Source organism: Streptomyces sp. NPDC005820, from assembly GCF_040630255.1.
Lineage (GTDB): Bacteria > Actinomycetota > Actinomycetes > Streptomycetales > Streptomycetaceae > Streptomyces.
The window spans coordinates 1-57671 of sequence record NZ_JBEXXE010000024.1 but is presented as its reverse complement, the minus strand read 5'-3'; the positions used below and the strand labels follow the sequence as shown (position 1 = coordinate 57671).

Sequence of the window (57671 nt, the reverse complement as noted above, 5' to 3'; positions counted from 1 at the left end):
TTCGCCCGCGGGGCGGGCCGCTCCACTTCCTTCTCCTTCAGGACCTCGGGACCGCCGAGGACGTCCTGGCCGATGACACGCATGGTGTGCACAGTGCTCATGGTGAACCAGCGTGCCGGGCCCGCCCCCGCCGGGAAATGGCATGAATGCCAACCTCCGATAGAATCATGCCATGCCCCAGCGAGCCCCCCACCGTGTCGTCGTCCTCGCCCTCGACGGCGTCTACCCCTTCGAGCTCGGCATCCCGAGCCGGATCCTCGGCGCCGCCGACGACCGCTACGAGGTGCTGACCTGCACGGTCGACGGCCGCCCGGTCGCCACGAACGCCGATTTCACCATCGGCGTCGAGCACGGCCCCGAGGTGCTGGAGACGGCCGACACGGTCGTCGTCGCGTCCGTGTCGCCCGAGCGGCTCACGGAGGAACTGCCGTCTGCGGTCGCCGCGGCTCTCGCCCGGATCCGCCCCGACACCCGGATCGTCTCGATCTGCACGGCGGCCTTCGTCCTCGCCGCTGCGGGCCTTCTCGACGGCCGCCGGGCCACCACCCACTGGAACTGCGCCGACCGCTTCCGCCGTATGTACCCGCAGGTGGACCTGGACCCGGACGTCCTCTTCGTGGACGACGGCCGGATGCTGACCTCGGCCGGTGCCGCCGCCGGCGTCGACATCTGTCTGCACCTCGTCCGCAAGGACCACGGCAGCGAGCTCGCCAACAAGGTGGCCCGCCGCTGTGTCGTGCCCCCGTTCCGCGACGGCGGCCAGGCCCAGTACATCGAACAGCCGGTGCCCGAGACCGGCCCGGCGAGCACGGCCGCCACCCGGGCCTGGGCCCTGGAGCACCTGGACGAACCCCTCGCCCTCGCCGACCTCGCCGCGCACGCCCGGATGAGCCTGCGCACCTTCGCCCGCCGCTTCCAGGACGAGGTGGGCGTCAGCCCCGGCCGCTGGCTGATCCAGCAGCGGGTGGTGCACGCCCGGCAGCTGCTGGAGGCCAGCGACCTCTCCGTGGACCAGATCGCCGGCCGGGTCGGCTTCGCCACCGGCGCCTCGCTGCGCCAGCACCTCCACGCGGCGATCGGGGTCTCACCGCAGGCCTACCGCAGAACGTTCCAGACGGCCCGCTGAACGTACCGGCCCGCCCCGGCGTCGTAGGGACACGGGATCGGCCGGAGGGACGGGGACGGACATGCGCAGAGCACCAGTGGTGGTGACGGTGACACTGATGGCGGTCGTGGGCTGCGGGGCGGGGGACCGGGCGGACGTGGTCGTCGAGGGGACGCCGCCGCCGAAGCCGTACGCCGGACCGCTGGACATCGCCACGAGGGCCCTCGACGAGGACACCCCGCAGGCCCTGCTCACCGCGTCGGGTGCCGCGGGCCGGGCGCTGGAGTGCGACGGGGAGATCTCCTGGGGCGGCGGGCCCGACGGCTGGGGAAAGGGCGACGGCGGTGACAGCCCCGAGGACGGGCTGCGGCGCTACTTCGAGATGTTCGACCCTGCGGGACCCCGCTCCGGGTTCCGCGTCGAGCGCCAGGAGTCCGACCGGGTCCTGTACTCCTACGACGTCGGCGGCCGGACGAAGGTGGCGGTCGTCGTCGCCCGGGACCAGAAGGACCGGCCCGGCTGGGGTCCGGAGACCTATGCCTCCTGCGATCCCGCCGAACTCCCCGCGAGCGTCACGGACTCCGGTCACGAGGAGATCTGGACCGACCGCGACGGCAGGCGGCTCCCGACGACCACCGTCAGCAGTTACGCGGGCGCGGAGCACTGCGACTGGCAGAGCGCGCACTTCCTGGGCATGGGCCGGCGCGAGGACCACCGCCAGTACGTCCGTGACCCCGACGGCGTGATCGCGCAGGAGCTGCTGACCTCGCCCTACGACGGTGACGTCCGGATGCCGGACGACGCGCACGACACCGGATACCGCTACCGGGACTGGCAGTTGTGGCTGACGGACGACCGCACGACGGCCTACGTCCGGACCGGCGAGGGTGTCGAGGCCTGGCCGCTCGCGAAGGAGATGGTGGCCTGTCTGTGACCGTGGGTCAGCGGCTGGCGTGCAGCGCGACCAGCAACTGCCAGACCTGGTCGGCGATTTCGGCGGGGGTGCCGCCGAGGTCGCCGTGCAGCCAGTCGGCCAGCACACCGGCGAAGGTCGCGGCGACGGCCGAGGCCACCAGCGGGGCGTCGGCCGCGCCCGCCCGCTCACGCTCCCGCAGACTGTAGGCCCGCAGGTCCCGGTGCAGCACCCGGCCGAGCGGACCGCCGCCGCCCGGCGCGAGCAGGGTGCGGTAGAGCGGGGCGTGCGGGGTGAGCGAGGCGAAGAACTCCGCCAGGGCGGCCGGCGCCCGCACCGGGTCCGGCCGCCCCTGCCAGGCGTGCAGCGCCTCCACGGCCTCCCGTACGACATCCGCGCACGCGTCGACCGCGACGGCCTCCAGGTCCGGATAGTGCACGTAGAAGGTGGCCCGGCCGACACCGGCCCGCCGCACCAGCGCCGCCACGCCCACCTCCTCCAGCGGCCGCTCCGCGCACTCCGCCAGCAGCGCGGCCCGCAGCCGCGCCCGCGTCCGGGCCGCCCTCGGGTCCTCGGCCTCCGCCCGGATCACTGCGCGATCAGCACCGCGGCCAGGGCGAGCGCGCCGGGCAGCGCCTGGGCGACCAGGATCCGCCGGTTGGCGGTGACCGCGCCGTACACGCCCGCGACGATCACGCAGGACAGGAAGAACACCTGCGCCGCGAACCCCGTCGGATCCCCGGCGACGAGCCCCCACACCAGCCCCGCCGCCAGGAACCCGTTGTACAGCCCCTGGTTGGCGGCCAGCGCGGCCGTCCGCTGCGCCATTTCCGCGTCGAACCCGTGGAAGCCCATCCCCGGCTTCTTCTGCCACAGGAACATCTCCATCACCAGGATGTAGAGATGCAGCACCGCCACCAGCGCGACCAGCACATTCGCCAGAATTTCCATGATCTCCCTCAAACTTCTTGGACAGGTGTCCCGTTATAGTGGACACCTGTCCAAGAAGTCCAGTCGCGGATCGGGGCGGTCCCGGGGGCGAGGGCTGTGCCGGGGTGCGGGGGCGCGGGGCGTGGCCACACTGGAGACATGACCCGAGCACCGGCACGCACCGCGCAGCAGCGCAAGCACGACACGCTCCACCGGCTGGAACACGACGTCGACGTCTGGGTCGCCACGGCCGCCGAGGACGGCGCCGCACCCCAGCTGGCCCCGCTCTCCTACGTCTGGGACGGCGCCGTCCTGCTGGTCGCCGCCCCGGTCACCACCCTCACCGGCCGTGCGCTGCGGGACACCGGGGTGGCCCGGCTCGCCGTCGGTCCGGCCGACGACGTGGTCATGATCGAGGGCCAGGTCCTCCCCGTACAGCCCGCCGACCTCCCGGAGGAGGACGCCGAGATCTTCGCCGGCAAGACCGGCTTCGACCCCCGCGAACTGGCCGCGCCCCACCTCTACTTCCTCATCCGCCCCCAACGGATCCGCTCCTGGCGCACCCACGAGGAGGAGACGGAGGGGTGCGAGGTAATGCGCGACGGGCAGTGGCTGGTACCCGGCTGAACCCGCCCAGACCACCACACCAAGCCCGGCCCCCTTCAGCCCCGGCCCCCTTTCGGCCCCGGCCCCCTTCAGCCCAGGTCGCTCGGCCCGGCGTCTCGGTCCGGCGTCTCGGTCCGGCATCTCGGTCCGTGCGTCTCGGCCGCGTCTCAGCCCGGCGTCTCGGTCCGGTCGCTCAGCCCGGCCCCTCAGCCCGGCCCCTCAGCCCGGTGTCTCGGTCGCGTCTCAGCCCGGCGATAGGGTCCGGTTGCTCAGCCCGGTTGCTCAGCCCGGTTGCTCAGTCCGGCCTCTCGGTCCGGCCTCTCGGTCCGACCCCCTCAAGCCCGCCCCCTCAAGCCCGCCCCCTCAAGCCCGGCCCCCCTTCTCCTTCGTCGGCCATGCCCCCGTCGACCGTTCGATGGCCTTCGCGCCCGTGCGGTCGGCCGCGCTGCGGGCCGCTGCGAAGATCGCGCCCTGGAGCGCCGCGGCCAGCAGGATCTCGGCCCAGCCGCGATCGCGGTCCAGGGCGTCGGGGGCGTCGTCCTCGTGGCGGATCGCCTTCCACGCCTTGCGGAACGCGACCCCGGCCAGCGCGCCGCTCGCCCAGCCGAGGACGAAACCGACGGGCTGGTAGACGAGCGGGAGCTTCCTCTTCTTGTTCTTGGCCACCGAGTCCTCCTCCTTGAGCCGATCAGGGCCGCCCCCGCGCCGGCACCTCCTCGTCCGCGCGGACCGGCCCCGGCGCGGTGCCGTTGCCGAAGGGCCGGCCACCGAGCCGCTCCCGGCCGTGCGGGGTCGGCCAGCCCGCCAGGTCCGGGCCGACGGGAACGATCCTCGTCGGATTGATCCCGGTGTGCACCTGGTAGTAGTGCCGCTTGACGTGGTCGAAGTCGACGGTGTCACCGAATCCCGGCGTCTGGTAGAGGTCCCGGGCGTACGCCCACAACACCGGGTCCTCCGTGAGCTTGCGGCGGTTGCACTTGAAGTGCCCGTGGTAGACGGCGTCGAAGCGGACCAGCGTGGTGAACAGCCGGACGTCGGCCTCGGTGATCGTGTCGCCGACCAGATACCGCTGCCGCGCGAGCCGCGAACTCAGCAGCTCCAGCCGCCGGAAGACGGCCGCACAGGCCTCCTCGTACTCCTCCTGCCCCCGCGCGAAGCCCGCCCGGTACACCCCGTTGTTGACGTCCTCGTACACCTCGGCCATCACCGTGTCGATCTCGGCGCGCAGCTCCTCGGGGTAGAGGTCGGGCGCCCCGGGGCGGTGCAGGGCCCGCCACTCGGTGGCCAGGTCGAGGGTGATCCGCTGGTAGTCGTTGGTCACCAGCCGTCCGCTGGGCACGTCCACGATCGCCGGCACGCTGACCCCGCTCGGATAGCCGGTCTCCCGGCGGTCGTAGGCCTCGCTGAGGTGGCGGATTCCGAGCACCGGGTCACGGTCGTCCGGATCGAGGGTGAATCGCCAACTGCGGTCGTCCTGGATCGGATCGGCGACCGCCATCGACAGCGCGTCCTCCAGACCGAGCAGCCGCCGCGAGATCACCGCCCGGCTCGCCCACGGGCAGGCACGGCTGACCACCAGACGGTAGCGCCCGGCCTCCACCGGCCAGCCGTCCCGGCCGTCCGCGGTGATCCGGTCCGTGAAGTGACTCCTGGACCGCTGGAACCGCCGGTGCCCGTACCCGCTGTTGCCATCGGCCCCGGCACCGCCCCGTCCGCCACTCATGTGGAACCTCCCGCACGCATCTGCGACCTCCCCGCCGCTCGCACCGGGCTTCCCGGCCCGCGTCCTCCTGACCGCGTTCCCCGATTTCCGCCGACGGCACGGTGTGATCCCGACCTGCCGGGGCAGTCGGCTCGCGTGAGCGGGACAACACCGAAGCCGACGAGCGGCACGGCCCGACGGACGCGGGCCGACCGCAGGACACGCCTCACCGTCCTGGTCGCCCTCGCCGCCAACCTCGTCATCGCCGCCGCCAAGACGGCCGGGGGTCTGCTGGCGGGCTCGCCCGCGCTGCTGTCGGAGGCCGCGCACTCCGTCGCCGACAGCCTCAACGAGGTGTTCCTGCTGGCCGCGCTGCGCCGCAGCCGTCGCCCGGCCGACCGGCGGCACCCCTTCGGCTACGGCAAGGAACGCTTCTTCTGGTCGCTCCTCGCCGCCGTGGGGATCTTCGTCATGGGCGGCTGCTTCTCCTTCTTCCAGGGCACCGAGGCGCTCAGGACCGGCGCCGACGAGAAGACCGGCGGCTATGTGGCCGGCCTGATCGTCCTCGGCGTCGCCCTCCTCGCCGAGGGCGCCTCCCTCCTGCGCGCCCTGCACCAGGTGCGCCGGCAGGGCGGCGCCGCCCGGCTGCGCGACCCGGCGCTGCGCACCGTCGTCGCCGAGGGCGGCACCGCCGTACTGGGCGTCACCCTGGCCGCCGCCGGCATGGCGCTGCACATGGTCACCGGGAACGTCGTGTGGGAGGCGTCCGCCTCGCTGGCGATCGGCGCGCTCCTCGTGTACGTCGCGTTCCACCTCGGCCGGGAGGCCCGCGACCAGCTCATCGGCGAGGCCGCCGACCCCGAGACCGGCTCCCGGATCCGGGAACTGCTGGCCGCCGAGCCGGAGATCGACAGCGTGGAGGCGCTGTTCACCATGAAGACGGGCCTCGACACGGCTCTCGTCGCCGCCCGGGTGGACCTGATGCCGGGCCTGGACTGGGGGTCCCCCCGCTCGAGCGAAGTCGAGAGTGGGGGAGAGCGTGTGGAGGAGGCCGCCGACCGGATCAAGCGTTCCATCGGCGAGGCCGTCCCCGAGGCGGACGAGATCTTCCTCGATGTCACCGACCGTCCGCCGCCCGAGGCACGCAAGAGCCCCGCCGCGACGGGGGAGCGCGGCGGGGCCTGACGGTCGCGTGCCCGGTGCGGGCCGGTTCATGCGCCCCGGCGGCGGATTCTTCTACGCGTTCGCCGCCACCGTGGGATCACGCGTCCGCCGCCGCCGGGGGTCAGCCGGCCGCCGGCTCGGCGACGAACACGGGTATCTCCCGGTCGGTCTTCTCCTGGTATTCGGCGTACGGCGGATACGCGGCGACGGCCCGCTCCCACCACTGGGCCTTCTCCGCCCCGCTGATCTGGCGGACCGTCATGTCCTGCTTCTCGGGCCCGTCCTGGAGCTCCACCTCCGGGGCGGCCTTGAGGTTGTGGTACCAGACCGGGTGGGTGGGCGCCCCGCCCTGGGAGGCGACGAGCGCGTAGCGTCCGTCGTGCTCGACCCGCATCAGCGGGGTCTTGCGGAGCTTGCCGCTCCTGGCGCCCCGGGTGGTCAGCAGGATGACGGGCATCCCCGTGTCCATCAGCGTCGTCCCCTCGGTGCCGCCGGAGCTCTCGTACAACTCCACTTGGTCGCGCACCCACTGGGTCGGGCTGGGCTCGTACTCGCCGTCGAGAGGCATGACATCCGTCCCTTTCGTCGTATGCATCGCATTCCGTCGCGTGGTCGGTCCGACCGGCTGTCCGCATTCAACACCGGCGCCCCCGTGAATCATCCGCACCCGGCCCGCCCCCTACGAGTGCACCCTTACCTCGCGGGTAATCGCGCCGCCCGCACCCCACCGGCACACTCGGGGTCATGACGAAGACGACCGACACCAGCGCCGGCGCCGGGACCCGCGCCGTCGTCGAGGAGCTGTTGCGCCGTATCGCCGAGGGCGACCCCGAGCGGATCGCCGCGCTGTACGCCGACGGCGTCGACTGGCGGCTGTCCTGGCCCGAGGACGAACACGGCCGCACCGGGACGCCCTGGATCCGGCACCGCGCCACCCGGGCCGACGCCGCCGACCACTACCGGGCCCTGGCCGCCCACCACACGCCAGGGGCGGCGGACACCCGGGTCGGACACGTCCTCGTCGACGGCGCCGACGCCGTGGTGCTGGGCGAGATCCGCCAGACCGCCGCCCCCACCGGCCGCCCCTACCGGGCCGGATTCGCCCTGCACCTCACCGTCACCGGCGGACTCGTCGTCCGCCACCACGTCTACGAGGACAGCCTGGCCGTGGCCCGCGCCTTCGCCCCCTGACCGCCCTGACCGCCCGGGCCGCACCGCCTACACCACCATCCCCACGGCCAGCACGGTCATCACCCCGCTCGACACCAGCGCGGTCGCGAGCCGCCCCCGGTGACCGGTCAGAGCCCGGCCGAGCAGGGCGCCGCCCCCGGCCAGCAGCAGCTGCCAGCTCGCGGAGGCGGCGAAGGCCGCCAGCACGAACACGCCCTGTTCCAGGGGCCGTACGGCGCCCGTGGTGCCGGTGCCGAGCACCAGCGCGGCGAAGTAGACGACGGTGGTCGGGTTGAGCAGCGTGATGCCGAGCAGACCGAGGTAGGCCCGGGCGGCGTTCGGCGGTGTCGGCACGGAGCGGGTGGTGAGCCGGTGGGTCCGGTACTGGCGTACGGCCGTCAGCGCGCCGCGCGCCGCGAGGACCAGCAGCACCAGGGCCGAGGCCCAGCGCAGCGGCACCAGCACCGGCCGCAGCGCGGCGGCGAGAGCGGATCCGCCGACGGTGGCCAGCAGGGCGTAGAGCCCGTCGGCCGTGGCGACCCCGAGCGCGGCGCACGCGCCGGTGCGCAGAGAGGTACGGGCGGTGAGGGAGACGAGGTAGGTCGCGACGGCCCCGACGGGTACGGCGATGCCGTAGCCCGCGATCAGGCCCGCGACGAGCGCGGCCGTCATGGACGCGCGGGCTCGGGCCTCCGGGGACGGCCGGGCTGCTGCTGGAGCCGCGCCGGAAGGACGGCGTCGGACAGCGGCGGCACGAGAACGGTGAAACGAGACATGGCCGGATCCTGCGGCCCGCCCCCACCCGTCGGCAAGTGGTTTTCCCGGGGGACGCTTCCGGCCATCCTGCCCCTGTCACCGATGTGGCCGAACTCCCTGTCAAGCTGTCCGGACCGGCCGGACGACCCGGAGCTAAGGGACGGCGCCACCGCCCCGCTGAGCATCTTGACCGGGGGGCTCCCGGGGTGTGAACGGCCAAGGAGACAAGCCTCCGTGCGCCCCGCGCGGATCGCCGCCCGGGTTGCTGCGCACGGCCCGGTGCGCCAGGGTCGACGGGGAACCGGATCATCGTGCGGAGGCGCCGACATGCCCGTGCTCTTCTTCGACATCGGAGCGACCCTCGCGGACGCGGCCGTCGAGGCCGACGGTTCCCTGACCCTGCGGCCCCGGCCGCGCGTCCTGGCCGTGCTCGACTCCTTCGGCGAGGTGCGCAAGGGGATCGTGTCCAACCCCGGCCCGGGCGAAGAGGCCGCCGCCCGGGCCGCGTCCGCCCTGCACACCGCGTTCCCGGGCCGCTTCCCCGACGCGGCGCTGGTGCTCTGGGGTGCGAAGAACAGCCCGGCGATCTTCGAGCGGGCGGTGGCCGCCACCGCCCGCGACGGGATCCCGGCGGTGCCGGCCGACGCGTGCGTGTTCACCGGCGAGGACGCCCGGGAGCGGGCCTTCGCCGCACAAGCCGGACTGCGCACGGCGCCCCACCCCGTGCTCACCCTCGCCGCGGTGGAGGGACGGCCGGTGTTCGAGGCCCGTGTCGCCCTCCCGGCGGGGCGGGGGCCGGCCGATCTGGAGGCGGTCGCCGGCACGACCGAGGCCGTGGTGCTGCCCGGCGGCGGGCCGGGCCTCGTCCCGGCACTGGTGAGCGAGCTCGGCGCCGACGTCCTCGACCGCGCCGGATTCGCGGTGGACCTGCGCGACCCCCTGCCCCTCGACTGACGCTCACCCCAGCAGCAGCCGGGCCGCCTCCCGCGCCTGTGCGGCCGGCGCCGTCGCCCCCTCGATCCCGGCCGTCACCATCGCGCCCTCGGCCAGCAGGAACAGCGGTCCGGCCAGGGCGCCGGGCAGACCGGCCTCGGCGACCAGCGCGCCGAGATACTCCCGGAACGCCCGCTTGTGCGCCCGTACCCGGTCCGCCACCCGCTCCGAGGTCGCGCCCAGCTCGCCGTAGGCGTTGATCCAGGCACAGCCCCGGAAGTCCGGCTCCGCGAACCACTCCTCCAGCCAGTCGAACACCGCGAGGATCCGCTCCCGGGGCTCCTCCCGCCGCGCCACGAACTCCGCGAGCCGCCCCCGCCAGCGCAGGTCCCGCCGCTCCAGATACGCCTCCACCAGTACTTCCTTCGCGGGGAAGAGCTGATACAGCCGCTTGAGCGAGACCCCCGAGGCGGCCCGGACCTCGTCCATCCCCACGGACTGCACACCCCGCCCGTAGAACAGCATCTCCGCGGCGTCGAGCGCCTGTTCGCGGGCCGTCGCGCCGTCCATGGCCACCATCACCGTGCTCCCGATCCTCCTCGCGCGCTCTCCTCGCCGGTCCTCCTTGACGATGAGAACGGCCGTTCTCTACGGTGGCAGCGTACCGGAGAACGCACGTTCTCCAGGTGCCGTCGGCCCCGCACCCCCAGGAGGAGCCCCATGTCCGACCCCCGTCCGCCCTTCCCGCCCTTCACCCGGGAGACCGCCGCACAGAAGGTCCAGGCCGCCGAGGACGCCTGGAACACCCGCGACCCGCACCGCGTCGCGCTCGCCTACTCTGAGGACTCCGTCTGGCGCAACCGCGACACCTTCCTCGCCGGCCGCGCCGCGATCGTCGACTTCCTGACCGCCAAATGGGCCCGCGAGCACGAGTACGCCCTGCGCAAGGACCTGTGGGCCTTCGACGGGAACCGCATCGCCGTCCGCTTCCAGTACGAGTCGCGGGATGCCGACGGCCAGTGGTGGCGCTCGTACGGCAACGAACTCTGGGAGTTCGACGAGCGCGGCCTGATGACCCGCCGCGAGGCCGGCATCAACGACGTACGGATGGACGAGCGGGACCGCCGCCTCCACGGCCCGCGCCCCGAGTCCGAGCGAGGGCTGTCCTTCCCGCTCGCATAGGGTTCCCGGGTGACCGCACCGGACGAGAAGCCGCCCTTCCTCTATGTCGTCGTCTGCGCCGCCGGCATCGCCTCGGGCGTCGGCAGACTGATCACCGCCGCCCGGGAACGGGACTGGCAGGTCGGGGTCATCGCCACCCCGCACGCCATGAACGGCTTCTTCGACACCGCCGCCGTCGAGGCACAGACCGGCCGGCCGATCCGCTCCGCCTGGCGGAGCCCCGGGGACCCGCGTCCCTTCCCCGACCCGGACGCGGTCGTCGTCGCCCCGGCCACCTTCAACACGATCAACAAGTGGGCGGCGGGCATCGCCGACACCCTCGCCCTCGGCACCCTGTGCGAGGTGACCGGCCAGGGCGTCCCGGTCGGCGTCCTGACCTGCGTCTCCGACGGCCTCGCCGCCCACCCCGCCTACCAGGACAGTCTCATACGGCTGCGCGGCCTGGGCGTCCGCTTCGGACCGCCCCACCAGGGCGGGGAGTTCGGCTGGGAACGGGCGCTGGACCTGGTGGAGTGAGTCACCCGGGGCAGCGCCCCGCGCCGACGTAGGCTCCCCTCTGTGTACTCCCCACCGAGTCAGGAGCAGCATCGATGCAGTACGTGAAGCTCGGTTCGACGGGCCTGGACGTGTCGCGGATCTGTCTGGGCTGCATGACCTACGGCCTGCCCGACCGGGGCGCACACGAATGGACCCTCGACGAGGAGGCCGCGCGCCCGCTGATCCGGCAGGCGCTGGACGCCGGCATCACCTTCTTCGACACCGCGAACGTCTACTCCGACGGCACCAGCGAGGAGATCGTCGGCCGGGCGCTGCGCGACTTCGCCCGCCGCGACGAGATCGTCCTCGCCACGAAGGTGCACGGCCGGATGCGCCCGGGCCCCAACGGCGGCGGCCTCTCCCGCAAGGCGATCCTCTCCGAACTCGACCACAGCCTGACCCGCCTCGGCACCGACCACGTCGACCTCTACCAGATCCACCGCTACGACCCGTACACCCCGGTCGAGGAGACGATGGAGGCGCTGCACGACGTGGTCAAGGCGGGCAAGGTCCGTTACATCGGGGCGAGTTCGATGTACGCCTGGCAGTTCTCCAAGATGCAGTACACCGCCGAACGGCACGGCTGGACCAAGTTCGTCTCCATGCAGAACCACTACAACCTCCTCTACCGCGAGGAGGAGCGCGAGATGCTGCCGCTCTGCGCCGACCAGGGCGTGGGCGTCCTGCCCTGGAGCCCCCTGGCCCGGGGCCGCCTCACCCGCGACTGGGGAACCCGCACCGAGCGCAGCGCCACGGACACCTTCGGCGGCACCCTCTACCTCGAGGGCGACCACACCATCGTCGAGGCGGTCTCCCGCATCGCCGCCACCCGCGAGATCCCCCGCGCCCAGGTGGCCCTGTCCTGGCTCCTCCACCGGCCCCAGGTCACGGCCCCGATCGTCGGCGCCTCGAAGCCCCGGCACATCGAGGACGCGGTGGCGGCGACCCAACTCCACCTGACCGAAGAGGAACTGGGGGAACTGGAGCAGCCCTACACCCCCCATCCCATCGCCGGCCACTGAAGCGCGCCCGAGCTAGTGCGCACCCCTTGGCGACGCGAACTCCGTCCCACAGGGCCCCGCGCCTTCACTCTCCCGCAGGGAAACCCGCGCCCCACTCATGGTCATGGTCCGGTAATACCGCCCGATCCGCTCCGTCGACCGCCCCACGTAGTGCCCGATGAACGACCGCCGGAACCGGTCCGCGCTCCGGTTCGGCGGAGACCCGTGCACCAGACTCCCGTTGAAGAACAGGACATCCCCCGGCGCCATGTCCACCGGCACGGGCGCCAGCCCGGCCGGCGGCGGCACATACTCCCGAGCGAACGACACCTCCGCATTCGCCTCCTCCGGACAGAACACCTCCATCCGATGCGTACCGGGAACGACTTCCAGCCCCCCGTTCCCGCGATCGATCTCGTCGCACGCCAGCCAGGCCGCCACACACGTGCCCGGCTCCACCCGCAGATAGAAGTTGTCCTGGTGCAGCGCCTGCCCCCGCGCCCCCGGCGGCTTGAAATAGAACATGCTCTGCGCGGCCAGCACCTCCTCGCCCAGCAGCGTCTCCAGCACCTCCCGCAACCGCCCGTCCAGCAGCACCCGCCGGGCGAGCGCGCTGATCTCGTGCGGATGCATCACCCTCGGATACCGGTCCAGCGGATCGTCCCCGGCGCGCGGTTCGAAGTGCCCCGGCACCGCCCGCCCCGCCGCCTGGAGCCCCGTGAACTCCGCACGCAGGCGCTCCACTTCCTCGTACCCGAACAGCCCCCGGACGACGGTGAACCCGTCCTTCTCGTACTGCTGCAGCATGTGTGCCCTCCTCGATCGGCCCCCTTATCGTGAGGCGGACCCGGCCCACCGGAGGATGCCCATGCCTGCTGACGACCTGCCCGTCCCTGTCGGGCCCGGGGACCCCTCCCCGCCGCCCGGTCTGGTGGTGGCCGCCCACTTCGACGAGGGCCCCGGGTACGGCGTCGACCGGCCCCGGGGAGCGGACAGCTGGCTGTTCACCTGGACGACCGGCGGCCGGGGCCGGCTGTGGCAGGGCGCGAGCGAGGTCCGGGCCGGCACCGGCGATCTGGTCGTCCTGGCGCCGGGCGTCCCGCACGGCTACGCCGTCGAACCCGGCGCCGCACACTGGCGGTTCTGGTGGGCGCACTGCCAGGCCCGCCCGTCCTGGACCCCCTGGCTGCGCCCGTACGGCACCGACGACGGCCTGTACGCCGTGACCCCCGTCCCCGCGGCCCTGCGCCCGCGCGTCGAGGCCGCGTTCCGGCGCCTGCACGCCGACGCCCGGTGGACCGGGGGAGCGCAGGAGGCGCCGGAAGGCTCCGGCATCGTCGTGGCGCACGGCACCGCCGCCCGCGAACTCGCCCTGTGCGCACTGGAGGAGGCCGTCCTGCTCACCACGGCCGCCGCCCGTGCGCCTCTCCCGCCGCCAGGCCTCGACGAGCGCGTCCGGCGCGTCCAGGCGATCCTCGCCGCCGATCCGGGTGCCCCGCACACCGTCGGCTCCCTCGCCGCGCGGGTCGCGCTGTCCCCCTCCCGGCTGTCCCACCTCTTCGCCGAGCAGACCGGACAGTCCCCGATGCGGGCGCTGCGCGAGGCACGGCTGCGGCACGCCGCCCGACTGCTGGAAGGCACCGATCTCCCCGTGGAACGCGTCGCGGCGGCCTCCGGATTCGTGAGCCCCTTCCACTTCACCCGGGTGTTCCGCGCCCGCTACGGCAGGCCCCCCGGCGCGTACCGGGACGGAATACGGGCCACAATGGACGTCCCGGGAAACGGCCCCTGAAAACGACGGCAAAAAGGGACACCGATACCGGGACCCTCCCTAACTCAGACAGTGCATTGACGTTTCGTCAATTCCCGGGCTCCGCACACTGTGCACGAAACCGCGAGATCTCTTGTTCCTCCTGGTCCGGCTGTGCGAAGGTGTGGCGTGTCGGCGCACGGACAACGTTTTCTCCCCTGTGCGCGCGAGGCCCCTGTGTTCCGTCGCACCCCCCATGCTTCAAAAGAGCCGGCTCCTCCGCTGACTTCACAGGTGTCGAACCCTGCCTATTGCCGCATGTCCCGCTCCCCCCGGACATGCCTCCAGGAGGAATGCAGCCTTGAATGACGCAGGCCTGTCGAATTCCCCTTCGGCTCGCCGCCTCGACGCGACGGACGAACAGCTGAGCGCGGAACTGACCCAATGGACGGGGGAGGCGCCCGCACTCCACCCCGTCGGTGAGTTGCTGGACCGGCACTGGGAGGCGGCCTTCGCCTACGCGCGGCTGTGCACCGACGGCGAACGCGCGGCCGGAATGCTCACCACCGCCGCCTTCACCCGGCTGTTCGGCGCGACCCAGCACCAGGACGGACCGACCGCCGCCTGGCGCCCCCATCTGCTGGCCACCGTCCGCCGGCTGGCCGCCGAGTGGGACGCCGACGGCCGCCGTGACCTGCTCCACCCCGCCCTGCGCGTCCAGGACGACGAGGGCACGCCGGTCGCCGCCCGACTCCTCCCGCCGGCCAACCGGCGCATGATCGCCCGCGCCTTCCAGCGGCTGCCCCAGTCGGCCCGCTGCCTGCTCTGGCACACCGAGGCCGAGGCCGAACCCCTCGCGATCCCGGCCGGACTGCTCGGCCTCGACGAGGAAGGCGCCCACGTCGAACTGCGGCGCTCCCGCGAGCGGTTGCGCGAGGAGGTCCTCCAGGTCCACCGCGAACAGGCCACCGACGACGAGTGCCACCGCTACCACCGCCTGCTGGACGTCACCTGCCGCCGCCGCGGTATCGACGTCGACCCCGACCTGCGCGGCCACACCGAGCAGTGCCGGCACTGTGCGCACACCGCCGACCAGCTCCTGCAGTTCGAGGGCCTCCTCGGCGTCGCCCTGGCCGAGGGCATCCTGGGCTGGGCGGCCGGCGCCTACCTGGAGGGCAGGGCCACCGCGGACGGACGCGAACGCACGGCGGCGCCGGAGCGGGACCGCCGTCCGGCCGCCGTGGGCGAGGCCTTCGACGGCGAACCGGCCGCGCCCCGGACGCCCGCCGACGCCCCGGCGCAGACCGTCGCGTCCGCCGCGCGGAACCGGGCCGAGGCGCCCCGTCCGCCGGCCGGTACCGGCTCGGGGGCCGAGATCGCCCTGCGTCCCGCGTCCCGCCGCTCGGACCGCAAGGCGGCCCGCCGGGCCGCCCGCCGCCGCAACCTCACGGCCGCCGTCCTGACCGTCAGCGGCATGGTCGTCCTCCCGCTCGTGGTGTGGGCCGCCCTCGGCTCCGACGGCGGCACCGGCACGACCGCGGGCGAAGGCGCGAAGACCCCGTCGGCGGGCACCGACACCGCCACCGACAGCCCGTCCTGGATCGCCGACGAGGAGACCCAGGGCACCCTGCGCGGCCGACTGCACAACGTCGCCTCCGGGCTGTGCATCGGCGTCGCCGGCGGCAAGGCCGCCAAGGGCGCCGAAATCGAACTCGCCACCTGCTCCTCCGACGCCGGCCAGCAGTGGACGTACGAGACCGACGGACTGCTGCGCAGCGCCGCCGACCCGAACCTGTGCCTCGACTCCCACCTCGGCTACTCCGTGCGGCTCGGCGAGTGCGCGGACTCCTCCGCGGCGACCGCCAAGAACGTCCGGTACGACTTCACCCTCCAGGGCACGCTCGTCCCGCGCTCCGACCAGAACCTGGCCCTCGCCCCCGCCGCCACCGACGGCTCGGGAGCCCTGGTCCTGAAGACCCGCGCGAACGGAACCTCCCAGCGCTGGGTGATCGACACCTCGCAGCCCGACCCCCAGATGGAGTTCGTCAACTGGGGCGCCGACGACACCGGGTCCGCCGACCCGACGCCCACTCCCACCCCCAAGTCGGCCACGCCCAAGTCCGACCCGGCCCCCTCGGCCACCCCGACGACCCCGAGGACGACGAGCTCCTCGGGCACCTCCTCCTCGTCCAGCACCTCCTGCTCGTACTTCTCCTGGTACTACTGCACCTGGGGCGGCAAGGACGGCGGCTCCGGATACGGCTACGGCGGTTCCGGGTACGGCTACGGCGGCTCGGGCTACGGCTCCTCCGGCAGCGGGTACGGCGGATACGGCTCCGGATACGGCTCCGGAAACGGCTCCTACTCCGGCGGCGGAGGCCACTGACACCGGCGCGGCGGCGGGCTCAGGCCAGTTGGAGGGACACCCACAGCGCCACGACCGCCGCGCCCAGCGTGACCGGCACGGTGAGCAGGCCGAGCCGGGTGAACTCCCCGACCTCGACCCGCTCCGCGCGCTCCTGCACCACCCGCCGCCACAGCAGGGTCGCGAGCGAGCCGGCGTACGTCAGGTTGGGGCCGATGTTCACCCCGAGGAGCACCGCGAGGACGGCGCCGGTCCCGGCCGGGGCCGCCAGCGGGACCAGCACCAGGACCGCGGGCAGATTGTTGATCAGGTTGGCGAGCACGGCGGCCACCGCGGCGACGCCGAGCAGCGCGAGCAGCCCCGAGCCGTCCGGCAGGGCGTGCCGCAGCGCAGCCGCGAGCCCGTTGTCGACGACCGCCCGGACCACGATCCCGAGCGCGAGCACGAACGCCAGGAAACCGGGCGCCGCGGACCGCACCACGGCCACCGGCGTCACCCGCCGCCGCGCCAGCGCCCGCCCGGCCATCACCAGCGCGCCCGCGAACGCCGCCCACGCCGGTTCGATCCCGAGCGCCGAGGCCACCACGAACCCGGCCAGCGTGCACCCCACCGTGACCAGCGCGAACACCGGCACCTCGGGCGCCGGTCCGGCGTCGGGCACGGCCTCCGCGCCGGCCGGTCCGGCGGGCAGGTCGTCGGCGAAGAAGCGCCGGAAGACCGCGTACTCCAGGCTCACCGCGACCAGCCACGGCAGTGCCATCAGCGCCGCGAACCGGGTGAAGCTCAGCCCGCTCGCCGTGAACGCCAGCAGGTTCGTCAGATTGGACACCGGCAGCAGCAGCGAGGCCGTGTTGGACAGATGCGCGCAGGCGTAGACGTGCGGCTTCGAGCGCACCCCCATCCGGGCGGCCGTGGCGAACACCACCGGCGTCAGCAGCACCACCGTCGCGTCCAGACTGAGCACGGCCGTGATGACGGAGGCCAGCACGAACACCGCGGTCAGCAGCCGCCGGGGCCGCCCCGCGGCCCGCCGCGCCATCCACGCCCCGCACGCCGTGAAGAGCCCCTCGACATCGCACAGGTGCGCGAGCACCAGCACCGCCGCGAGAAACCCGACGACGGGCCCGAGCCGCTCGGCCTCCTCCAGCGCATGCCCCGGCGAGATCGCCCCCAGCCCCACGGCCACGACAGCGGCCGGCACGGCGACGAACGCCTCCGACCGCCCGGCAGGACGCAACACGGCCCACACAAGCGAGGCGACAAGCAGCGAGACGGACAGAATTTCGGCGAGCGGGGCGTTCAGGGCGGATCTCCGGAGCGGGTTCAGATGGTGGTTCAGGGCCCGTCCACCCACCCAGGGGCGCGGGGCTGCATTGATTCTGCGGCTCCGCCGCGTGGGCGCGACCAGCCCACAACGATCCGCAGCCGCCCTACAACCTAACCCACCACGACGTACGCCCTACTCCTCCTCGAACAACCCCAGCTCCGCCCAGATCGTCTTCCCCTCCGCGGTATGCCGACTGCCCCACCGCTGCGTGAGCTGCGCGACCAGCAGCAACCCCCGCCCGCCCTCGTCCCACGTCTTCGCCCGCCGAAGATGCGGCGCGGTGTGACTGGTGTCGGACACCTCACAGATCAACGTCTTCGCATCGTGGATCAACCGCAGCCGTATCGGATGCGCCCCGTACCGGATCGCGTTGGTGACCAGCTCGCTGACCACCAGCTCGGCCGTGAACGACGCCTCGCTCATCTCCCAGTGCGTCAGCTGGGCGACGACCTGCTTGCGGATCGGCGCGACGAGCGCCGGATCGGCGGGGATGTCCCAGGTCGCGACCTGCGTCGCGGGCAGCCCGCGGGTGCGCGCCAGCAGCAGCGCCACGTCGTCGGCGACGCCTCCGGCCGGCAGCAGCGCGTGCAGCACCCGGTCGCAGGTCTCGTCCAGGGAGTCCGAGTACGCGGCGAGGGCCTCGCTCAGCAGCCGGTGACCGGCCTCCGCGTCCCGCTCGCCGGACGCCAGCAGCCCGTCCGTGTAGAACGCGAGCACACTGCCCTCGGTCAGCTCCAGCTCGGCCGACTCGAACGGCAGCCCGCCGACGCCCAGCGCGGGACCGGCGGGCACATCGATCCGGTGCGGCGCGGCGCCCGGCCGCACCAGCAGCGGCGCGGGGTGTCCGGCCCGGGCCAGCGTGCACCGCCGGGACACCGGGTCGTACACCGCGTACACGCAGCTCGCGCCGACCTCGCCGGGGTTGCCCTCACTCCCGGCCTCCTCGGACAGCCGTACGACGAGATCGTCGAGGTGGGTGAGCAGCTCTTCGGGGGCCAGGTCGATGTCGGCGAGGGTGCGCACGGCGGTGCGCAGCCGGCCCATGGTCGCCGAGGCCTGGATGCCCTGGCCGACCACGTCGCCGACGACCATGGCGACCCGCATCCCGGACAGCGGGATCACGTCGAACCAGTCGCCGCCCACCCCGGCGCGCGCGGCCGGCAGATAGCGGGAGGCGGCGTCGACGGCGACCGTCTTGGGCAGGGACCGCGGCAGCAGGCTGCGCTGCAGGGCGAGGGCCGTGTCGCGCTCGCGGGAGAAGCGTCGGGCGTTGTCGATGCAGACGGCCGCCCGGGCGGTGATCTCCTCGGCGAGCAGCACGTCGTCCGGGGTGAAGGGGTCCGGTCGCCGGTAGCGGGTGAGGACCGCGACGCCCAGGGTCGCGCCCCGGGCCCGGATCGGCACGGACATCGTGGAGTGGATGCCGAACTCGCGCACCCGCTCGCCGCGCAGGGTGTCCCAGGCCAGCCAGGCGTTCAGCTCGTCCACGGAGGCGACGATGGTGCGGCCCGCGATCAGCGAGTCGGCCTGCGGCGAGCCCGCCGGATAGTGCTGGACGTCCCCGGGCTTGGCCACCGCCATCGGGTTGCCCGGGTTGACGGAGTGGTGCGCGGCCCGGCGCAGGTCCAGCGGGGCGACGAGCCGGGCGGGCGGCTCCCCGCCGTCCTGGAGGTCCAGCAGATCGACGCTGACGAAGTCGGCGAGCGCGGGCACGCACACCTCGGCCAGTTCCTGGGCCGTCCGGGTGACGTCGAGGGTGCTGCCGATCCGCACGCTGGCCTCGTTGACCAGGCGCAGCCGCTCGCGGGCGAGGTAGTTCTCGGTGAAGTCGTGCGCGGCGAGGCACACGCCCCGCACCCGGCCCGCGGCGTCGGTGACCGGCTTGAACCGGGCCAGCCAGGCGTGCGCCCGGTCCTCGCCGCCGGTGCGGGTGTAGATCTGGATGTCCTCCGCCCGCCCGTTGGCGAGCACCCGGATCATGTGCGCCTCCAGCTCGGCGCTCTGCGGCCGGCCGCCGATCTCGGAGAGCCGCAGCCCCTTGATGCGCTCCTCGGGCAGGCCGATCGCCGCGGCCATCGCGTCGTTGACCCGGGCCAGCCGCAGCTGTTCGTCGTAGACGGCGACGGCGCACGGCGACTGGGCCAGCGCGGCCGTGTCCAGGGGGGCGTCGGTGGTGCGGGCGCCGTCTCCGGCGAGCGGGGTCACGACGAGCCAGGTGCCCGGGGTGTCGTAGAGGGCGGGGCGGTGGTGGGCGAGCAGCCACACCCGTACGGTCCGGCCGTCCCGGTGGCGCAGACCGAGCATGCCGTCCCAGCGGGGGCCGGTGGGCGCCGGAGGTCTTCGGCCGGCCAGCAGCTCACCGGCGGGCCGGCCCACGACCTCGGGCGACGCCCAGCCGAGCAGGGTCCGGGCACCCTCGTTCCATCCGACGACCGTGCCGGTGTCGTCGACGACCACCCGGGCCGTCGCGGCCTCGTCGAACGGATAGTCCGGGCTCATCGTCGCCACTCCATCGCGGACACTCACAGTGAACAGGCGCGCCACATCCGTTCCAGCCTAGTCCGTCCCGCTGCCGCGCGGACGGGAACCCCCCAGCGGGGTCGCGCGGTCGCGTTACGGCCGAGGTCAAGGGTCAATTCCGGCCGAAATGGCCCCTTGGATGCGCTTCGGATGCGCCGGTCACTCGTGGGGCGTCAAGACGTCTCCGGCCCCTTGACGGGCGGGAGGGGCTCGTCGTCAGATTCTGTTTGGTCACGATCAGTTGTCAGATCAGTTGTGAGTACTTCTGGGTCCTGAGAGGGAGAGCCGCCAGTGACAGTCACTCGCAGATCCGTCTTGATCGCCTCCGCGGCCGCCCCGGCCGCAGGAGCGCTCCTCGGCAGCCCGGCCGAGGCGGCTCGGGCGGCCGCGCACACCCCCGGCCGCCACACGGTCGCCCTGCGCGACGGCTGGCGCTTCGCCCTGGTCAACCCGGGCGGGATCACCGACCCGACCGGCGCGTACGCGGATGCCGCCGCCCCCGGCCACGACGACTCGGCCTGGCGCGAGGTGGCGGTCCCGCACGACTGGAGCATCGAACAGACCCCCACCACCGAGTACGGCACCACCAGCGGCACCGGCTTCTTCCCCGGCGGCCTCGGCTGGTACCGCCTGGCCTTCACCCTGTCGCCCGCCCACGCCGGCCGGCGGATCTCGGTCGAGTTCGACGGCGTCTACATGGACGCGTACGTCTACTGCAACGGCACCGAGGTCGGCCGCCACCCCTACGGCTACACCGGCTTCGCCTTCGATCTGACCGCGCTGCTGCACACCGACGGCACCACCGAGAACGTGATCGCGGTCAAGGTGCAGAACCGTCTCCCCAGCAGCCGCTGGTACTCCGGCAGCGGGATCTACCGCGAGGCCCGCCTCGTCGTCACGGAACCGGTGCACGTCGCCCGCCGGGGCACGTACGTCACCACCCCCGAGGTCAGCGGCGAGCGCGCCCTCGTCCGGGTGGCGACCGCCGTCGAGAACGCCTCCGGCGCGGACACGGAGGTGGAGGTCGTCTCCCGGATCCTCGCGCCGAACGGCCGTACCGTCGCCCGTACGGCCTCCACGGTCGCCGTCGGCGACCGGGCCACCGAGACCCACGAGCTCTCCGTGGACCGCCCGCGGCTGTGGGACTTCACGGCGCCCCACCGCTACACCCTGGAGACCGAGCTCAGGGTCTCCGGCCGGGTCACCGACACCCTGCGCACCCGCTTCGGCATCCGCACCTTCCGCTTCGACCCGGACGAGGGCTTCTTCCTCAACGGGAAGCACTCCAAGATCAAGGGCGTCGACCTCCACCACGACCTGGGCGCGCTCGGCGCGGCGGTGAGCGCCGACGCGATCCGCCGCCAGATGACGATCATGAAGTCGATGGGGGTCAACGCCTTCCGCACCTCCCACAACCCGCCCTCGCCCGAGATGATCGAGGTCTGCGAGGAGCTGGGCATCGTGATGATGGTGGAGGCCTTCGACTGCTGGCGGACCGGCAAGACCCGCTACGACTACGGCCGGTTCTTCGACGAGTGGTGCGAGCGGGACGCCGGTGAGATGGTCCTCGCCGCCCGCAACTCGCCGGCCGTGGTGCTGTGGTCCATCGGCAACGAGATCACCGACTCCACCTCCACCGCCGGGCTCGCCATGGCCGACCGGATCATCGCCGCGATCAGGGCCGCCGACGACACCCGCCCGCTCGTCATCGGCTCCGACAAGTACCGCAACCCGCCCGCGAAGGGCTCCGCCGCCGATCTGATGCTGGCCAAGCTGGACGGCCTCGGCCTCAACTACAACACCGCGAAGAGCGTGGACGTGCTGCACGCCGCCTATCCCCACCTGTTCCTCTTCGAGTCCGAGTCCTCCTCGGAGACCTCCACCCGGGGGACATACCAGGAACCGGAGCGGCTGAACACCGGCGAGAACCACACCCCCGGCAAGCGGGCCACCTCGTCCTACGACAACAACCTCGCGTCCTGGACGATGAGCGGCGAGTACGGCCACAAGAAGGACCGGGACCGGAAGTGGTTCGCCGGGCAGTTCCTGTGGTCCGGCATCGACTACATCGGCGAGCCGACCCCGTACAACGTCTTCCCGGTGAAGGCGTCCTTCTTCGGCGCGGTCGACACGGCCGGCTTCCCGAAGGACATGTACCACCTGTTCAGAAGCCAGTGGACGGACGAACCGATGGTCCATCTGCTGCCGACCACCTGGAACCACGAGCGGGGCGACACGGTCGAGGTGTGGGCGTACGCCAATGTCGGCACCGTCGAGCTGTACCTCAACGGAGAGTCGCTGGGCGTCCGGACGTTCGACACCAAGACGACCGTCGACGGCCGCGCCTACCTGGAGACCACCGAGGCCACCGGCGACGACAAGACCTTCACCTCCGGCCCCTACCCCGGCAGTTACACCAGCCCCAACGGCAGCGCGGGCAAACTGCACCTGACGTGGAAAGTCGCCTATGAACCAGGGGTGTTGAAGGCGGTAGCCCGGCGCGGCGGCAAGGTCGTCGCCACCGATGTGCTGCGCACGGCCGGCGCCCCGCACGCCGTACGCCTCACCCCCGACCGCGCGTCCCTTCCGGCGGACGGGCGGTCTCTCGTCTTCGTCACCGCCGACGTCGTCGACGCGCACGGGGTCGTCGTCCCGGACGCCGAGCACCTCATCTCCTTCGCGGTGAGCGGCGGTTCGCTCGCCGGGCTCGACAACGGGCGCGAGGAGAGCGCCGAGCGGTACCAGGCGAGCACCCGGACCGCCTTCCACGGCAAGGCGCTCGCGATCGTGCGCTCGGGAACCGAGGCCGGGCCGCTGAAGGTGACCGCGCGGGTGGACGGACTGCGCGAGGGCACCGCCACCGTACGCACCACCCGCGCCCGCCAGGTGGCCGGCACACCCGCCGCCGAGTTCGCGCCCGCCTACCCGGAGCCGGTGAACCACCCCTCTGCGGACGCCAGTTACTCCGGACGGACGGACACCCTGCCCGCCGCGATGCTGGACGGGAACCCGGTCACCGGCTGGTCCAACGCCTTCGCCAAGTCGGCCACCGCGCTGCTGCCCGCGTTCAGCGGGGCCCGGGCGTCGGACTGGGTCTCGGTCGACTGGGGGCGCACCCGGGACGTCGACCGGGTGGCGGTCTCCTTCACCGTGGACGCCACGCACAGCCTGCCCGCGTCGGTCGAGGTCGCCGTGTGGGACGGGGGGCGCTACGCACCGGTCAGCGGGGCGGCCGTGGACTGGGCCGCCGACTCGGACGCCCCGACCGTCGTCACCTTCGACGCGGTGCGCGGCTCCCGGCTGCGGCTGACGTTCACCAGCGCCGCTCCCGGCGCGGTCCAAGGGGCGGTGCGGATCAGCAAGTTGGAGGCGTAGCCGGACCGTGGTCCGGGCGGGAGCGGGCACCTCCGTTCCCGTCCGGACCGTTGACGCGGTGTCATGACTGGGACAAGCATGTCCCCTGCGCCCGTTGGGAGCGCTCCCATGACGCCGATCGAGGAGCCCGGACGTGAAACGACGCAGAACCGCCCTGCTGTCCCTCGCGGCCCTGCTGGGCGCCGCCCTCACCGCGCTGCCCGTCCAGCAGGCCGGTGCCGACGAGGTCGAGCAGGTCAGGAACGGCGGCTTCGACACCACCGCCGACCCCTGGTGGACCAGCAACGTCACCGCCGCCCGGTCCGACGGACGCCTCTGCGCGGACGTGCCCGGCGGCACCGTCAACCGCTGGGACTCCGCGATCGGCCAGGACGCGATCACCCTGGTCAAGGGGTCCTCGTACCGCTTCTCCTTCGCCGCCTCCGGGGTGCCCGAGGGGCATGTGGTGCGGGCGATCGTGGGGCTCGGGGTCTCCCCGTACGACACCTGGTACGAGGCGACGCCGGTGCTGAGCGAGTCGGGCGACTCCTACGCGTACACCTTCACCTCGCCGGTCGACTCCACCCAGGGGCAGGTCGCCTTCCAGGTCGGGGGGAGCGCCGAGCCCTGGCGGTTCTGTCTGGACGACGTGTCGCTGCTGGGCGGGGTGCCCCCGGAGGTGTACGAGCCGGACACCGGGCCGCGGGTGCGCGTCAACCAGGTCGCCTATCTGCCCGCCGGGCCGAAGAACGCCACGCTCGTCACCGACGCGACCACGAAGCTGCCCTGGCTGCTGAAGAACGCCTCGGGGGAGACGGTCGCCCATGGCTGGACCGTGCCGCGCGGCCTCGACGTCTCCTCCGGACAGAATGTCCACTCCCTCGACTTCGGCGCCTACCGCAAGCGCGGTACGGGCTTCACGCTGGTCGTCGACGGCGAGACCAGCCGCCCGTTCGACATCGGCACGGCCGCCTACGAGCAGCTGCGACTGGACGCGGTGAAGTACTACTACACCCAGCGCAGCGGCATCGCGATCCGGGACGACCTGCGGCCCGGCTACGGCAGGGCGGCCGGCCACGTGGGCGTCGCGCCCAACCAGGGCGACACGGACGTCCCCTGCCGGCCGGGTGAGTGCGACTACCGCCTCGACGTCGGCGGCGGCTGGTACGACGCCGGGGACCACGGCAAGTACGTCGTCAACGGCGGCATCGCCACCTGGGAGCTGCTCAGCACCTATGAACGCGCCCTGTACGCCCGCACCGGCCGGCCCTCGACGCTCGGCGACGGCACCCTCGCCCTCCCCGAGAGCGGCAACAAGGTGCCGGACGTCCTCGACGAGGCCCGCTGGGAACTGGAGTTCCTGCTGAAGATGCAGGTACCGGACGGCCGGCCGCTCGCCGGCATGGCCCACCACAAGATCCACGACGAGCAGTGGACCGGTCTGCCCCTCCTGCCGAGCGCCGACCCGCAGAAACGCGAACTGCACCCGCCGACCACCACGGCCACCCTCAACCTGGCCGCCACGGCCGCCCAGGCGGCCCGCCTCTACCGGCCCTACGACAAGGCGTTCGCGGCCAGGGCCCTGACGGCGGCCCGCAAGGCCTGGGCGGCGGCCCTCGCACACCCCGACCTCTACGCCGACCCCAACGACGGCAACGGCGGGGGAGCGTACAACGACGACAACGCGACCGACGAGTTCTACTGGGCGGCGGCCGAGCTGTATCTCACCACCGGCGAGAAGCGGTTCAGCGATCACCTGCTCGCCTCCCCGGTCCACACCGCCGACATCTTCGTCCCCTACGGCTTCGACTGGTCCCGCACGGCCGCCGCCGGCCGCCTCGACCTCGCGCTGGTCCCCAACCGGCTGCCGGGACGCGACAAGGTGCGCAAGTCGGTGGTGACGGGCGCGGAGAAGTACCTGGCCACCCTGGCGGCCCAGCCGTACGGCATGCCCTACGCCCCCGACGGCAACCGCTACGACTGGGGCTCCAGCCACCAGGTCCTCAACAACGCGGTCGTCATCGCCACCGCCTACGACCTCACCGGCGCCGCGAAGTACCGTGACGGGGCCGTCCAGAGCATGGACTACGTCCTCGGCCGCAACGCGCTCAACCTGTCGTACGTCACCGGCTACGGCGAGGTCGCCGCCCACCACCAGCACAGCCGCTGGTACGCCCACCAGCTCGACCCGAGCCTCCCGGAGCCGCCGAAGGGGACCCTCGCGGGCGGGGCGAACTCGAGCATCCAGGACCCCTACGCGCAGAGCAAACTCCAGGGCTGCGTCGGGCAGTTCTGCTACGTCGACGACATCCAGTCCTGGTCCACCAACGAGACCGCGATCAACTGGAACGCGGCCCTCGCCCGGCTGGCGTCCTTTGTGGCGGACCAGGGCTAGGCATGCCGGCGGTACCGCCCGGACACTCACTTGACCTGGGGATATTTACGGGTAAGTACCCGGGCGGTACCGTGAGGGCATGCCAGCCCTCAATGTGGAGTTCAGCGATCGCGAGCTGGAGGACCTGCGGCAGATCGCCAAGGAACGCGGTACGTCGATGAAGGCACTCGTGCGGGAGGCGGCCGCCGCCGACATCGCACGGCACCGGGCGCTGCAGGAGGGCGCGGAGGCGTTCCGCAGGTTCTTCTCCGCCCACGCCGACGAGTTCGCCGCCGCGTTCCCGGACGACGAACCCGCCGTCAAGGGCGAGGGGCGGGTCGCCTGACCGATGACACCCGTCATCCACATCGACGTGCCCTGGCTGCTCCAGCGCCACGAAGAGGTCCTGCCGGACCAGCCCACCGTCAACGACTTCTCCGCACTGGTCGCGGCCGTCGCCCGGCACCGGGTCGACCCGCCCCGGCTCGGCGTCGACTCCGACCCGGCCTGGCGGGCCGCCGCCCTGCTGCACACCCTCACCCTGCTCAAACCCCTGCCGTCGGCCAACGCCCGGTTCGCCTGCGCGACCGCGGTGGCGTACATGTTCGTCAGCGGGGTCGGCATCGACCCGCCCTACGGCGCGCTCGTCGACCTCGCCCGCGACCTGATCGACGGCAAGACCGATGTGTACGGGGCGGCCGACCGGCTGCGGTCCTGGCAGATATAGCCGCACCGCATGCTTGTGGGCCGCCGGCCCAGGGCGGGAGGAACAGGGCCGGCGGCCGTGGCGCGCAGGAGAGCCGCCGTCCTGCGCGGGGCCTCCGAGGAAGTGGCCGGCTCCCAGTCCACTACGCGGCGCACCCTCCGGGAAGGTGCGCGACACCCCTGCGCGTGCGTCTGTTTCACACGGGGCGCAAGAACGGACGAAAGGCGTGCCGCGGGGCATTCGTCCGCCCTTCTTGTCGACTTCCTTTCAACAAGGGGCCGTGTGCCCTCACGCCTTGTTGCGCACGACTTAGTTGTGCAAAGGTAAACCTTCCGAGCGGGGGGTGACGGCCGGGTCCCTGTGTGACGCCTGTGGGGCGAGCACACGCTCCCTGCCGCGCCATCAGGTACGTACCAAAGGAACCGCTCAGTGCCGACCGCCCAGCCGCCTCGCCCTCCCTACCCGCCGCCCGGCGGTGGCCCCGGAGAATCCGACGAGTCCCTCGCCGCAGGGATCCGCGGCGGCACGGACAGCGAGGTCGCCCAGTCCACCGCGGTGCTGATCGCCCGGCACTGGCGGCCGGTCCACGAGTACGCGGTGATCTGCCTCGCGTCCTCCGGAAGCGTCTCGAACATGCTCACCGCGGCCGCCGTCCACCAGGTCTTCGACCGGCTGAAGCTGGGCGAGCCGGGCACCGCGCTGCGCCCCCGACTACTGGTGACGGTGCGGGACATGGCCCGGCTCTGGGCCGCCGACGAGAACATCTCCGGCGCGCTGCCCGTGCTGACCAAGCCCGCCGGGGCCCGGGGCATGCGCGCCGCGAAGTCCATGACCCCGGACAACCGGGTGCTCGCCGAACGCTCCTTCCAGAGCCTGCCCGCGGTCGCCCGCTGCGTCCTGTGGCACGTGGAGGTCGAGGCCGAGTCGATCGCGGCGGCCGCCGGACTGCTCGGCATGGACGCCGAGATGGCCACCGGCGTTTACGAACAGGCCCGGGACAAGCTCCGCGAGGGCCTGGTCCGCGCCCACCGGGAACTCGCCCCGAGCAAGGAGTGCCGCTTCTACAACCGCCTTCTCGACGTGCCCATCCGCCGGGGCGGCGACCTGCTGCCCGACGTCCGCAAGCACCTCGACGAGTGCCGCTACTGCCGTGCCGCCGCCGAGCAGCTCGGGCACTTCGAGAACGGGCTCGGCGTGCTGCTCGCCGAGGCCGTCCTCGGCTGGGGCGCCCGCCGCTACCACGACTCCCGCCCCGGCCGCGCCCAGCAGCCCGTACGGCTGAGGGGCTCCGCCCGGCACCGGGGCGGCCGGCCGCGCGGCGGCAACCTGCTCTCCCGCATCCCCTCGCCGCGCCGGCGCGCCTCCGGCTCGGCGCGCTCCCCGCGCGCCCTGTTCACCGGGGTGGGGCTCGCCTCCGCCGGGCTGCTGACCAGCCTGCTCGCCGCCGGGATGTGGCTGGACGACGGCAGCGCCGACCCGGCCGCCTCCACCAGCGGTGTCGTCCCCGGCGCCGACACCCCGGACGCCGGCGCCTCGCCGACGACGCCCGGCACCGTGCAACTCCCCACCGCACCCCAGCGGACCAGGCTGCGCGAGGCCGGCGCCGACCTCTGTCTGGACATCCGGGGCCAGGCCCAGGCCGGTGCGGCCCTCGAACTCGCCGCGTGCGGCACCGACGTCACCCAGCAGTGGTCGTACGCCGAGGACGGCCAGCTGCGCAGCGCGGCCCAGCCCGACCTGTGCGTGGACTCCCACGCCGACGCGGGCGTGGTCATCCTCGGCGACTGCGTGGACGCGGGGGAGGCCCGGGCGGACGACGTCCGCTACGACTTCACCCTCCAGGGCGAGTTGCTGCCCCGCTGGGACGACGCCCTCGCCCTGACCACCGCCGGCACCGAGGCGGGCGCGGACGTCGTGGTGAAGGTCCGCGACCGCTCCGACGCCCAGCGCTGGCTCCCCGACACGGCCGCCACCCCCGGCTCCCAGGCCGTCACCGGTACGAACGCCCCCGCGTCGGCCCAGCCGGTGGGCCTGGAGGAGGGGACGGCCTGAGGGCCGTCCCGGTCACTGCCCCTCGTCCTCGGCCAGGTCCTGCGGGCCCACCGTCGCCGGTGTGGCGTGGCCCGACAGGGCCAGCGTGAGGTCGAACTCGGCCAGCAGACAGCGGATGACGTGCTCGACGCCGGGCTGCCCGTCCAGGCCGAGCCCGTAGACGTAGGGGCGGCCCAGCAGGACCGCCCGGGCGCCCAGGGCGAGGGCCTTGAAGACGTCGGCGCCGGTGCGGATCCCGCTGTCGAACAGGACCGTCAGCCGGTCGCCGACCGCCCGCGCCACCCCGGGCAGCGCGTCGGCGGCGCCCACCGAACCGGCCACCTGCCGGCCGCCGTGGTTGGACACCACCACGCCGTCCATCCCGGCGTCGGCGGCGAGCCGGGCGTCGTCCGGGTGCAGGACGCCCTTGAGGACGATCGGGCCGTCCCAGTGCTCCCGCAGGAACGCCAGGTCCGGCCAGGTCTTCCCGGGGTCCGCGAACAGGCCGAGGAAGTGCAGCACGGCCGCGTTCGGATCGTCCGCCGGCGGTTTGGCCAGGCCCGCCCGGAAGGCCGGGTCCGAGAAGTAGTTGGCGGTGCCCACGCCGTGCAGGAACGGCAGATACGCCTGGTCCAGATCGCGCGGACGCCAGGCGAGGAGCGGGGTGTCGAGGGTGACCACGAGCACCGTGAAGCCACCCGCCTTCGCCCGGTCCAGGAAACTGAGGGTCACCTCGCGGTCCTTGGACCAGTACAGCTGGAACCAGCGCTCGGCGTCCCCCATCGCCCCGGCGATCTCCTCCATGGGCGTGCTGGAGGCGGAGGACAGGATGTACGGCACTCCCTGCGCGGCCGCCGCCCGCGCCGCCGCCGACTCCGCCTCCGGGTGCATGATCGACAGTACGCCGACCGGCGCGAGGGCCAGCGGCGCGGGCAGGGCACGGCCCAGCACCTCCACCGACAGATCCCGCTCGTGGACGTCCCGCAGCATGCGCGGCACGATCCGGCGGCGCTCCAGGGCCGCGCGGTTCGCCCGCGCCGTACTGCCGTCGCCCGCGCTGCCCGCCACATAGCCGACCGGCCCCGGCCCGAGCCGCCGCTCGGTCAGCTCCTCCAGCCGGGTCGGATCGGTGGGCAGCCGGGGGACCGCGCCCGTCATCCCGTTGAGATAGATCTCGTACTGGAAGTCCGCCCAGTGCTTCGCCATCCGTCCCTACCGCCTCTCGTCGTCGAGCCGCGTGCACGGCGACGATACCGGCGGGTAGTAAGAGAAGGGCTAGCGAACGGAAGCCGACGCGCGCAGGACCGCGGCCAGTTCGCGCGGGCGGGAGAACATCGGCCAGTGGCCGGTGTTCATCTCCACCAGCTCCCAGTTCTCACCCGTGAGGAGCTCCGCCACGGCCGGCGGCGGCACGTCCCCGTCGAGCAGGCACTTGACGTACGTCGAGGGAAGATCGCCCGCGGAACCCTTGAGCTCCGCCGGTTCGGTGAGGGTGGCGCCGGGGTGCGGGGTGCCCCCGGAGCATATGCGGGCGATCTGCTCGTCGGTCAGCTCCTGACCGTCGGCGCCGTCCGCGTCGAGCGGCGGCCAGAAGCCGTGGTGCTCCGCCATCGACGCGCGCACATGGTCGCTCGGCCAGCCCGACAGGAAGGACTCCCCGTCGAAGGGCACGCTCGCGTCGACATAGACCACCCTTCTCAGCCGGTCACCGATCCGCTCCGCGGCCTGGCCGACCGGGAGACCGGAGTAGCTGTGTCCGACCAGGACGACCTCCCGCAGGTCCAGCCGCTCGACCTCGTCGACGACGTCCTGGACATGGGTCCGCTGCCCCGCCGGCAGGTCCCGCTTCTCGGCGAGCCCGCTGAGGGTGAGGGGATGGGCCTCGTCCCCGGCGGCGCGCAGCTCGGCCGCCACCTCGTCCCAGGCCCAGGCACCGAGCCACGCACCCGCCACCAACACGAAATGAGTCATGCCCCCACGGTAGAGGCCGGGTCTGACAACGCCCCTCCGGCAACTCCCGCGCCCGGCCCGGTGATCGGCGGAACCGGCACCTCCACGGTCCGGGCGAGGCGCGCCCCCTCGGGGCCGTACGCCGCCCGGGGCTCGGGGAACAGCCGCAGCAGGGCGAGGTAGAGGACGGCGGCGACGGCCAGGGACAGCGGCAGGCTGATGTCGATGCCGTTCGCCAGGTCGCCCAGCGGGCCGACGAACTGGCCCGGGATGTTCGTGAAGAGGACGCCGAGGACGGCCGACACCCACCAGGCGGTCATGCCGCGCCAGTTCCAGCCGTGCGCGAACCAGTACCGGCCGCCGCGCTGACGGCGGTTGAAGACCTGGAGGGCGTCCGGGTCGTACCAGCCGCGCCGGGTGTGGAAGCCCAGCATCATCACGACCATCCACGGCGTCGTACAGGTGATGATCATCGTGGCGAACGTGGAGATCGACTGGACGAGGTCCAGGCCGAACCGGCCGATGAAGATGAACGCGATCGACAGCACACCTACCAGCACGGTCGCCTGCACCCGCGACAGCCGCGGGAACACCGAGGAGAAGTCCAGTCCGGTGCCGTAGAGCGAGGTCGTGCCGGTGGACATGCCGCCGATCAGCGCCAGCAGACACACCGGCAGGAAGAACCAGCCCGGCGAGATCGCCAGCAGTCCGCCCACGAAGTCGGGGGCGGCCGGGTCGACGTACTCCGGGGCCTTGGCGGCGATGATGCTCGCGGTCGCGAGGCCGAAGACGAACGGCAGCAGCGTCGCGATCTGGGACAGGAACGCGGCGCCGATCACCCGGCGGCGCGGGGTGGCCGCCGGGATGTAGCGCGACCAGTCGCCGAGGAACGCCCCGAACGACACCGGGTTGGACAGCACGATCAGCGCCGCGCCGATGAAGGAGGGCCAGAACAGCGCGTCCGTCGCCGCGTCGGCGGAGTCCGTGAAGACACCGGCGTACGAGGCGTCGAAGTCGCCGGCGAAGGCGATCGCGCCGAGCAGGAACAGCGCGGTCGCCGAGGTCACCGCGACCTTGTTGACGAACAGCATGAACCGGAAGCCGTACACGCACACCGCGAGGACCAGCCCCGCGAACAGCGCGTACGCCACCCCGTAGGTGACGTTGCTCCGGGAGAGGCCGAAGAGCCGGTGCGCGCCGCCGACCAGGGCGTCCCCGGAGCTCCACACCGAGATGGAGAAGAAGGCGATCGCGGTCAGGAGGGAGAGGAAGGAACCGACCACCCGGCCGTGCACGCCGAGGTGGGCGGAGGAGGACACCGCGTTGTTCGTGCCGTTGACCGGGCCGAACACCGCCATCGGGCACAGGATCAGCGCGCCCGCGACCACGCCCAGGAGGGTGGCGGCGAGGCCCTGCCAGAAGGAGAGGCCGAAGAGGATCGGGAAGGCGCCGAGCACGCAGGTGGAGAAGGTGTTCGCGCCGCCGAAGGCGAGCCGGAACAGGTCGAACGGGGTCGCCGTGCGCTCGGCGTCGGGGATGCGGTCCACGCCATGGGTCTCGACCTCGGTGAGGGAGGGCGGCGGCGCGGTGGGGGAGGTCTCGGGGGACGGCGGGGTCACGGGGGCTCCAGCAGCGGGCTGTCGACGGTGGAGCGCGGGGTGGCGCGGCGGGGGACCGGACGCCGTCGCTGCCGCGGGGTGGGCGACGCGGGCGGAGGCCGTCCGGGACGGGGTCTGCCGAACCTAAGCGGTGGGGCAGGACCCCGGCCAGTGGGCGGATCATCCTTCTTCCGGGTCCCGAGTGGATGAATCATCCTCCGTGTGGGGCGCCTCCTCCCCGTCCGGTCCCTGGGCCCGTACCCGCTGGACGTGCTCCAGGGACTCGCGCAGCTCGGTGAGCCAGTCGTCGGTGTGCCGCTGGACCAGCCGGACGCACCAGGCGAGCGCGTCGCTGCGGCTGCGCGCCACGCCCCCGGCGATCAGCGTGTCCAGGACCTGGCGCTCGGGCTGCCGCAGCCGGGTCATCACCGGCGCCGCGATGTGTGTGAACAGCGCCCGCTCCCCGTCGCACACCACGCCCCACGACACCTTGCGGCGGAACCGGTGCTCGGCGTCCCGGGCCACGGCCATCCTGGCCTCGCGCGTGCGCTCCCGGAACTCCTGGATCCGGGCCGTGACGGCCGCCTCCCGCTCGGCGGCCGGGGCGTCGTCGGCGAGCCGCGGCGCGGGCACCCGGCCGATCACGGTGATCTCCTCGCGGTCCACGACGACCTCGACGAGTTCTTCGAACAGGTCGTCGGGCAGTCGCCCGGCGAACCAGCCCCTCAGCTTCTCTCTCTGCTCCGAAGTAATCATGTAATGACGATTACTCCGCTGGTCCATGAACACAAGGGGTCGCGAAGGGGTCAGCTGAGAGCGGAAAGAGAGCAGGAGCGGAATGTTTCAGGCCGATTAACGAACCCATCGAAACCGGCCATCTGGCCGACGGAAGAGATCATGAAGCGCTTGCTTCCGGGGTTGGAACGTTCGAATTCCGTGACTTCACGCCACTGATTCAATACGCAAGGTTACTGAAACGCATGGGGTCGATGTGAGTTTCGGCGGCGGACTCGGCAGACTCGCGGTCGCCGCGTTCGGCTCCGATCGGGCCGGCCGGCACACCCCCGAAATCGAGCGGAAGGATGCACACAATGCGGAACACCGCGCGCTGGGCGGCGACCCTCGGCCTCACGGCCGCCACCGTCTGCGCACCCCTGACCGGGGCCGCGCTCGCCGCCCCGGCCGCCGCCCCCGCCTCGCTCTACGCCCCGTCCGCCCTGGTGCTGACTCTGGGCCACGGCGAGAGCGCCGCCACCGTGGGTGCCGCCCGTGCGGTCACCCTGAGCTGTGCGCCGGGACCCTCCGGCACCCACCCCGCGGCCGCACTCGCCTGTGCGGAACTGCGCGCGGCGGGCGGCGACCTGGACATCCTCGCGGGCCCGGGCGACGCGATGTGCACCAAGCAGTACGCCCCGGTCGTCGTCACCGTCGACGGGGTGTGGCAGGGCAAGCGGGTCGCCTACGAGCGCACCTTCGCCAACGAGTGTGTGAAGAACGCTGCCGGGAGCAGCCTCTTCGCCTTCTGAGACCGGGATCGCGTGGCTCCCGTGGACGCCGCGACCGGCCCGTGACGTGGGGAGTGCGGGCCAATGGACACGGGACGACCGTGATCTCGTAACCCAGGGGCCGGACGGGCGGAGTGGGGCCGCCCGCCGGTCCCTGGGGTCATTCCGTGCGATCCCCGGGGGCGTCCGAGAGGCCGTCCGGGAGGCCGTCGGGGAGCGAGGTGAGTGGCGGGAAGCGCCCCAGCAGGCCCGTCGCGCCGAACAGCCGGTGCAGATACGGCTGGTCGCAGACGACCCGGAGCCGGCCGCCGCCGCGTACCGCCCGGTCCTGGGCCCGGCACAGCACCCGCAGCCCCGAACAGTCGAAGAACTCCACCCCGCGCAGATCGACCAGGACGTCGACGGCCGCCGCGGCCGTCACCGCGTCGAGCTGGTCCGCGACGAACCCGGCCGTCGCCAGATCTATCTCGCCCGTCAGCTCCACCACGGTGCGGGGGCCGTCGACACGAGTACGGGCAGGGGGGTCGGCAGGTGGCGTCATGTCCGCTCCACCTCGGCAAGGGGTGTTCGGGCGGCTTTCGGGAGCCGCCTTCGGAGCCGGTAGCTACCCCGCCGGGGCGCGCAGCATCCCTGCACGACCGGGCGCAAGATCTAGTTCACTCGTCCCAGTGAATTTCCGGCATATCGCTTGTTGTGGCAGCTCCGAGATGGTCGAGCTCGTCGGCGCGGGCCTCGGCGTCCTCTATCTCCCGCAGGACCGCCTCGAGTGCGGTCTCGGGCGGTTCGCGGTCGTCGGGCATGGCCGGCTCCTCACGTCGGGTGTCTTCCGGACTGTTTCAGTGTCGCGCGACGCGCAGCGGCACCGGCTCCGGGGGGCCGGTGGCCCCGTCGGTGAGAAGGCTGACCTGCGCCCACCAGGACGGGCCGTCCTCGATGTGACGCAGCATGACGCCCTCACGGATCGCCCACGGACAGACCGTGACCCTGCGCAGCCCGGTCAGCTTCATCGCCGTGTGCCCCACCACCGCCCCGGCCAGGCTCTGCGCGGCGCGCGGTGCCGAGATGCCGGGCAGCCGGGCGCGTTCCTCCGCCGGCAGCTCGGCCAGCCGTTCGATCGCCGTACGCAGATCACGCCGGTGCAGGGTGCGCTCCACGAACGGGCCGTGGCGGCCCGGCAGGGCCCCGCACAACCGGCCGAGCTGCTGGAACGTGCGCGAGGTGGCCACCGCGGTGTGCGGACCCTCCCAGCGGATCCGGGCGGCCACGTCCCTGAGCTGATGACGGACCCTGCGCCGCACCGCCCGGACCAGGTCGGGGGACGGCGGGTCCTCGCCGAGGAGGAAGTCATGGGTGAGCCGGTTCGCCCCGAGCGGCAGCGAGGCCACGAAGTCCGGCAGCCGGCCCCGGCCGAACGCCACCTCGAACGAGCCGCCGCCGATGTCCAGCAGCGCGAGCGGCCCGGACCGCCAGCCCATCCAGCGGCGGGCGCCGAGGAAGGTCAGCTCCGCCTCCAGCTCGCCCGGCATGGTGCACAGCGCGACCCCGGTCCGGGTACGGACCGCCCGCAGCACCTCCGTACGGTTCGGGGCGGCGCGCACCACGGCGGTCGCGAAGGCCAGGGGGCCCGCCGCACCCCACCGGTCCGCGGTACGGGCCGCCGCGTCGACCGCGGTCACCAGCCGCTCCACGGCCTCCTCCGGGACGGGCGCGCCCGGAACGACCTGTTCGGACAGCCGCAGCCGCCACTTCTCCGTGTGCACCGGCAGCGGCACCCCGCCCTCGGCGTCCGCCACCACCAGTCGTACCGTGTTCGACCCCACGTCCAGCACGCTGATTCTCATGGCCCGGCGCGTACCCGGAGAGCCGATTCCCTACGCAGGAGGCCATACGAAAGGAGCCACCGTCCCGAAACGGACGGTGGCTCCCTCATTTCCCGGCGGTCCCCGGTGCTTCCCGGTGCTTCCCGGCGTCTCCCGGCGTTTCCCGCGCGGAGCGTCAGGACTTACATGTGGACGACCGGTGCGGCGTCCGCGTCCTGCTGGGGCACCCCGCGGCGGAAGAGGAGGAACGCGATCACCGCGCCCGCCGCGAAGAGACCCGCCGACCACCAGAAGGCCGTGGTGTAGCTCTCGATGGTCGCCTGCGCCTGAACCAGCTTGCTGGTGGCGTCCCGGCCGGCCAGATAGTCCGTCGCGGCGCTCGCGGCGAGGGTGTTCAGCAGCGCCGTACCGATCGAACCGCCCACCTGCTGCATGGCGTTGACCGTGGCGGACGCCACACCGGCGTCCTCGGCGGCGACCCCGCCGGTGGCCATCTGCATGGCGGGCGGCATGACCAGGCCGAGTCCGACGCCGATGACCACCAGCTGCGGCAGCACCGCGCTCACGTAGTCCGAGCCGACACCGATCCCGGTCAGCCAGGCCATGCCGGCCGCGGCGATCGCGAAGCCCAGCGGGATGACCGCCTTCGGTCCCATCCGGGGCACCAGGACCGTCGTGCCGAGCTGGGCCGTCACCATCAGCGCGCCGACCATCGGCAGGAACGCCACACCGGTCTTCGTCGGGCTGAAGCCCAGGTTGAGCTGGAGGTAGTAGGTGAGGAAGAGGAACACGCCGAACATGCCCGCGCCGGAGATCAGCACGGCGAAGAACGAGGCGGCGCGGTTGCGGTCGAGCAGGATGCGCAGCGGCAGCAGCGGGTGCTCGGCGCGGGTCTGCCACCAGGCGAACGCCACCAGCAGCACCCCGCCCGCGACCAGGAAGCCCCAGGTCAGCGCGGAGTCCCAGTCGTGGGTCTCGGCGTTGGAGAAGCCGTAGACCAGGGAGAACAGTCCGGCGGCGACCAGGACGGTGCCGGGGACGTCGAGCTTGGAGCCGCCGGCGTCGCGGTGGTTGGTCAGCAGGACCCAGCCGCCCGCGAAGGCGAGGACGGCGATGGCCACGTTGACGTAGAGGGTCCAGCGCCAGTCCAGCGCGTCGGTCAGGATGCCGCCCAGCAGCAGGCCCACCGCGCCGCCCGCGCCGGCGATGGCGCCGTAGACGCTGAACGCCTTGGCCCGTTCCTTGGCGTCGGTGAACGTCGTGTTGAGCAGGGAGAGCGCGGCCGGGGCGAGCAGCGCGCCGAAGGCGCCCTGGAGGGCGCGGGCGGTCACCAGCATCTCGAAGTTGGTGGCGGCGCCGCCCAGCGCGGAGACGGCGGCGAAGCCGACGACGCCGACGAGGAAGGCGGTCTTGCGGCCGAAGAGGTCGGCTATGCGGCCGCCGAGCAGCAGCAGCGAGGCGAAGGCCAGCGCGTAGGCGGTGACGATCCACTGCCGGTTGCCGTCGGAGAACCCGAGGTCGGCCTGGGCCGAGGGCAGGGCGATGTTCACGATGGTGGCGTCCAGCACCACCATCAGCTGGGCCAGGGCGACGACCGCGAGGATCCACCACTTCCTGGCGGAGGCGGAGGCGGGCGGCGCCGGCTCGGTGCCCGTGCGGGCGCCGTCCGTCAAGGTCTTCGAGGACATGGGGAACCACTCCAGGGAGGTCGGTGCGGTGGAGCAGGGAGAGCAAAGAACACGTAAACGAAACCGTTTCGTACACATCGAGGCTAGACCACTTTCTGCGAAACGGCAAAGTTTCGTTAGGAGGGGGTGCGGGGCCGGTCGTAGCGTGGACCTCATGCCGGAACTCGCCGGAATCCACCATGTGAAGATCCCCGTCGTCGACCTCGACCGGGCCCGCGACTGGTACGGCCGGGTCCTCGGCCTGAAGGTCACGCACGAGTTCCCCGACGCCGAGGGTGTGCTGCGCGGCGTCGGCGGCCCGGTCCCGGGACTGGGGGACACCCTGCTCGCGCTGCGGGTCAACCCGGAGGCGGCGCACGGCTGCCGGAACTTCGACCCCGTGAGCTTCGCGGTCCGCGACCGGGCCGCCGTCGAAGCCTGGGCCGCCCACCTCGACGCGCTCGGCGTCCCGCACTCCCCGGTCATCGAGGCGACCCTCGGGCGGCTGCTCGTCTTCCACGACCCCGACGGCATCCAGCTGCACCTGTACAGCCGGGAGCAGCGTGGCGTGGACCGCGTCGACCTCACGGGTGTCCCCCTGACCCTGGACGACGGGCGGCCCGCGGTCCGGCTCACCCGCACCTACGACCATCCGGTCGCCCGGGTCTGGCGGTTCGTCACCGATCCGGACGAGCTGGCCCACTGGTTCCCGTCCCGCGTGGCGATGGATCTGCGCCCCGGCGGCACGATCCACTTCAGCGGCGATCCGCGTCTGCCGGAGTCGACCGGCCGGGTCCTCGCGGTGGAGGCGCTCAGCCATCTGTCCTTCGCCTGGGGCGGCGACGAACTCCGCTTCGATCTGGAGCCCGAGGGCGACCGGCGCACGCGCCTCACCCTGACCGACGTCCTGGACACCGCCGACGCGGCCGCGCGCAACGCCGCCGGGTGGGAGGTGTGCCTGGCCGCGCTGGACACCAGGGCGGCGGGCGGCACACCGGCCCCGCCGGACGGCGGCACCCGCTCCTGGGAGGCGTACTACCGGGCCTGCATCGAGGCGGGCTTCCCCTCCGGAGCCCCCGTGCCCGGCCGCCCCTGACCGGGCCCGTCGGCCGACGGGCACCAGCCGGGCCCGCTTTACCTCACCTGCTGCCCCCGCCCTACGTCAGCTGCCGTCGCACCAGCTCGTGCAGTCGGCCGGTCGTGTCTGCGAGGAGTAGGGCGGGTGGGCCCTGTTGGGTGATTCTGCCGTTCTCCATCACGACGACCCGGTCGGCGTCCAGCACCGTCGACAGCCGGTGGGCGATGACGATGCGGGTGGCGTTCAGCTTGCGGGTGCTCTCGATGACCGTGCGCTGGCTGTCGTTGTCGAGGGCGCTGGTCGCCTCGTCGAGGAACAGGATGCGCGGCCGGCGGATCAGCGCCTGGGCGATCATCAGCCGCTGGCGCTGGCCGCCGGAGACCGAGCCGCTGCCGGAGACGATGGTGTGCAGCCCCATCGGCATCCGCCGGATGTCCTCCCCGAGCCCCGCCAGCTCCGCGGCCGCCATCGCCTCCTCCGGGGTGTAGGCCCCGGTGCCGCAGATGACGTCCAGGATCGAGCCGGTGAACGGCTGGGCGTGCTGGAGCACCACACCGCACTGCCGGCGCACCGCCGACTGGTCGAGCGCGGCGAGGTCCTGGCCGTCGTAGAGCACATGGCCCGAGACCGGCCGGTCGAAGCCGATGAGCAGACGCAGCAGGCTCGACTTGCCGCAGCCGCTCGGGCCGACGACCGCCACGAACTCGCCCGGCCGGACCTCGAAGGAGACGTCGTCGAGGACGAGCGGGCCGTCGTCGGAGTAGCGGAAGGACAGCCCGCGGGTCTCCAGGGCGCCGGACAACGGACCCGGACGGGTGCTCGCCGTGCGGACCTCCGGCGTCGCCTCCAGCACCGGACGGATCTCCTCGAACAGCGGCAGCGCGGCGACCGCCGAGACGAAGGCGCCGGTCAGCGAGGTGACCGAGGTGAGCAGCATCGTCATCGACGTGTTGAAGGTGAGGAAGTCCGCCGCCGACAGCGCGCCCCGCGCCGGACCGGCCAGCAGCATGAACATCAGCAGCGAGCACAGCGGCAGATACACCGCGCCCAGCACCGTGGTGAGGTTCTTGATCCGGCCGAGGCGCTGCTGGAGCTCACGGCCGCGCGCGAACCGTTCCGCCCAGGCCGCGTACGCGTAGTTCTCGGCGGCCGCCACCCGCAGCTTCGGCAGGCCCCGCAGGGTCTGGAACGCCTGGTTGTTCAGCTTGTTGGAGAGCACCACCAGCCGCCGCTGCCAGCGCACCTGCCACAGCCCGAGCCCGAGGAACACCCCGGCGATGACGACGAGCATGCCGATCGCCGCGAACGCCATCGGCACGCTGTACCAGAGCAGCAGCCCCAGGTTCATCGCGCCGACGGTCACCGACTGCGCCACCGAGGGACCGAGCCCCGCCAGCAGCCGGCGGATCGCGCTGATGCCCATGGCGGCACTGGCCAGCTCACCCGTGGACCGTTCGGCGAAGAACGTCGTCGGCAGTCGCAACAGCCGGTCCCAGACGGCCGGTTGGAGCGTCGACTCGACCCGGCCCTCCAGCCGCAGGATGGTGAGGTTCTGCAGCAGCGTGAACGCCGCCGCGACCACACCGCCGACCATCACGGCCAGACACAGCTGCACGATCGGCCCGGACTGCGCCTTCGGCACGTACTCGCCGAGCACCTTGCCCGTGGCGATCGGCACCAGCGCCCCGATCGCCACCGTCACCACTCCGCTGAGCAGCAGCTGCGTCAGATCACCGCCCGTGCCGCGCATGCTGAACCGCAGCAGGCCCAGCGGACTCGGCCTCCGGTCCGGCAGCGGCCGGTAGAACATCACGGCCCGTGGCTCGAACTCCTCGGCGTTCGCCTTCTCGACCGGGGTCTCCCGTCCCGTCGACGGGTGTACGGCGACATAGCCGCCGCGCCGCCACAGCAGCGCGACCGGCGCCCCGGACAGCGCCCGGTGGCCGACCAGCGGGCCCACGTCGTCCCGCCACCAGCGCCCGTCGAGCCGTACCGCACGGGTGCGCACCCGGGAAGCCAGGGCCACCTGCTCGACCGGGTCGAGACGGTCGTCCGCGGCCCCCGTCCGGGTGGGCTCGGAGAGGACGATCCCGGCGGCCTCGGCGACCAGCCGGCACGCGGCGAAGGTGGCGTCCGCGTCGGCAGGGGTGGTGCGCCGGCCCGTCTTCCCGCCGATCGAGGCGAGCAGGGTGCGGTCGGCCCGGTCCCGGACCGCCTCGCCCGCCTTGATGCCGGCGGCGGCACGGGTCTCGTGGGTGCGCTCCAGCTGCTCGATCCAGCGGTCCAGCGTGGTCAGCAGGCGGTACTGCTGGTCGACCATGCCCTGCCACACCGCCGGGTCCATCAGCAGATCGGCGGCCGCCTCCGCGCCGTGGAGGGATCCGTACTGCACGCTGCCCGGCGGGACCTGCATCCAGAACACGTCGTCGTCCGTCACGGCGGCCGGCTTCTCCGTCGCCATCGGCGCCTGGAAGAGGACCGACAGGCCGCGGCCGACGCCGAGGGCGAGCGCGTACTCCAGCGGACTCGAAGTCGGCGGTACGTACTGGGGGTTGCCGTATTCGTCGTAGGACCAGGTCTGGGTGCCGGCGGGCTGGTACAGCTCGCGCAGACCGATGCGGTGCACCACGCAGTCGCGCAAGGGGCGGGCGACAAGGGTGTGCTGGGGCCCGGCGACCGGACCGAGCAGCAGCGCGCCCGCCTCCAGTCGGCCCAAGTGGTGCCAGTGGCCCTGCTGTTCGGCGTCCACCGCGAACAGGTCCAGGGCGCCGGACGCCACCAGCCACAGCACCTGCGGGCCTTCCAGGTCCAGCCGGCCGAAGCCCGCGCAGTCGACGCGCCCACCCAGTCCGCCCAGCGCGGCGAGGACCACATCACCGTCGTGCATGCCGGTCACCGCTCCCTGACCAGCGCCGCGTACGCCCCGCCGCGCGCGACGAGTTCCTCGTGCCGTCCCCGTTCCACGACCGTGCCGTGCTGGAGCACCACGATCTCGTCGCTGTCGCGGACCGTGCTCAGCCGGTGGGCGATCACCACACAGGCGCAGCCGCGCCGGCGCAGGTTGTCCATCACGAGCAGCTCGGTCTCCGCGTCCAGCGCGCTCGTCACCTCGTCCAGGACCAGGATGCTCGGCCGGCGCACCAACGCCCGTGCGATCTCCAGGCGTTGCCGCTGACCGCCGGAGAAGTTGCGGCCGTCCTGCTCGACCCGGCCGGCGATGCCCCCGGGCCGACGCATGACGACGTCGTACAGTGCCGCGTCCCGCAGCGCCTCGATCACCGCGTCGTCCGGGATCGACGGGTCCCACAGCGCCACGTTGTCGCGGACCGTGCCCTCGAAGAGGAACACCTCCTGGTCGACGAAGGAGACGGAGGAGGCGAGCGCCCCGCGCGGGATGTCCTCCAGCCGCTGTCCGTCGATCCGGATCACGCCCTCCCACGGTGTGTACAGGCCGGACAGCAGCCGGGAGACCGTCGACTTCCCGCTGCCCGAGCCGCCGACCAGCGCCACCTGCTGCCCGGGGCCGACGGTCAGGTCGAAGCCCGACAGCAGGGGCTTGTCCAGCGGGCTGTAGCCGAACGTGAGGTTCTCCAGCTCGACGTGCCCCTGGAGCCGGCGCGTGGACTCGCCGCCGGCGCGACGGTCGTAGAGCGGGTCGGCGCGGAAGCTCTCCACGTCCTTGAGCCGGGCCACGTCCGCCGCGAAGTCCTGGATGCGGCCCGCCACGCCGTTCAGCCGGGTCAGCGGGGCCGTGAAACGGGCGACCAGCGCCTGGAAGGCGACCAGCAGCCCCACGGAGAGATGGCCCTCGATCGCCCGCATCCCGCCGATCCACAGGATCAGCGCGCTGTTGAAGGTGGCGAGCGTCGGCGCGACCACGCCCAGCCAGGCGCTCGGCACCCCGAGCCGCTGCTGCTCCTCCAGCGTGGTGGCGTGCTGCCCGGCCCACTTGCGGAAGTAGCCGTCCTCCCCGCCGGTCGCCTTCATCGTCTCGATCAACTGCAGCCCGGTGTACGCCGTGTTGGTGAGCCGTGCGTTGTCCGCCCGCAGCTTCGCCGTACGCGTCGCGCGCAGCCGGACGACGACCCGCATGGCGACGATGTTCAGCAGCGCCACCCCGATGCCGACGAACGTCAGCTGCGGGTCGTAGGTGTAGAGGAGGACGGCGTACAGGACGACGACGATCGCGTCCACGCCCGCCGAGGCCAGATCGCGGGCGAGGGTCTCGGCGACGGCGTCGTTCGACTGCAGGCGCTGCACCAGGTCGGCCGGGCTGCGCTGGGAGAAGAAGGTCACCGGCAGCCGCAGCAGATGGCGCAGGAAGCGGGCGCTGGAGAGCGTGGAGGAGATGATGCGGCCGTGGTGGAGGTTGGCCTGCTGGAGCCAGGTCAGCGCGACGGTCAGCACGACGCACGCGCCCATGGACGCGAACAGCACCTCCAGCAGCGAGGTCTGACCGCCGATCAGGAACATGTCGATATAGGTCCGGCTGAGCGCCGGCACGGCGGCGCCGACCAGCACCAGCAGCAGACTCGCCAGCACGGCGGCGGGCAGGGTGCCCGCGGTGCCGCGCAGCCGGGCCGGCATCGCACCCAGCACCCCCGGCCGGCGCCCGCCCCGCTCGAAGCCCTCGCCCGGCTCCAGCACCAGCACGACACCGGTGAAGCTGCCGTCGAAGTCCTCCATCGGCACGAACCGCCGCCCCTTGCCGGGGTCGTTGACGAACACGCCCCGGCGGCCGAAGCGGCGGCCCATGCCGTCGTAGACGACGTAGTGGTTGAACTCCCAGAAGAGGATCGCGGGCGCTTTCACCTCGGCGAGCGCGGCCAGATCCATCTGCATGCCCTTGGCGGTGAGGCCGTAACTTCGGGCCGCCTTGAGCAGGTTGCCGGCGCGTGAGCCGTCGCGCGAGACACCGCACGCGATCCGCAGCTCCTCCAGCGGGACGTGCCGGCCGTAGTGGCCGAGGACCATGGCGAGGGAGGCGGCGCCGCACTCCACGGCCTCCATCTGGAGCACGGTGGGCGTACGGACCGTCCTGGTACGGCTCTTGGGGACCGTGCGCCGGGGCGGCGCCGCGCGCCTTCGGCTCCGGGTCCGCTCGGCGGTGGTCACGGAAGCAGCCAATCGACGGGACGCTGGTCGGCCAGCCGGATCGCACCCGTGGCCATGGTCATGGAACTGAGCCCGTACGGCGGCCCGTCCGCGGAGGACCACCGGTAACCGCTCTTCGTGGACGCCGACTTGTCGAGCCGTACGAGCACCGCCACCGGGCGCCCGTCCTTGGTGAACTGCGCGCCGAGCTGGCTGTCGCCGAGGAACGCGGCGACCTGTTGCGCCGACTGGGCCGTGCGGTCGACCGACTTCACATGCCCGCGCAGCACGCCGTACTCCTGGGAGGGCACGGTCTGCACGGTCAGGTCGACGGCCGCGTCCTCGGGGATCGAGGCGGCGTTCTCGGCCGGTACGTACACCGTCGCGTACAGCGGATCGTCGGCGTGCGCGACCTTCTCCACGGCGGCGACGTCCGCGCCGGTGGAGATGATCTGCCCGAGGGTGGCGGCCAGGGCGGTGATCCGGCCCGCGGCGACCGTGCGGACCACGGTCTCGCCGTCGGCCGTACGGACCTTCAGGACGGGGGAGTCGGCGGGCAGCCGTTCGCCCTCCTTCGTCAGCACAGCGGTGACCTGGCCGGTCGCCGGGCTCTGCAGGATGTAGCTGCCCTCGCCATGGGTGAGGACGGCGGGCGCGCTCACCGTGGAGGCGACCGAGCCGGTCACCGCCCACACGGACGCGGCCGCCATGACGGCGACGGTCACGGCCAGCACCAGCCGGCCCTGGGGGCGCGCGAAACGCACCGGCAGGTCGAGTTCCTCCGGTGACTGGAGCTTGGCGAGGGCCTGTTGGCGGAACTGCACGGGCTTCTCTCGGGGGGCGGGGTCGGGACGCCGACGAGTCCCGGAGCCGGGTGAGGGCTCCGGGACTCAGAAGGTCACACAGGGTGCGATCAGAGACCGGCGACCAGGTTGGTGACCGGGGCGGTGTTCAGGCCGGTGACACCCTCGACGGTGCCGACGGCCGTGTCGACCAGGCCGGAGACCGGGGCGATGCCGTCCACCAGGCCGGTGACGGTGCCGAGGGCGTTCACGGACAGACCGCCGGAGACGTTGTCGAGGTCCGCGTCGGAGATCTCGACGGTCTCAACCTGGGGGGTGGAGTTCATGGTGGAACTTCCCTTCATATGGATATCTCACAAGGGGGGAGCGGCCCCCTCTGGGGACAGATGACGGCCGCGACCGTGAGGGCCGAACCCCGTTTCCGGGAGGCGTCCGACCCCTGCGGTGCGATGGATGAAAGCAGGTCCGCGGGGCACGGTTCCAATCAATCACCGGCCTCACCTGGGCACTTGCGGCACCGGAGCGGCAAACCGTGCAGGCGCGCGCACGACTTGTCGCCGACTCCTTCACGACTCGGGGCGCATTCGCTCGGATGAGCGGAGGGCCCCGTCGCGGCGAATCCGACACTCCTGCCCCAATGGCATGAGCGGCACCCGCGAGTTGTGCAGAAACCCCGCTTCCGGTGACCCGCTTGGGCAATCGATGTGCAGATTCTCCGACGGGCGCACACCGTGACGACCCGCTCACCGCCAGTGCGTCCCGCGGGGTGGCCGGAACTGCCGCGATCAAGACATCCGATCCGTCAGGGGGCTGTGGGGCGCCTGTGCGCCTGGCGGGATTTCGGCGCCCGTGTCCTGGAAGGATCCCGTCTGCTTCGACGGCGCTCATCACGATATGGGCGGTTCTCTCCCCATGGCCGGGTCAGGGCGCGGTCATGGCCGATTCCGCATTGCGCAAAGGAAGTTGGCAAACGCGATTGAACGCATCCCGCGCCCCCCGCGTACTCAAGGCCAACCAGGCGCCGCTGTACGGAGCTGTCGACGACCGGCAGCCAGACCCCGTCCCCCAGGAGGTCGAGTTTTTTGAGTCACAAGCGAGTTACGAAGCGCAATGCCATCATCGCCGCCGGCGGTGTCGCGGCGCTCGGAGCGGCGGCCATCTTCCTTCCGCAGGCCAACGCCTCCCAGGACGGCTCCAACAACGCCGCCTCCGTGAAGACCCTGAAGTCGGGCGACGCCTCGGACCTCGCCGCACAGCTCGAGGAGCTGCTCGGTGACGCCTTCGCCGGTTCGTACTACGACTCCGACGGCCAGCAGCTCGTGATCAACGTCGTGAACGTCGACGGCGACGACAACAACGTCATCATCCAGGCCGAGAAGGCCGGCGCCAAGGTCCGCGAGGTGGAGAACAGCGCGGCCGAACTCGCCGCCGCAGCCAAGACGCTGAAGGCCGAGGCCACCATCCCCGGCACCGCGTGGGCCGTCGACCCGAAGACGGACAAGGTCCTCGTCACCGCCGACTCCACGGTCACCGGCAACAACTGGGACAAGGTCCAGTCCACGGTCGCGAAGCTCGGCTCGGGCATGGCGACCCTCAAGAAGTCGGCCGGCACCTTCTCCACGAAGGTCTCCGGCGGTGACGCCATCTTCGCCCAGGCGGAGGGCGGCACGGTCCGCTGTTCGCTCGGCTTCAACGTCACCGCGAGTGACGGAAGCCCGGCCTTCCTGACCGCCGGCCACTGCGGTGTGGCCGCCAAGGAATGGTCCGACTCCGAGACCGGGCAGCCGATCGCCACGGTCGACCAGGCGACCTTCCCCGGCAGCGACTTCGCACTCGTGAAGTACGACGACGCGAACACCCAGGCGCCGAGCGAGGTCAACGTCGGCCAGCAGACCGTCGCCATCTCGCAGGCCGCCGACGCGGTCGTGGGCACCCAGGTCTTCCGGATGGGCAGCACCACCGGCCTCAACGACGGCCAGGTGCTCGCCCTCGACGCCACGGTCAACTTCCAGAGCGAGACCGACCCGAGCGGTGTCGACACCGTCAACGGCCTCATCCAGACGGACGTCTGCGCCGAGCCCGGCGACAGCGGCGGCCCCCTGTTCACCCAGGACGGCCAGGCGATAGGTCTGACCTCGGGCGGCAGCGGCGACTGCCAGGCCGGCGGCGAGACCTTCTTCCAGCCGGTGACCGCCGCCCTGCAGGCGACCGGCGCGACCCTCGGCGACGGCGGCGGTGTCGGCGCCGGTGACGGGGTCGGCGGCGACAACGCCGGTGCGGGCGCCGTGGACGAGAACGGCGACGGCATCGACGACAACACGGGTGAGGCCATCCAGGGTGGCGGCGACAACGCCGGTGCGGGTGCGGTCGACGAGAACGGCGACGGCATCGACGACAACACCGGTGAGGCCATCCAGGGCGGCGGCGACAACGCCGGTGCGGGTGCGGTCGACGAGAACGGCGACGGCATCGACGACAACACCGGTGAGGCCATCCAGGGCGGCGACGAGGCCGGCAATGGTCAGGAGGCCGGGAACGGTCAGGAGGCCGGCAACGGCGCCGAGGACAAGAACGGCGCCCAGGAGCAGGACAACAACGGTGTCGAGGGCGGCTCGGGCGTGAACGAGTCCCACTGACACCGCATCGGCACCGGCCGATCCACGGCACCGACTGAACGGTCCGGCCCTCCGGCGGGGGCCGGACCGTTCATGTCGTCAGCTCTCCCCGGCCCGCAGCAACAGCAGCGCCACGTCGTCGAGCCGCTCCTCGGCCGCAGCGTACGGCTCCACCAGCTCGTCGGCCAGCTCCTCCAGCGGACGGTCGCCGACCGCGCCCAGCCGCCGGCCCAGCTCGGCCACCGCGTCCTCGATGTCCACACCGGGCGACTCGATCAGCCCGTCCGTGTACAGGGCGAGGACACAGCCGGGGGCGAGTTCCACCTCCGTCGTCGGATAGGTCGCCGACCCGTCGATGCCCAGCAGCGGACCGCCCGCGAGGTCGAGGACCCGCACCTGTCCGTCCGCCCGGCGCAGCAGCGGCGGCGGATGCCCGGCCCGCGCCATCACCGCCCGGCCGTGTGCCGGGTCCAGCCGCAGATACAGACAGCTGGCGAACAGCTCGGACCCCAGGTCGATCAGCAGCCGGTTGGTGCTGCGCATCACCTCCGCCGGCTCCTGCCCGACGGTCGTGTACGCCCGTACGGCCGTACGGAGCTGCCCCATCAGCCCGGCCGCCGTCACGTTGTGGCCCTGGACGTCCCCGATCACCGCCGCCGCCAGCGGCCGGGACGGCACCAGGTCGTAGAAGTCGCCGCCGATCTCCATGCCCCGGGTGGCCGGCAGATAGCGGGCGGTCGCCCGCACACCGGGCAGCCGCGGCAGCGAGTGGGGGAGGAGGGCCGCCTGCAGACCGTGGGCGAGCTGGTGCTTGACGTCGTACAGCAGGGCCCGGTCCAGGGCCTGCGCGATCAGCCCGGCCAGACTGGTCAGCACCGCCCGCTCGTGCGTGGAGAACTCGTGCGGCTCCGCGTACGCCAGCACACACGCGCCCACCGGCCGCCCCGAGGCGATCAGCGGCAGGAACGCCCAGGCCCCGAACCCGTCCGGGGTGTCCTGCCGGGCCGGATACAGATGCTCCAGCTGCTGCCGGGAGGAGAAGAACGAGGGGACGCCGTGGGCGACCGCGTGCGCGCCCGGCGACGCGGCGGACAGCGGCATCCCGTCGAACCGCTCCACCACCCGCGGATCGGGATACCCGTGGTGACCCAGCACGTGCAGCCGTCCCGCCCGCGCCCCGAGCAGCGCCAGCGCCTGACTGCCCACGGTCGGCGCGATCTCGTCCGCGACCAGCCCCACCACGTCCTGCACGGTCACCGTCTCGGTGAGCGCCCCGGCCAGACTCAGCGCCTGCGACATCGACACCAGCCGGGTCGGCGCGTCCCCCGGGCGGGCCGGGGAGGGCTTCGGCTCCGACACGTTGCGGGCCCGGGTGATCCGGACGCTGATCCCGCTGGTGCTCGGGTACAGCCGGAACGACAGCCAGTCCTTGGGCGGCCGCAGCGCCACGAAGGAGACGGGCGCCTGCCCGATCAGCGCGGCCCGGTAGCGCTCCTCGTACGAGGGGTCGTTGAGCCAGGGCACCGCGGCCCACAGCTGCACCCCCAGCAGCCGCCGCACCGGCACTCCGAGCAGCTCTGCCGCCGCCGTGTTGGCGAAGCCCACCCGCCCGCTCAGATCCAGCGAACACAGCCCGTACGGCAGCCGGGCCACCATCCGCGCCGCCTCCACCGTGCCGAGGGTGTCCGCGGTCCCGCCGATCGACCACGCGTCCATCAGATCGGACTCGACCCGCAGCGAACGGTTCTCCGCCGCCGTCCGCTCCAGCCGCAGCGCCAGCCGCTCGCAGCCCGCCATCAGCTCCTCGCGCTCCCGCTCGGACAGCTCCGGCGGATGCGAACCGGGCCAGGTCACGTACACCGCGCCGTACACCCGTGACTCCGTCGCCACCGGCATCGCCGCCAGCGCGAAGGGATACGGCAGGACGACCGCGATCCGCGGATAGCGGCGGGCCATGTCCTCCTCGCCGCCGACCCACACCAGCCGCCGCTCCCGCACCGCCTCCGCCACCGGGATCGGCGCGTTCAGCCCCACCCGCTCCCAGGGCGCCGCGAACGAGCGGGGCAGCCCCGCCGTCACCGCCATCTGCAGCACCGCCTCCTCGCCCGGCCGCAGATACACCGCACCCGAGTGCGCGCCGACCGCGTCCATCATCGAGGTCAGCGCCAGGGACAGCAGCGGCCTGCCGACCGGCGTGCGCACGGGCGCCGTCGCCGGACCGGCCTCCATCGCGTCGGACACGGCGACCACCTCCTCGGCCCGCCGACCACCCCGGGTCCCGGCTCCAAATCTGCCCCCTGCCGGGCGAGGGCGCACGGCGAACGCGCTCCGGCGGCGGTGCGGACGACTCCGCCGGGAGGAGGGGCTGCGCCGTGGTCTCATACGCGCTGTAATTGCGGACGTGGTCAGTGAGGGTGCTGCGGGGCGCAGAGCGGGACCCGTGCGCGCCGAAACCGCCCTCAAGACGATCACCGCCGATCCCGCCTCCCCGGACCGCGTGCGGCGCGTCCTGGAACAGGCGCTCGTCTTCACGGGCGCGTCCCTCGCGGCCGTCTACGCGCCCGGCGAGGACGGCGGACCTTTCCTGCTGACCGAGTCGGCGGGCGTCCCCGGGGCCCTGTACGGGCTGCGCGAGAGCTACCCCGCCGACGGGAGCTCCCCGGTCGCCGACGCGCACCGCACCGGGCGGCCGGTGTGGCTGGGCCCCGAGCACCTCGCCGAGGGCGCCCCCGAGTGGCGGATGTCCGTCCGGGACGTCCACCTGGCCGCCCTGCCGCTGCCCGGCGACGGAACGAGCCCCTCGGGCCGTCTCCTGCTCGCCGTCAGTGACCGCCCCGCCGGCTTCGACGGCGACGACCGCGCCTGCCTCGCCCTCGTCGCGGACGCCCTCGCCGCGCCCGCACTCCCCGCTCCCGGCGCCGAGGGCGGACCCGGCGCCGGATCCTTCGGCCTCGCCATGGACACCGGCCGGGTCGAGGTCGGCGACGCGCTCCTGGAGCTGTTCGGCATGGACCGGGAGGACTTCGACGGCCGGGTGGAGACCCTCCTCGCCCGCACGGTTCCCGAGGACCTGCCCTCGCTGATGTCCGTCGTCGAGGCCGACCACATGTCGATCGGCGAACGCGAACTGGAGTTCCGGGTGCTCCAGCCCGACGGCCCGCCCCGCTGGCTGCGGCTGCGCGGCCGGCTGCTGCCCGGCGGGGAGGACCGGCCGCCCCGGCTCGTCGGCACCGTCGACGACGCCTCCAGCCTGCGCGCCGAGGTCACCGACGTGGCCCGGGTCCAGCGCCTGGCCGCCGCCCTCGCCACCGCCGGCACCGTACGGGACGTCAGCCAGGCCGTCGTCACCGCCCTGCGCGAACCCCTGCGCGCCGACCGGATCGCCCTCGCCGAGCTGGAGAACGAGCGGCTCGTCGTCATCGTCCTCGACCCGCCCGATCCCGAGGCCTGGCCCGAGCTGTGGCGCTCGGAATGGCGCGGTGAGTGGCCCGACGCACCCGTGCGCGCCATGCCCACCCTCGCCGCCGCGCTGCGCGAGGGCCGGGCCCGGATCTGGCCCGCCGGCAGCGACGTCCTGGAACCCGCCCTGGCCGAGGTCGGCCCCGGCGGCCTCGCCGTCCTGCCCCTGCCCGCCGCCGGCCGGATGGCGGGCGCCTGTCTCATCGGCTGGGACAGCCCCCATGACTTCGGCCCCGACGAACGCGCCCTGCTCACCGCCTCCGCCGGGCTCGCCGGACAGGCCCTGCTGCGCGCCCACGCCTTCGACGCCGAGCACGAACTCGTCGGCATGCTCCAGCGCCAGCTGCTCCCGCGCCGGCTGCCCGCGCTCCCCGGCGGGGTCGCCGTCGCCCGCTATCTGCCCGCCACCGCCGGACTGGAGGTCGGCGGCGACTGGTACGACGTGATCCCGCTGCCCGACCACCACGTGGCCCTCGTCATCGGCGACGTCCAGGGCCACAGCGCCGCCGCGGCCACCCTGATGGGCCAGATGCGCACCGCCCTGCGCGCCTACGCCGCCGAGGGCCACCCGCCGGACGTGGTCGTCGCCCACGCCAACCGGCTGCTGACCGAACTCGAGACCGACCTGTTCGCGACCTGCGCCTACGTCGACGTCGACATGGAGTCCGGCACCGGCTGGTGCGTACGCGCCGGACACCCGCCACCGGTGCTGCGCCACCCCGACGGCGCAACCGAGCTCGCCGAGGGCGAGGGCGGCCCGCCGCTCGGCGTCCTCGACCGGACCGAGTTCCCGATGACCCCGCTCAGGCTGCTCCCCGGCACGGTGATCGCCCTGACCACGGACGGCCTGGTGGAGTCCGCCCGGCTCGACATCGACACCGGCCTGGCCCGGCTCGCCCGGGGACTGTCCGACTCCGACCCCGCCGACCTGGGCCTCGTCGCCGACGCCCTGCTCGGCGGCGCCCACCGCGCCGACGACGTGGCCCTGCTGCTGATGCGCTACGACGGCATGGCCGTCAAACCCCTGCGCGAGGGCTGGACGGTGTGGCGCGTGCCCGAGGCGGCCCGGCAGGCCCGCCGCTTCACCCGGCGCACCCTGCGCTCCTGGGGCGTCTCCGGGGACGCCGTGGACACGGCCCTGCTCGTGGTCTCCGAACTCGTCACCAACGCCCTGGTGCACACCGACGGCCGGGTCCGCCTCGACCTGACCCTGGTCAACGACCGGCTGCGGATCGCCCTCACCGACACCTCGCCCCGCACGCCCGTCAAGCCCAACCTCGGCTGGGAGGCCACCGGAGGCCGCGGCATCCTCCTCGTGGAGGCCGTCTCCGAGGCCTGGGGCACGCTCCCGGTCAGCGGCGGCAAACAGGTGTGGGCCGAGCTGCCCCTCGACGCCTGACGTGTCCGCACGGCCGGCACGGGTACTCGCCCTCCCGTGGCGCCCGGGAAACGCTCCCTGGGCCACCCGGAAGGTGATGAGACCCCGTGACCTCGCACATCGAGGAGAAGACCGCCGTACGCCGGGCGGAGACCGGCTGGGCCCGTGCCCGCCGGCTGCGCCGTGACCTGTGGGCGCTGCGCACCTGCCTGCCCGCCGTCGTCGGCCCCGGCGCCCCGTCCGGGATGCGCTCCGGCCCGGAATGGAACATCGTCAGGGGTGAGGACTGAAAGACAGGCAACCACCACGATCCAGGCATCCGGGGCTCCGGGAGCAGAGGTGAGGCGATGAAGGCTCTCGTGCTGTCCGGCGGCGCCGGTACCCGACTCCGGCCGATCACCCACACCTCGGCCAAACAACTCGTCCCCGTGGCCAACAAGGCCGTGCTCTTCTACGGCCTGGAGGCCATCGCCGCGGCGGGCGTCACCGAGGTCGGGGTGATCGTCGGCGACACGGCCGACGAGATCCGCGCGGCCGTCGGCGACGGCTCCCGCTTCGGCCTCGCCGTCACCTACATCCCGCAGGAGCAGCCCCTCGGGCTCGCCCACGCGGTCATGGTGGCCCGCGACTACCTCGGCGACGAGGACTTCGTCATGTACCTCGGCGACAACTTCATCGTCGGCGGCATCACCGACCTCGTCGACGAGTTCCGCCGGACCCGTCCCGCCGCCCAGATCCTCCTCACCCGGGTGCCCGACCCGCGGGCCTTCGGGGTGGCCGAGCTCGACGCGGACGGACAGGTCGTCGGCCTGGAGGAGAAACCCGACCGGCCCAAGAGCGACCTCGCCCTGGTCGGCGTCTACCTGTTCACCCCCGCGATCCACGCCGCCGTGCACACGATCCGGCCCTCCCGGCGCGGCGAGCTGGAGATCACCCACGCCATCCAGCGGCTGATCGACGAGGGCGCCGACGTCCGCTCCACGATCATCAAGGGCTACTGGAAGGACACCGGGAACGTCGTCGACATGCTGGAGGTCAACCGGACCGTCCTGGAGGGCCTCGAACCCCGGATCGACGGCGAGGTCGACGAGGCCTCCGAGACCGTCGGCCGGGTGGTCGTCGAAGCGGGGGCCACGGTCGTCAACTCACGGCTCGTCGGCCCCGTCGTCATCGGCGCCGGCACCGAGGTCCGCGACTCCTACGTCGGACCCTTCACCTCCGTCGCGGAGAACTGCCGGATCACCGACAGCGAGCTGGAGTTCTCCATCGTGCTGCGCGACTCCTCCATCGACGGGGTGGGCCGCATCGAGAACTCCCTGATCGGCCGACATGTGGAAGTAACCCCAGCGCCCGGCGTGCCGAGTGCCCACCGTCTCGTCCTCGGCGACCACAGCAAGGTACAGATCCACACATGAACCTCCTCGTCACCGGAGCCGCCGGCTTCATCGGCTCCACGTACGTCCGCGGCCTCCTCGCCCGCGACACCGCCCTCGACATCACCGTCCTGGACAAGCTGACCTACGCGGGCACCCTCACCAACCTGCCCGTCGGCCACCCCCGCCTGGAGTTCGTGCAGGGCGACATCTGCGACGCCGACCTCGTCGACAAGCTGACCGCCGGCGCCGACCAGATCGTGCACTTCGCCGCCGAGTCCCACGTGGACCGCTCCATCGAGGGCGCCGGGACGTTCGTCCGCACCAATGTGCTCGGCACGCAGACGCTGCTCGACGCGGCCCTGCGGCACGGAGTCGGACCGTTCGTGCACGTCTCCACCGACGAGGTCTACGGCTCCATCGAGACGGGCTCCTGGCCCGAGGGCCACCCGCTCGGCCCCACCTCGCCGTACTCCGCGTCCAAGGCGTCCTCCGACCTGATCGCCCTCGCCTACCACCGCACCCATGGCCTGGACGTGCGGGTCACCCGCTGCTCCAACAACTACGGCCCGCACCAGTTCCCCGAGAAGCTCATCCCGCTGTTCGTCACCCACCTCCTCGACGGCGAGCAGGTCCCCCTCTACGGCGACGGACGCAACGTCCGCGACTGGCTGCACGTCGAGGACCACTGCCGGGGCGTCGACCTCGTACGGACGCAGGGCCGCCCCGGCGAGGTCTACAACATCGGCGGCGGCACCGAACTCAGCAACCGGGAGCTGACCGGCCTGCTGCTGGAGGCCTGCGACGCCGACTGGGACCGCGTCGACCACGTGCCCGACCGCAAGGGCCACGACCTGCGCTACAGCGTCGACTGGACCAAGGCCCGCACCGAACTCGGCTACCGGCCCCGGCACGAGTTCGCCGCGGGACTCGCCGACACCGTCGCCTGGTACCGGGACCACCGCGACTGGTGGGAGCCGCTGAAACGGGGAGCGCGGACCGTATGAGATGGCTCGTCACCGGCGCCGCCGGCCTGCTGGGCCGCGACACCGTCGAGGAACTGACCCGGCGCGGCGAGGAGGTGACCGGCCTCGACCACGCGGGCCTGGACATCACCCGCCCGGACCGGGTGGACCGGGCCGTCGCCGCGCACCGGCCCGATCTCGTCGTCAACTGCGCCGCGTACACCGCCGTCGACGACGCCGAGACCGACGAGGCCCGCGCGCTGCGGATCAACGGCGACGGCCCCCGGCTGCTCGCCCGCGCCTGCGCCGCGCACGGCGCCCGGCTGATCCACGTCTCCACCGACTACGTCTTCGCCGGGGACGCCACCGTCCCCTACGCCGAGGACCACCCCCCGGCCCCGCGCACCGCCTACGGCCGCACCAAACTCGCCGGGGAACACGCCGTCCTCGCCGAACTCCCCGACGCCTCCGTCGTCCTGCGCACCGCCTGGCTCTACGGCGTCCACGGCCCCAGCTTCGTCCGTACGATGCTCGGCCTTCAGGCCCGCCGCGACAGCCTCGACGTCGTCGACGACCAGCGCGGCCAGCCCACCTGGAGCGCCGACGTCGCCGCCCGCATCGCCGACCTCGGACCGCGCACCGGCCGCACGGCCACCGGGATCCTGCACGCCACCGCCGCCGGCGAGGCCAGCTGGTACGAGCTGACCCGCGAGATCCTCCGGCTCATCGACGCCGACCCCGACCGGGTGCGCCCCACCACCAGCGACGCCTTTCCCCGGCCCGCCCCGCGCCCCGCCTACAGCGTGCTCGGCCACGCCCGCTGGCCCGAGACCGGCCTTCGCCCGCTGCGGGACTGGCGCACCGCCCTGCACGCAGCACTGCCGCTGATCCGCAAGGAGACCCAAGGAGTCCGTTCGTGAAACGCCATGAGTTCCTGCGGGAACTGCACAAGGTCGCCGCCAACCGCAACTACCTGGAGATCGGCGTCAACGACGGCCGCAGCCTGCGGCTGTCCCGCGTCCCCAGCATCGCCGTCGACCCCGCGTTCAAGGTGACCTGCGAGATCCGCTGCGACGTCCATCTGGTGCAGGCCACCAGCGACGACTTCTTCGCCCGCGACAACCCCCTCCAGCACCTCAAGGGCGGTCGGCACCCCTGGCGCAACCTGCGCCGCGGCCGCCGGCCCCTCGGCCACTGGCGGCACGCCACCCTCGACCTCTCCTTCATCGACGGCATGCACCTGTTCGAGTACGCGCTGCGCGACTTCATCAACGTCGAGCGGCACTCCGACTGGGCGAGCGTGATCGTCTTCGACGACATGCTGCCGCGCAGCGTCGACGAGGCGGCCCGCGAGCGCCACACCACCGCCTGGACCGGGGACGTCTTCAAGATCACCGAGATCCTCAACCGGTACCGCCCGGACCTCGTCACCGTACTCGTCGACACCCGGCCCACCGGCCAGCTCGTCGTCTTCGGCGCCGACCCGCGCAACCGGGTACTGAGCCGGCGGTACGACGAGATCCTCGCCGAGTTCGACGTGCCGGACCCGCAGAAGGTCCCCGAGACCGTCCTCGACCGCGTCCGCGCGATCCCCCCGGAAACCCTGCTGGAGGCAGGCTTCTGGCACCCCCTGACCCGGGCCCGCAACCGCGGCCTGTCCCGAGCGAGGGGCTGGGACGCCCTGCGCGGCGCACTGCACCAGGTCTCGGTCGACCACTGAATAGCGTCTTTTCTAAGGGGCGCGGGGAACTGCGCGACCGGCCACGACGGCGCCGCAGCCGACCAACGGACGCTCAGCGCCCCCTGCCTCGTACGACACGACGAAGCACCCGGTGCACAAGCCGCCGCACCCGCCGCCCCACCCTCCGCAACCCCCCGGGCCGCGGCGCCGGCACGGCCCGCACCCCGTCCGCCCCGACCCGCAGCGCCACCGGCAGCGCATGGAACCGCGCGTCCGGCCCGTCCGGGCTGAGACAGAGCGCCGTGCGCCAGGTGCGCCCCGCGAGGTCGGCGAGGGGCAGCGAGGCCTCCAGCCGTCCGCCGGGCACCAGGACCGCGGGCACATCGTGGGACCCCGGCCCGCTCAGCCGCAGCAGCACCCCGGCACGCACGGGAACGTGCAGCGGCAGATCCACCCCGATCCGCTCCCCGGCGACCGAGACGTCCCCGGGCGTCAGCCGGCCGAGACCCAGCCGCCTGCCCGCACGGCCGATGTCCAGCGCGAGGCTGGAGTGCCGGTCGGTCCAGTACGGCAGCACCACGCGGCCCGCGACCACCGCGGCCGTCGGCTCGGGGCGGTCGTGGCGGGGCGCCGGGCCGAGCCGCAGCTCCTTGGTCCAGCCGCCGAGCCCGACCCGCACATACGCGTCCCACAGACCGTCGCCCGGCAGCACCGCCCGGTCCGCGGGGTCGACGGTCGCCGTCCCCCGCAGCACCAGCCGCACCCGGCTGCCGTCCCCGGCCGGAACCGTCTCCCGGACCACCTCGACCGGATGGAAGTACTGCGCGGCGCTGACACGGTCGCGCAGCAGCAGGTCCGGCTTCGCCCGGCCGAAGCGGCCGACCGTGTCCTCGCCCAGCCAGCGCACCGCCTCGCCGACGTCCTTCGGCGGCCACTGCGGGGAGCCCCCGGCGGCGGGGAACGTCATCGGCCCGCCGTCGTGCGTCAGCTCGGCGGCGAACGCGATCCGCAGCACCCCGTCCTGCCAGCGGACGTCCTCCGGGTCGACGGTGAGCGCGACCCCGGACTCCCATTCGGCGAACGCGACGACATCGTCGTAACGCCCGTCCGTCACCAGGGCGGCGACGATCCGCTGGGTGGGCTGCAGCGGTGCCGCCACCCCCGGTCCGAACCGTTCGACGACCACCGCGTGGATCTCCTCGAAGAGCTCCTTGCGGTAGCCCTCGGGCAGGTTCAGGAACCTTCGGCCGCGCAGCCGCTCCACCATCTCCACCCGCAGCCAGCGCCGGAAGAGCCGGTCGCGCGGCGGGCCCGGCTCGGTGTACTTCTCGACGACGTCGAGGGCCTCGCGGAGGTTCTTGAAGTAGCCGGCCGGGTCGAAGCGCTGGAAGCCCGCGTTCGCGTCGTCGTCGCGCCGCACATGGTAGTAGCAGACGTAGTCGCCGAGCACCGAGACATTGTCCGCGCGCAGATAGGCCTCGGTGACGAAGACATGGTCCTCCAGGCGCCGCCGCCCCTCAGGGAAGCGCAGCCCGGTCCGCTCCAGGAACGCGCGGCGGATCATCTTGTGCGGGGTGAGGCTGTCGATCAGCGGCGCGTTCTCGACGTTCGCCGTCGGCCGGTTCACCCGGAACAGCTCCACCGGCACCCCGCGACCCCGGCCGACCATCTTCCCCACGACGACATCGGCGTCGTTGGCCACCCCGTAGGCGTACATCCGCTCCAGGGCCTCGTCGCCGAGGTGGTCGTCGTTGTCGACGAACATGACGTACTCGCCGACGGCGGCGTCGATGCCGACGTTGCGGGGCTTGCCCGACCAGCCGGAGTTCTCCTGGTGGATGACCCGCACCCGGGGATCCTCGGCGGCGAGCGCGTCGAGACGGGCGGGGGTGGCGTCGGTGGAGCCGTCGTCCACGAAGATCACTTCGTACTCGGCGGCCGGCAGCGACTGCCTGAGCAGCGACGCGACACAGTCCTCGATGTAGGGACCGGGGTTGTAGACGGGGACGATGACGCTGACCTTGACCGGCATCGGGCTCCTGGCCCCCTTTGGATCTGTTCTGGATCTGTGCCGCAGGGCGCTTGCGCGTGGCCCGATGCTAACTCCGCAGCCCCTCGGTCACCTGTCCTGTTCCCGAGCGTTCATGAGCCGTTGCCCGCCGTTCCGCCGCCGAGGGCAGCGCGAGCGCCGCCGTCCTGCGCACCGGCCTCGACGTGGCCCTGGTCGACAGAACGGTCGAGATGCCCCTCGCCGTCTCC

50 protein-coding genes and 1 pseudogene (1 of these 51 running past the window's edge) are annotated in these 57671 nt (G+C 72.9%); 26 read left to right on the top strand and 25 right to left on the bottom strand.

From position 1 onward, the window contains the following. Positions 1-101 carry the start of an NADP-dependent oxidoreductase gene (locus ABZ464_RS28060; protein ID WP_359280870.1) on the bottom strand. It extends 850 nt beyond the left edge of the window, so 101 of the gene's 951 nt are visible here — the first part of the coding sequence; the start codon lies at positions 99-101; its stop codon lies beyond the left edge, outside the window. A 71-nt stretch (positions 102-172) separates the two neighbouring features. On the opposite strand from ABZ464_RS28060, the gene ABZ464_RS28055 reads away from it, so the two are divergent. Further along, the gene (locus tag ABZ464_RS28055; protein WP_359280868.1) at positions 173-1126 is read left to right on the top strand and encodes a helix-turn-helix domain-containing protein; all 954 of its coding nucleotides are present in this window, start codon (positions 173-175) and stop codon (positions 1124-1126) included. Between the two features lie 61 nt (positions 1127-1187). Further along, positions 1188-2039: a hypothetical protein gene (locus tag ABZ464_RS28050; RefSeq protein WP_359280866.1), complete on the top strand. Its 852-nt coding sequence runs from the start codon at positions 1188-1190 to the stop codon at positions 2037-2039. 7 nt (positions 2040-2046) lie between these two features. Here ABZ464_RS28050 and ABZ464_RS28045 read toward each other — a convergent pair whose 3' ends face one another. Both ABZ464_RS28045 and ABZ464_RS28040 read right to left on the bottom strand, forming a co-directional pair. Beyond that, a complete protein-coding gene (locus tag ABZ464_RS28045; RefSeq protein WP_359280863.1) occupies positions 2047-2610 on the bottom strand; it encodes a TetR/AcrR family transcriptional regulator in 564 nt (187 codons plus the stop codon). Then, entirely contained in the window at positions 2607-2969 is a 363-nt protein-coding gene (locus ABZ464_RS28040; protein ID WP_359280860.1) for a DUF1304 domain-containing protein, read from the bottom strand. The genes ABZ464_RS28045 and ABZ464_RS28040 overlap by 4 nt, the downstream gene beginning before the upstream one ends. Before the next feature lie 138 nt (positions 2970-3107). On the opposite strand from ABZ464_RS28040, the gene ABZ464_RS28035 reads away from it, so the two are divergent. Continuing rightward, complete coding sequence (locus ABZ464_RS28035) at positions 3108-3575, top strand: pyridoxamine 5'-phosphate oxidase family protein (protein ID WP_359280858.1); 468 nt, start codon at positions 3108-3110, stop codon at positions 3573-3575. 342 nt (positions 3576-3917) lie between these two features. Here the strand turns inward: ABZ464_RS28035 and ABZ464_RS28030 are convergent, their stop codons facing one another. Both ABZ464_RS28030 and ABZ464_RS28025 read right to left on the bottom strand, forming a co-directional pair. Then, positions 3918-4220 (bottom strand): DUF4235 domain-containing protein, encoded by a 303-nt coding sequence (locus ABZ464_RS28030; RefSeq protein WP_359280856.1) that lies wholly within the window; start codon positions 4218-4220, stop codon positions 3918-3920. A 22-nt stretch (positions 4221-4242) separates the two neighbouring features. Further along, positions 4243-5277, bottom strand: a complete 1035-nt coding sequence (locus ABZ464_RS28025; protein WP_359280854.1) for a glutathione S-transferase C-terminal domain-containing protein — start codon at positions 5275-5277, stop codon at positions 4243-4245. Positions 5278-5412: 135 nt separating this feature from the next. Here ABZ464_RS28025 and ABZ464_RS28020 point away from each other — a divergent pair, with 135 nt between their 5' ends. After that, positions 5413-6441 carry a cation diffusion facilitator family transporter gene (locus tag ABZ464_RS28020; protein WP_359280851.1) on the top strand — a complete coding sequence of 343 codons (1029 nt, stop codon included), beginning with the start codon at positions 5413-5415 and terminating at the stop codon, positions 6439-6441. Between the two features lie 100 nt (positions 6442-6541). Here the strand turns inward: ABZ464_RS28020 and ABZ464_RS28015 are convergent, their stop codons facing one another. Continuing rightward, positions 6542-6988, bottom strand: coding sequence for a nitroreductase family deazaflavin-dependent oxidoreductase (locus ABZ464_RS28015; RefSeq protein WP_359280849.1), 447 nt, complete (start codon positions 6986-6988; stop codon positions 6542-6544). A gap of 176 nt (positions 6989-7164) precedes the next feature. On the opposite strand from ABZ464_RS28015, the gene ABZ464_RS28010 reads away from it, so the two are divergent. Then, complete coding sequence (locus ABZ464_RS28010) at positions 7165-7611, top strand: nuclear transport factor 2 family protein (RefSeq protein ID WP_359280846.1); 447 nt, start codon at positions 7165-7167, stop codon at positions 7609-7611. A 27-nt stretch (positions 7612-7638) separates the two neighbouring features. Here ABZ464_RS28010 and ABZ464_RS28005 read toward each other — a convergent pair whose 3' ends face one another. Next, positions 7639-8262, bottom strand: coding sequence for a LysE family transporter (locus ABZ464_RS28005; RefSeq protein WP_359280843.1), 624 nt, complete (start codon positions 8260-8262; stop codon positions 7639-7641). 411 nt (positions 8263-8673) lie between these two features. Here ABZ464_RS28005 and ABZ464_RS28000 point away from each other — a divergent pair, with 411 nt between their 5' ends. Continuing rightward, positions 8674-9300 carry an HAD family hydrolase gene (locus ABZ464_RS28000; RefSeq protein WP_359280840.1) on the top strand — a complete coding sequence of 209 codons (627 nt, stop codon included), beginning with the start codon at positions 8674-8676 and terminating at the stop codon, positions 9298-9300. 3 nt (positions 9301-9303) lie between these two features. Here ABZ464_RS28000 and ABZ464_RS27995 read toward each other — a convergent pair whose 3' ends face one another. Further along, on the bottom strand, positions 9304-9849 hold the full coding sequence (locus ABZ464_RS27995) for a TetR/AcrR family transcriptional regulator (protein ID WP_359281088.1): 546 nt from the start codon (positions 9847-9849) through the stop codon (positions 9304-9306). A gap of 150 nt (positions 9850-9999) precedes the next feature. Between ABZ464_RS27995 and ABZ464_RS27990 the strand changes: the two genes are divergently transcribed. The 3 genes from ABZ464_RS27990 to ABZ464_RS27980 all read left to right on the top strand — a co-directional run bounded on the left by ABZ464_RS27990 (position 10000) and on the right by ABZ464_RS27980 (position 12020). Continuing rightward, positions 10000-10461 carry a nuclear transport factor 2 family protein gene (locus ABZ464_RS27990; RefSeq protein WP_359280837.1) on the top strand — a complete coding sequence of 154 codons (462 nt, stop codon included), beginning with the start codon at positions 10000-10002 and terminating at the stop codon, positions 10459-10461. A 9-nt stretch (positions 10462-10470) separates the two neighbouring features. Continuing rightward, positions 10471-10977, top strand: coding sequence for a flavoprotein (locus tag ABZ464_RS27985; RefSeq protein WP_359280834.1), 507 nt, complete (start codon positions 10471-10473; stop codon positions 10975-10977). 74 nt (positions 10978-11051) lie between these two features. Then, positions 11052-12020 (top strand): aldo/keto reductase, encoded by a 969-nt coding sequence (locus ABZ464_RS27980; protein WP_359280831.1) that lies wholly within the window; start codon positions 11052-11054, stop codon positions 12018-12020. A 12-nt stretch (positions 12021-12032) separates the two neighbouring features. Here the strand turns inward: ABZ464_RS27980 and ABZ464_RS27975 are convergent, their stop codons facing one another. Continuing rightward, on the bottom strand, positions 12033-12806 hold the full coding sequence (locus tag ABZ464_RS27975; RefSeq protein ID WP_359280830.1) for a phytanoyl-CoA dioxygenase family protein: 774 nt from the start codon (positions 12804-12806) through the stop codon (positions 12033-12035). Positions 12807-12867: 61 nt separating this feature from the next. Between ABZ464_RS27975 and ABZ464_RS27970 the strand changes: the two genes are divergently transcribed. Continuing rightward, positions 12868-13791, top strand: a complete 924-nt coding sequence (locus tag ABZ464_RS27970) for a helix-turn-helix domain-containing protein (RefSeq protein ID WP_359280827.1) — start codon at positions 12868-12870, stop codon at positions 13789-13791. 319 nt (positions 13792-14110) lie between these two features. Further along, the gene (locus ABZ464_RS27965; protein WP_359280825.1) at positions 14111-16135 is read left to right on the top strand and encodes an RICIN domain-containing protein; all 2025 of its coding nucleotides are present in this window, start codon (positions 14111-14113) and stop codon (positions 16133-16135) included. A gap of 19 nt (positions 16136-16154) precedes the next feature. On the opposite strand, the gene ABZ464_RS27960 is transcribed toward ABZ464_RS27965, so the two are convergent. Beyond that, a complete protein-coding gene (locus ABZ464_RS27960) occupies positions 16155-17417 on the bottom strand; it encodes an SLC13 family permease (RefSeq protein ID WP_359281086.1) in 1263 nt (420 codons plus the stop codon). Positions 17418-17573: 156 nt separating this feature from the next. After that, positions 17574-19940: a SpoIIE family protein phosphatase gene (locus ABZ464_RS27955; protein WP_359280823.1), complete on the bottom strand. Its 2367-nt coding sequence runs from the start codon at positions 19938-19940 to the stop codon at positions 17574-17576. Between the two features lie 312 nt (positions 19941-20252). Here ABZ464_RS27955 and ABZ464_RS27950 point away from each other — a divergent pair, with 312 nt between their 5' ends. From ABZ464_RS27950 to ABZ464_RS27930, 5 genes are all read left to right on the top strand, one after another. After that, a complete protein-coding gene (locus ABZ464_RS27950; RefSeq protein WP_359280821.1) occupies positions 20253-23336 on the top strand; it encodes a glycoside hydrolase family 2 TIM barrel-domain containing protein in 3084 nt (1027 codons plus the stop codon). 133 nt (positions 23337-23469) lie between these two features. Further along, positions 23470-25710 carry a glycoside hydrolase family 9 protein gene (locus tag ABZ464_RS27945; RefSeq protein WP_359280819.1) on the top strand — a complete coding sequence of 747 codons (2241 nt, stop codon included), beginning with the start codon at positions 23470-23472 and terminating at the stop codon, positions 25708-25710. Positions 25711-25789: 79 nt separating this feature from the next. Then, the gene (locus tag ABZ464_RS27940) at positions 25790-26035 is read left to right on the top strand and encodes a hypothetical protein (RefSeq protein WP_055631620.1); all 246 of its coding nucleotides are present in this window, start codon (positions 25790-25792) and stop codon (positions 26033-26035) included. A 3-nt stretch (positions 26036-26038) separates the two neighbouring features. Then, positions 26039-26416: a toxin Doc gene (locus tag ABZ464_RS27935; RefSeq protein WP_133915542.1), complete on the top strand. Its 378-nt coding sequence runs from the start codon at positions 26039-26041 to the stop codon at positions 26414-26416. Between the two features lie 408 nt (positions 26417-26824). Further along, the gene (locus ABZ464_RS27930) at positions 26825-28447 is read left to right on the top strand and encodes an RICIN domain-containing protein (protein WP_359280817.1); all 1623 of its coding nucleotides are present in this window, start codon (positions 26825-26827) and stop codon (positions 28445-28447) included. A gap of 12 nt (positions 28448-28459) precedes the next feature. Here ABZ464_RS27930 and ABZ464_RS27925 read toward each other — a convergent pair whose 3' ends face one another. From ABZ464_RS27925 to ABZ464_RS27910, 4 genes are all read right to left on the bottom strand, one after another. Next, complete coding sequence (locus ABZ464_RS27925; RefSeq protein ID WP_359280816.1) at positions 28460-29632, bottom strand: lactate 2-monooxygenase; 1173 nt, start codon at positions 29630-29632, stop codon at positions 28460-28462. Positions 29633-29701: 69 nt separating this feature from the next. After that, positions 29702-30397, bottom strand: coding sequence for an alpha/beta fold hydrolase (locus ABZ464_RS27920; RefSeq protein ID WP_359280815.1), 696 nt, complete (start codon positions 30395-30397; stop codon positions 29702-29704). Continuing rightward, a complete protein-coding gene (locus ABZ464_RS27915; protein ID WP_359280813.1) occupies positions 30394-31995 on the bottom strand; it encodes a cytosine permease in 1602 nt (533 codons plus the stop codon). Before ABZ464_RS27915 ends, ABZ464_RS27920 begins: the two co-directional genes overlap by 4 nt. A gap of 159 nt (positions 31996-32154) precedes the next feature. Beyond that, positions 32155-32730 carry a hypothetical protein gene (locus ABZ464_RS27910; RefSeq protein WP_359280811.1) on the bottom strand — a complete coding sequence of 192 codons (576 nt, stop codon included), beginning with the start codon at positions 32728-32730 and terminating at the stop codon, positions 32155-32157. 335 nt (positions 32731-33065) lie between these two features. Between ABZ464_RS27910 and ABZ464_RS27905 the strand changes: the two genes are divergently transcribed. After that, entirely contained in the window at positions 33066-33500 is a 435-nt protein-coding gene (locus tag ABZ464_RS27905) for a protease inhibitor (RefSeq protein ID WP_359280809.1), read from the top strand. A gap of 139 nt (positions 33501-33639) precedes the next feature. Here the strand turns inward: ABZ464_RS27905 and ABZ464_RS27900 are convergent, their stop codons facing one another. The 4 genes from ABZ464_RS27900 to ABZ464_RS27885 form a co-directional block, all read right to left on the bottom strand. Further along, on the bottom strand, positions 33640-34020 hold the full coding sequence (locus tag ABZ464_RS27900; RefSeq protein ID WP_359280806.1) for an STAS domain-containing protein: 381 nt from the start codon (positions 34018-34020) through the stop codon (positions 33640-33642). A gap of 115 nt (positions 34021-34135) precedes the next feature. Then, a complete protein-coding gene (locus ABZ464_RS27895; RefSeq protein WP_359280805.1) occupies positions 34136-34279 on the bottom strand; it encodes a hypothetical protein in 144 nt (47 codons plus the stop codon). A 36-nt stretch (positions 34280-34315) separates the two neighbouring features. Beyond that, positions 34316-35320 carry a Ppx/GppA family phosphatase gene (locus ABZ464_RS27890; protein ID WP_359280802.1) on the bottom strand — a complete coding sequence of 335 codons (1005 nt, stop codon included), beginning with the start codon at positions 35318-35320 and terminating at the stop codon, positions 34316-34318. A 161-nt stretch (positions 35321-35481) separates the two neighbouring features. After that, positions 35482-36987, bottom strand: coding sequence for an MFS transporter (locus tag ABZ464_RS27885; protein WP_359280799.1), 1506 nt, complete (start codon positions 36985-36987; stop codon positions 35482-35484). Here ABZ464_RS27885 and ABZ464_RS27880 point away from each other — a divergent pair. Both ABZ464_RS27880 and ABZ464_RS27875 read left to right on the top strand, forming a co-directional pair. Beyond that, a pseudogene (locus tag ABZ464_RS27880) lies at positions 36986-37498 on the top strand (VOC family protein); the annotation flags it as partial. The gene ABZ464_RS27885 and the pseudogene ABZ464_RS27880 sit on opposite strands and share 2 nt — an antisense overlap. Before the next feature lie 36 nt (positions 37499-37534). Then, positions 37535-38062 carry an SRPBCC family protein gene (locus tag ABZ464_RS27875; protein ID WP_359281083.1) on the top strand — a complete coding sequence of 176 codons (528 nt, stop codon included), beginning with the start codon at positions 37535-37537 and terminating at the stop codon, positions 38060-38062. 61 nt (positions 38063-38123) lie between these two features. Here the strand turns inward: ABZ464_RS27875 and ABZ464_RS27870 are convergent, their stop codons facing one another. From ABZ464_RS27870 to ABZ464_RS27855, 4 genes are all read right to left on the bottom strand, one after another. After that, positions 38124-40940, bottom strand: a complete 2817-nt coding sequence (locus ABZ464_RS27870; protein ID WP_359280797.1) for an NHLP bacteriocin export ABC transporter permease/ATPase subunit — start codon at positions 40938-40940, stop codon at positions 38124-38126. Then, positions 40937-43159, bottom strand: coding sequence for an NHLP family bacteriocin export ABC transporter peptidase/permease/ATPase subunit (locus tag ABZ464_RS27865; RefSeq protein ID WP_359280794.1), 2223 nt, complete (start codon positions 43157-43159; stop codon positions 40937-40939). Before ABZ464_RS27865 ends, ABZ464_RS27870 begins: the two co-directional genes overlap by 4 nt. Next, on the bottom strand, positions 43156-43962 hold the full coding sequence (locus tag ABZ464_RS27860) for an HlyD family efflux transporter periplasmic adaptor subunit (protein ID WP_359280792.1): 807 nt from the start codon (positions 43960-43962) through the stop codon (positions 43156-43158). The genes ABZ464_RS27865 and ABZ464_RS27860 overlap by 4 nt, the downstream gene beginning before the upstream one ends. Before the next feature lie 89 nt (positions 43963-44051). Next, on the bottom strand, positions 44052-44267 hold the full coding sequence (locus tag ABZ464_RS27855) for a type A2 lantipeptide (RefSeq protein ID WP_358984588.1): 216 nt from the start codon (positions 44265-44267) through the stop codon (positions 44052-44054). 756 nt (positions 44268-45023) lie between these two features. Between ABZ464_RS27855 and ABZ464_RS27850 the strand changes: the two genes are divergently transcribed. Further along, on the top strand, positions 45024-46577 hold the full coding sequence (locus tag ABZ464_RS27850; RefSeq protein WP_359280790.1) for a S1 family peptidase: 1554 nt from the start codon (positions 45024-45026) through the stop codon (positions 46575-46577). 78 nt (positions 46578-46655) lie between these two features. Here ABZ464_RS27850 and ABZ464_RS27845 read toward each other — a convergent pair whose 3' ends face one another. Next, positions 46656-48785, bottom strand: a complete 2130-nt coding sequence (locus ABZ464_RS27845) for a SpoIIE family protein phosphatase (protein WP_359281080.1) — start codon at positions 48783-48785, stop codon at positions 46656-46658. Positions 48786-48957: 172 nt separating this feature from the next. Here ABZ464_RS27845 and ABZ464_RS27840 point away from each other — a divergent pair, with 172 nt between their 5' ends. The 6 genes from ABZ464_RS27840 (at position 48958) to ABZ464_RS27815 (ending at position 55451) form a co-directional block, all read left to right on the top strand. After that, complete coding sequence (locus ABZ464_RS27840; RefSeq protein ID WP_359280788.1) at positions 48958-51414, top strand: SpoIIE family protein phosphatase; 2457 nt, start codon at positions 48958-48960, stop codon at positions 51412-51414. An 86-nt stretch (positions 51415-51500) separates the two neighbouring features. Then, the gene (locus ABZ464_RS27835; protein WP_359280787.1) at positions 51501-51683 is read left to right on the top strand and encodes a hypothetical protein; all 183 of its coding nucleotides are present in this window, start codon (positions 51501-51503) and stop codon (positions 51681-51683) included. 57 nt (positions 51684-51740) lie between these two features. After that, positions 51741-52808 (top strand): glucose-1-phosphate thymidylyltransferase, encoded by a 1068-nt coding sequence (locus tag ABZ464_RS27830; RefSeq protein ID WP_359280785.1) that lies wholly within the window; start codon positions 51741-51743, stop codon positions 52806-52808. Then, complete coding sequence (gene rfbB, locus ABZ464_RS27825; protein WP_359280783.1) at positions 52805-53773, top strand: dTDP-glucose 4,6-dehydratase; 969 nt, start codon at positions 52805-52807, stop codon at positions 53771-53773. The genes ABZ464_RS27830 and rfbB overlap by 4 nt, the downstream gene beginning before the upstream one ends. Further along, a complete protein-coding gene (rfbD, locus tag ABZ464_RS27820; RefSeq protein ID WP_359280781.1) occupies positions 53770-54651 on the top strand; it encodes a dTDP-4-dehydrorhamnose reductase in 882 nt (293 codons plus the stop codon). Before rfbB ends, rfbD begins: the two co-directional genes overlap by 4 nt. Beyond that, positions 54648-55451: a class I SAM-dependent methyltransferase gene (locus ABZ464_RS27815; protein WP_359280779.1), complete on the top strand. Its 804-nt coding sequence runs from the start codon at positions 54648-54650 to the stop codon at positions 55449-55451. Before rfbD ends, ABZ464_RS27815 begins: the two co-directional genes overlap by 4 nt. A gap of 73 nt (positions 55452-55524) precedes the next feature. Here ABZ464_RS27815 and ABZ464_RS27810 read toward each other — a convergent pair whose 3' ends face one another. Beyond that, entirely contained in the window at positions 55525-57444 is a 1920-nt protein-coding gene (locus tag ABZ464_RS27810; RefSeq protein ID WP_359280777.1) for a glycosyltransferase, read from the bottom strand. Positions 57445-57671: the final 227 nt, after the last annotated feature.

Bases quoted from the DNA above. Each gene is read 5' to 3' on its own strand.
- ABZ464_RS27900 (WP_359280806.1), bottom strand. From the start codon at position 34,020: ATGACGCCACCTGCCGACCCCCCTGCCCGTACTCGTGTCGACGGCCCC.
- rfbB (WP_359280783.1), top strand. From the start codon at position 52,805: ATGAACCTCCTCGTCACCGGAGCCGCCGGCTTCATCGGCTCCACGTAC.
- ABZ464_RS28050 (WP_359280866.1), top strand. From the start codon at position 1,188: ATGCGCAGAGCACCAGTGGTGGTGACGGTGACACTGATGGCGGTCGTG.
- ABZ464_RS27910 (WP_359280811.1), bottom strand. From the start codon at position 32,730: ATGATTACTTCGGAGCAGAGAGAGAAGCTGAGGGGCTGGTTCGCCGGG.
- ABZ464_RS28015 (WP_359280849.1), bottom strand. From the start codon at position 6,988: ATGCCTCTCGACGGCGAGTACGAGCCCAGCCCGACCCAGTGGGTGCGC.
- ABZ464_RS27890 (WP_359280802.1), bottom strand. From the start codon at position 35,320: ATGAGAATCAGCGTGCTGGACGTGGGGTCGAACACGGTACGACTGGTG.
- ABZ464_RS27980 (WP_359280831.1), top strand. From the start codon at position 11,052: ATGCAGTACGTGAAGCTCGGTTCGACGGGCCTGGACGTGTCGCGGATC.
- ABZ464_RS27940 (WP_055631620.1), top strand. From the start codon at position 25,790: ATGCCAGCCCTCAATGTGGAGTTCAGCGATCGCGAGCTGGAGGACCTG.
- ABZ464_RS27830 (WP_359280785.1), top strand. From the start codon at position 51,741: ATGAAGGCTCTCGTGCTGTCCGGCGGCGCCGGTACCCGACTCCGGCCG.
- ABZ464_RS27920 (WP_359280815.1), bottom strand. From the start codon at position 30,397: ATGACTCATTTCGTGTTGGTGGCGGGTGCGTGGCTCGGTGCCTGGGCC.
- ABZ464_RS27925 (WP_359280816.1), bottom strand. From the start codon at position 29,632: ATGGCGAAGCACTGGGCGGACTTCCAGTACGAGATCTATCTCAACGGG.
- rfbD (WP_359280781.1), top strand. From the start codon at position 53,770: ATGAGATGGCTCGTCACCGGCGCCGCCGGCCTGCTGGGCCGCGACACC.
- ABZ464_RS27895 (WP_359280805.1), bottom strand. From the start codon at position 34,279: ATGCCCGACGACCGCGAACCGCCCGAGACCGCACTCGAGGCGGTCCTG.
- ABZ464_RS27905 (WP_359280809.1), top strand. From the start codon at position 33,066: ATGCGGAACACCGCGCGCTGGGCGGCGACCCTCGGCCTCACGGCCGCC.
- ABZ464_RS27845 (WP_359281080.1), bottom strand. From the start codon at position 48,785: ATGGAGGCCGGTCCGGCGACGGCGCCCGTGCGCACGCCGGTCGGCAGG.
- ABZ464_RS27995 (WP_359281088.1), bottom strand. From the start codon at position 9,849: ATGGACGGCGCGACGGCCCGCGAACAGGCGCTCGACGCCGCGGAGATG.
- ABZ464_RS28025 (WP_359280854.1), bottom strand. From the start codon at position 5,277: ATGAGTGGCGGACGGGGCGGTGCCGGGGCCGATGGCAACAGCGGGTAC.
- ABZ464_RS27810 (WP_359280777.1), bottom strand. From the start codon at position 57,444: ATGCCGGTCAAGGTCAGCGTCATCGTCCCCGTCTACAACCCCGGTCCC.
- ABZ464_RS28000 (WP_359280840.1), top strand. From the start codon at position 8,674: ATGCCCGTGCTCTTCTTCGACATCGGAGCGACCCTCGCGGACGCGGCC.
- ABZ464_RS28005 (WP_359280843.1), bottom strand. From the start codon at position 8,262: ATGACGGCCGCGCTCGTCGCGGGCCTGATCGCGGGCTACGGCATCGCC.
- ABZ464_RS27975 (WP_359280830.1), bottom strand. From the start codon at position 12,806: ATGCTGCAGCAGTACGAGAAGGACGGGTTCACCGTCGTCCGGGGGCTG.
- ABZ464_RS27990 (WP_359280837.1), top strand. From the start codon at position 10,000: ATGTCCGACCCCCGTCCGCCCTTCCCGCCCTTCACCCGGGAGACCGCC.
- ABZ464_RS27955 (WP_359280823.1), bottom strand. From the start codon at position 19,940: ATGAGCCCGGACTATCCGTTCGACGAGGCCGCGACGGCCCGGGTGGTC.
- ABZ464_RS27855 (WP_358984588.1), bottom strand. From the start codon at position 44,267: ATGAACTCCACCCCCCAGGTTGAGACCGTCGAGATCTCCGACGCGGAC.
- ABZ464_RS28010 (WP_359280846.1), top strand. From the start codon at position 7,165: ATGACGAAGACGACCGACACCAGCGCCGGCGCCGGGACCCGCGCCGTC.
- ABZ464_RS28035 (WP_359280858.1), top strand. From the start codon at position 3,108: ATGACCCGAGCACCGGCACGCACCGCGCAGCAGCGCAAGCACGACACG.
- ABZ464_RS27935 (WP_133915542.1), top strand. From the start codon at position 26,039: ATGACACCCGTCATCCACATCGACGTGCCCTGGCTGCTCCAGCGCCAC.
- ABZ464_RS27885 (WP_359280799.1), bottom strand. From the start codon at position 36,987: ATGTCCTCGAAGACCTTGACGGACGGCGCCCGCACGGGCACCGAGCCG.
- ABZ464_RS27970 (WP_359280827.1), top strand. From the start codon at position 12,868: ATGCCTGCTGACGACCTGCCCGTCCCTGTCGGGCCCGGGGACCCCTCC.
- ABZ464_RS28040 (WP_359280860.1), bottom strand. From the start codon at position 2,969: ATGGAAATTCTGGCGAATGTGCTGGTCGCGCTGGTGGCGGTGCTGCAT.
- ABZ464_RS28055 (WP_359280868.1), top strand. From the start codon at position 173: ATGCCCCAGCGAGCCCCCCACCGTGTCGTCGTCCTCGCCCTCGACGGC.